We start from the raw sequence: 57,184 nt of genomic DNA on the forward strand, positions 1-57,184 counted from the left end.
TTGAGCGCGCACGAGAGAACTCCGGCACCGAACGCCGACCACGCGGACGCAGCGACCGGCACGAGCGGCTCGCCGGCCACCTTGTTCTTCCGTCGAGCGCGGAAAGCCTTGACGCCCAGATACAGCAGGTACAGGCCGCCGAGGACCTTGACCACTCGATATGCCGTCGCAGACTGCTCGACGATCGCCGCCAGCCCGACGGCCACCAGCGCGGCCCAGAACAGTCCGCCGATCGCGACGCCCATCGCTGCGGCGATGCCGGGCTTGAGGCCGCCGATGCTGTAGCGCAGCACCAGGAACGAATCGGGCCCGGGCAGAATCGCCAGCAGGAAGCACACACCGGCGAAGCTGAGCAGCAGGCTGAGGGTCACGGCTATATGAGAACACCCCGGCGGAGCCGGAGCCAACCGACGTGAGTGTCCATAATTCGAGTCGAGAAACGGGATCGCTCGACGGGCCGAATAGTGGACGCTCAGCGCACCAGAGAAACCCGACTACCCGTGCAGGCGACCGGCCGCAGCCTCGATGCGCTCGTCCGTGGCCGTCAGTGCGATGCGCACGTGGTGGGCACCGTCGGGACCGTAGAACTCCCCGGGTGCGGCGAGGATTCCGCGTTCGGCGAGCCAGTCGACGGTGTCGCGGCACGGTTCGCCCCGCGTTGCCCAGAGGTAGAGCCCGGCCTCGGAGTGATCGACGGTGAATCCCGCTGCCTCGACGGCCGCCTTCAGAGTCGTTCGGCGGGCGCGGTATCGCTCGCGCTGGATGTTCTCGTGCTCGTCGTCGGCCAGTGCAGCGGTCATGGCGGCCTGGATCGGCAACGGCACCATCATGCCTGCGTGCTTGCGCACCTCGAGCAGCTCGGCGACGAGGGAGGCATCTCCGGTGACGAAGCCGGCGCGGTAGCTGGCCAGGTTCGAGGTCTTCGAAAGCGAATGCACGGCAAGAAGATTGGTGTGATCACCGTCGCACACGCGGGGATCGAGGACGGATACGGCGTCGGCATCCCACGTCAGACCGAGGTAGCACTCGTCCGATACGACGATCGCGTCACGTTCACGGGCCCAATCGACGACCTTGCGCAGATGATCGACTCCGAGCACCTTGCCGGTCGGGTTGGACGGTGAGTTGACGAAGATCAGCGACGCCCGCTCGGGCCCCAGTCGATTGAGGCCGTCGGCCCGGATCGTTCGCGACCCTGCAAGCAGCGCCCCCACTTCGTATGTGGGATATGCCAATTCGGGGATGACGACCAGGTCGTCGGGCCCCAGGCCGAGAAGAGTCGGCAGCCAGGCGATCATTTCCTTGGTGCCGATGGCGGGCAACACTGCGTCGGTCGAAATGCCGGTGATGGAGTAGCGGCGCTCGAGCGCCGCCACCGCGGCCTCCCGCAGCGCCACGGTGCCGACGGTCGTCGGGTAACCGGGTTCATCCGCAACAGAATTCAGCGCTGCACGGATCACCTCTGCGACCGGATCCACCGGTGTACCGACCGACAGATTGACGATGCCGTCCGGATGAGCCGAGGCCTTCTCCTTGGCGGCGGTCAGCGAGTCCCATGGAAAATCGGGCAGCCCCGCTGCCACCGCTGTGCGCACCAAGATCGTCAGTTCTCGCCCATGGGAGGCAGAGCCTTGATGAAGGGAGGGTCGTAGTCGGTCTTGCCGAGCTTCGCCGCTCCGCCGGGAGATCCCAGGTCGTCGAAGAAGTCGACATTGGCACCGACGTACGCGCTCCACTGCTCGGGAACGTCGTCCTCGTAGAAAATGGCCTCGACGGGGCACACCGGCTCGCAGGCTCCGCAGTCGACGCATTCGTCGGGGTGGATGTACAGCATTCGGTTACCCTCGTAGATGCAATCCACCGGGCACTCTTCGATGCACGCTTTGTCCAGTACATCTACGCACGGTTCTGCAATCGAGTAAGTCACTGCTGCTCTCCCCTCCTGTATCGATCGTGGGCGCTCGCGCGCCCTGAGCATCCTAGTATCGCCGTCCGAACCTGAAGCAAACCGAGCAGGGTGACCTCACCTGGCTCGGGCGGCTATCCCCGCAGTCGCTTCGCCGGTGAGCTTTCGCCGATGGCAGCGGCCTTACGGTGGGCGGCGAGCCACTTACGTCCCTGTTTCGCAGCACGCGAGAGAGCGCCGCGCTCGCCGAGATATCCGGCGACACCTCCGACGAGCGGGATGGCACCGAGGACGCGGTAGACCCCACGCGGATGCGGACGCTTCTCCAACTCACCGGCGACGTCGCGCAGCACGTTCGCGATCTGCCACATGCCGCGCAGCAACGCGAACGGACCCGACTTGGGGGACTCTTCCTTCTTCGCCGGAACACTGTCGGCCAGGGACGTCAGATCACGCTTGCACAGCACCGATCCGAGCAGCTCCACGTGCGTCTCGCGGTCGGTCACACCCGATTCGCGCGCCACGGCCACGAGCACCATCGCCTGGTTGGCGAACCCGAGCAGATCCTGGATCGGCAGCCGGTTGACCAGGATGCCGAACACACCGGGAAATGCGACGGCAACGGTGTTGAGGGCACCGATGCGATTGACCCACCACTGCGAGCGAGCGTCACTGTCGAGCTTCTCCCAGCCTGCGGTGCCGGGGAAGTCGGTGGTGTCGAAGGCTTTCGCGAGGAAATCGATGACGTTGTCGAGGGTCGAATCGTCCGCAGAGGACTCGCGGAACGTCCGCCCCTTGAGTCCGATCGGGTCCCGTGTGGCCAGGATGTCCAGCACGGGATGAATGATGGCGACGGCGCTGCTCAGCACCGCGGCGACGCGACGGTCGTCCATGTCAGACAAGCTCCATTTCGAGAAGAGGGACCCGAGGGTCAGATCAGGCCGGCAACCGACACGGCCGGGGCCGGGTCGTATGTGGTGGTGCGCTGACGAACCGGTCGTCCGATGCCGTCGGCGATCTCGTGCAGCTCCGCGACGGTCTTCTCCGAACCGTTCTGCGAACCCGCCATCCGTGAGATCGTCTCCTCCATCAGGGTCCCGCCCAGATCGTTCGCGCCTCCGTTCAGCATCGCCTGTGTACCCGTGATTCCCAATTTCACCCACGATGTCTGGATGTTGTCGATTCGGCCGTGCAGCATGATCCTGGCCAGGGCGTGCACCGCGCGGTTGTCCCGGTTGGTCGGGCCGGGTCGCGAGGCCCCGGCCAGATACAACGGCGAGGACTGGTGCACGAACGGTAGCGGCACGAACTCGGTGAACCCACCGGTCTTGTCCTGGATCTTCTTGAGCACGTTGAGGTGACCGACCCAGTGCGACGGATTGTCGACGTGGCCGTACATCATCGTCGAGCTCGACCGCAGGCCCACCTCGTGCGCGGTGGTGATCACTTCGATCCACTCGGCAGCAGGCAGCTTGCCCTTGGTGAGCACCCAGCGGACCTCGTCGTCGAGGATCTCCGCGGCCGTACCCGGGATCGAGTCCAGCCCGGCTGCCCGGAGTTCGGTGAGCCACTCGCGGATCGACTGACCGCCGCGGGATGCGCCGTTGACGATCTCCATCGGCGAGAACGCGTGCACGTGCATCGACGGCACCTTGGCCTTGACCGCACGCACCAGATCGGCGTACCCGGTCACCGGTAGTTCGGGGTCGATGCCGCCCTGCATGCAGACCTCGGTCGCACCGACGACGTGCGCTTCCCACGCTCGATCGGCGACCTCGGCGGTGGACAGAGTGAAGGCATCGGCGTCGCCCTTGCGCTGGGCGAACGCGCAGAAGCGGCACCCGGTGTAGCAGATGTTGGTGAAGTTGATGTTCCGGTTCACCACGTAGGTGACGGTGTCTCCGTTGACCTGCTTGCGCAGATCGTCGGCGAGCGCGGCGACGGCATCCATTCCCGGGCCCTCGGCCGTCGCCAACGCGAGGTACTGCTCGTCGGACAACCCGGCCGGGTCCTTCTCCGCTGCCGTCAACGCGGAGACGAGATCGCGATCCACCCGCTCGAGCCCGGCGAGATCGCGCACCTGCTCACGAATGGACTCCCAATCGCCGAACGCGTTCGCCAGATCCGAGCGGGTCTCGGTGTTGCGGCCCTGGGTGTCGATCTCGGTGTTCAGATCCACCCGACCCGAGGACTCCCACTCCTCGTCCGGCTCCTGCCATGGCAGACCCGTCGGGTTGACGTTCTCCCGCGCCATGCCGGTCTCGGGGTCGGCGAGGGCCCGCACGTGCGCGGAGATCCGCGGGTCGATCCACGGAGCACCGGCCAGCACGTACTGCGGCTGCGCGGCAGTACGTTCCACGAGCGTGTAACCGGCCGACGCCGACAATTCGGCCAGGGTGTCGAGGTTCGGCCACGGCCGCTCGGGATTGACGTGATCGGGGGTCAGCGGCGAGACGCCACCCCAATCGTCGACGCCTGCGCCCAGCAACGCTGCGGTCTCCTCCGCTGCGACGAGGTTCGGCGGGGCCTGAATCCGCATCGACGGGCCGACCACCATGCGGGTCACCGCGATCGTCGCCAGGAATTCTTCGAGACCTGCATCGGGCACCGACCGCATCGCGGTATCGGACTTGGCCAGGAAGTTCTGCACGATGATTTCTTGCACGTGCCCGAATGACTTGTGCACCTTACGAATTGCCATGATCGACTCGGCGCGGTCGCGCAGCGTCTCGCCGATTCCCACCAGAATCCCGGTGGTGAACGGGATGTTCAGACGACCCGCGTCGGTCAAGGTCCGCAGGCGAACCTCGGGATCCTTGTCGGGGCTGCCGTAGTGCGCCTGCCCCTTTTCCTCGAACAACCGACGCGAGGTGGTCTCGAGCATCATGCCCATCGACGGGGCGACGGGCTTGAGTCGCGAAAGTTCCTGCCAAGACATCACTCCGGGGTTGAGATGCGGCAGCAGACCGGTCTCCTCGAGCACTCTGATCGACATGGCGCGCACGTAGTCGAGGGTCGAGTCGTAGCCGCGGGAGTCGAGCCACGCCTTGGCCTCCGGCCACCGCTCCTCCGGTCGGTCACCGAGGGTGAACAGCGCTTCCTTGCACCCGAGTGCGGCACCCTTGCGAGCGACGTCGATGATCTCGTCGGGATCCATGAACATCCCGTGGCCTGCGGCGTTCAACTTGCCCGGCACGGTCACGAATGTGCAGTAGTGGCACTTGTCGCGGCACAACCGCGTGATGGGTACGAACACCTTTCGCGAGTACGACACCGTCTTCGGCCGGCCTGCGGATTCGAGTCCCGCATCACGCACCCGGGACGCCGACGCCATCAGATCGGTCAGATCCTCACCACGGGCGTGCAGCAACACCGTGGCCTCGTCGACGTTGAGAGACACTCCGTCGCGGGCGCGGCGCAACACTCGTCGCATCGCGGAGGGAGCTGGTACGGAGTCCGGTAGAGAAGTCACCCAACGATCATGCGCCTTCCTGGTACGCACGTGCCACCGCAGGGGTCGGTAGTCCGTCGCCGATCCGAACGTCGCCATTCGGTAACGACTCAGGTTGCCCTCGTTCGTACGGGCGGGAAAGCGCACGCCATCGTGGGAAGCTCCTGTTCATGCGCGCTTTCGCCTGCCCGGCCTGCGGCCGACTCGCCCCCTTCGAGTCGCAGAGCTGCCCATCGTGCTCGACGCTCCTCGGCCTTCATCTCCCGTCCAGAACCCTGGTCGCGATCCCGGACGACGAGGTCGTCGTCGACGGGGTGCGCTGGCACCGTTGCGTCAACTGGTCGTGGCAGTGCAACTGGCTGGTTGCCGAGGACTCCGGCAGTGGGCAGTGTGCGGCGGGCCGTCTCATACGCCGCAGGCCCGAGAGCGACGACACGATCGCACTCGAAAAGCTGGCCGACGCATCCGCTTCCCTACGTCAGCTTCTCTTCCAGCTGCTGGATCTGGGCCTACCCGTCGATTCGTACCGACAGCGTGACGGCGGCCTCGCATTCGACCTGTTGTCTTCCCGCACATCCGGTCAGCAGGTCACCATCGGCCATGCCAACGGTGTCATCACCATCGACCTGGCGGAGTCCCTCGACGCACACCGCGAGGCCTTGAGGGTGCGGCTTCGCGAACCGTATCGGACCATGCTCGGCCATCTGCGGCACGAGGTCGGCCACTACTACGAGAACATCCTCGTCGAGAACGGTCCACTCATCGACGACTGTCGAGTGCTGTTCGGCGACGAGCGCGCAAGTTACTCGGACGCGATCGCACGTCACTACAAGTTCGGTGCACCCGAGGACTGGCAGCAGAGTTTCATCTCGGAGTACGCCACGATGCACCCGTGGGAGGACTTCGCGGAGTGCTTCGCCCACTACCTGCACATCACCGACACACTGGCCACTGCGGCCGAGTCCGGAGTGATGGTGCGCGCCGACCTGGCAGCCTGGGCAATGCGAGACGATGTCGCTCCTCGAACGAGCTATCACGACGCAGATCTCGACGACATCCTCGAGGACTGGCAGATCCTCTCGGGAGTGTTCAACAGGGTCAACAGGTCGATGGGCAAGGGCGACCTCTATCCCTTCACCATTCCGCAACCGGTGCACGAGAAGTTGCGGTTCGTGCACCGCGTCGTCACGACGGCGGCACGAACGGACGGCTAGGTTTGCACCCGTGACAACGATGACCGATCCACAGTGGCAACCGTCTCCGCGTGCACGCCTGCTCTGGGCTCTGAGTGCCGGTCTGCTGTGGCTACCGATCTTCGTCGCCCAGATCGTCTGGGCCGTCGTCGACTCGAATGCGACGACGTGGCCCCACGTTGCCGTTCTCGCGGCGACGGTGGTGCTTGCGGCCCTGCACATCGCGGTCGTGCCGCAGTGGCGGTACCGCGTGCATCGCTGGGAGATCAGCGACACCGCGGTCTACACCCGCACCGGCTGGCTGAGCCAGGAGCGACGCATCGCGCCGATCTCGCGGGTGCAGACCGTCGACACCGAACGCGGACCGCTCGACCGGCTGTTGGGGTTGGCCACCGTCACCGTCACGACGGCATCGTCCGCGGGCGCCGTGAAGATCACGGCACTCGATCAGGATGTCGCGGACAAGACGGTCGCGCGACTGACCGACATCGCCGGCCGTACCGTCGGGGACGCAACGTGACCGCCGGTGACCCGCAGTACCAGGCAGAACTGCTCGCCGTCGAGGAGGAGCAGCCGTGGCTGCGCCTGGACAAGCGAATGTTGTTGGTACATCCGGTGAACGAGGGCATCAAGATTCTGCCGGTGCTGTTGATCTCGTTCTTCGTCGGTAGCCAGAGCGGCAACCACTTCTGGAGTGTCGGCCTGCTCGCGGTCGTCGTGGTGTTCGCGATTCTGCGGTGGTTCACCACCAGCTACCGGATCGGCCCGGTGCACGTACAACTGCGCACCGGGGTGTTGCAGAAGAAGGTGCTCTCGATTCCTCGCAACAGAATTCGATCGGTCGACGTGGAAGCGAACGTCCTGCATCGCGTACTCGGCCTGTCCATCCTGCGCATCGGCACCGGCCAACAGGCAGGCAGGGGTGAGGCATTCGAGCTCAACGCCCTCGACACCTCACTGGTGCCTGCACTGCGCGAAGATCTGCTGCAGCGAGTCTCGGGACAGATTCCGACGACCGACGGAACATCCAGCGCACCAGCGGATTCCGGCGTGGAGATTGCGCACTGGCAGTTCTCGTGGGTGCGGTTCGCGCCGTTCTCCATCACCGGCATCGTCACCATCGCTGCGGCCGTCGGCGTGCTGTTCCAGTACGGACTCGGGCAGACACTGGCGAAATCGTCGGTGGTCTCCAACAGCATCGACTCAGCGGAGCGATTCGGAATCGCGATGTTCGTCGTCGTGGCGCTGATGGCACTGCTCGTCGTGTCGAGCATCTTCGCGTGCGTCCGCTACTTGCTGACCTACGCCAATCTGACGGTGACGGACCAGGGACGCACCATGCATGTCAGCCACGGACTGCTGCGCACTCGCCAGTCGACACTCGATCGCAAGCGGCTACGCGGCACCTCTCTGTCCGAACCGCTGCTGCTGCGTGCGGCCGGTGGTGCCAGGCTGGACGCCATCATGACCGGCGTCAGCGCCGAGAAGAAAGAATCGTCGCTGCTGCTCCCCCAGGCCCCACGCGCCGAGGCGCTACGCATGATGACCACCGTGCTCGGCGAGGCCGGTCTGCACGGTAGTGCCGATCGTCCTCTGCTGCAGCACGGACCCGCAGCGCGTCGACGCCGCTACACCCGGGCAGTGCTTCCCCTGCTGGTCATCGCCGCCGGCCTGGGAGTTGCACAGTACGTCGGTGCACCGATCCCGGTCCTGGCGTGGATCGCACTCGGGGTGTTGTTCGTTGCCGCATTCGGGCTCGCTCACGATCGCTTCCGCGGCCTCGGCCATGCGGTGCTGCCCGGTTGGCTCATCACCCGACACGGTTCGCTCGACAGGACTCGCCACAGCCTCGAAGCCGCGGGCATCATCGGTTGGACCGTGCGGCAGACGTTCTTTCAGCGTCGGGCCGGGGTGGCGACCATCGTCGCTGCGACTCCCGCAGGCGTCGGACATTACGAGGTGATCGACATCCCCATCGAGATCGCGTGGGCGATGATCGACGCCGTCACCCCAGGAGCCGGGGACGTCTGGCTGCAACGAACCTGAGATGACGCGGCCGCAGAGCATCGAGGAACTCGACCTCGCCGTGTCCGGGTGCCGCGCCTGCCCTCGCCTGGTGCGGTGGCGCGAGCAGGTCGCCGCCGAGAAGCGCGCCGCCTTCGCCGACGAAACATATTGGGGCAAGGCAGTTCCGGGCTTCGGTCCGGCCGATGCATCGATGGCGATCGTCGGACTCGCCCCGGCAGCGCACGGCGCCAACCGCACCGGTCGGATGTTCACCGGGGACAGGAGCGGCGACGTTCTCTATCGCGCGATGCACGCGGTCGGCCTGGCCAGCCAACCCACCGCCACGCACATCGGAGACGGGTTGACACTGAACGGAGTTCGCATCACGGCACCGGTGCACTGCGCACCGCCGCAGAACAAGCCGACTCCTGCCGAGCGCGACAGATGCAAGCCCTGGCTGGACGACGAATTACGGTTGCTGCGTCCGACGCTGCGGTCGGTGCTGGTCCTCGGAGCCTTCGGCTGGCAGTCCCTGCTGCCGATACTCGCCGCCAACGGATGGGAGATACCCAGGCCTGCACCGAAATTCGGGCACGGAGTCGAGCTCGACCTGGGGTCGATCACCGTGTTCGCCAGCTATCACGTGAGCCAGCGAAACACCTTCACCGGACTGTTGACTCCGACGATGATCGAGGATGTGCTGCGGGATGCGGGTCGGCATGCAGGCCTGCTGTGATCGCCTTCATGCGGAACATGAACAGCAACACTCCCGCCGGGCCTGCACCGGCGACGATGAGGAGCATCGTGCGCCAATCGGCGAGGAGAAGAACGTCGTTGCCCGGACCACCGAGCATGCAGAGCACGATTGCGAACAGCCATCCGAAGAGCGGTGACGCCACCCAGATCGGCCGTTCCGCGACTTTGCGTGCGGCCAGGACCAAGGCGACGTTCGCGATTCCGCCCAGCACTGCGCTGATGGGGAATTGCACCGACCCGAGATAGGTCGGAAGGAAGAAGACCGACAGAATCCCGGACAGGAAGCCGTCGAACACCAGTACAGCGACGGTCGCCCAGGACACCAGGGCGACAGTATTGGATGCGGCCTTCGAGATCATGCGCCCAATACTGCCTTGGCCCGGGTTGTTTCAGTGCATCGCATCCAAGAAACCGGGCATCGGCCCTCAGGAAACCGGCGGGTATCCCAGCGAGGTGAGCAAGTTGCTCGCACCCATGGCGATCTGGCCCAGAACGTACTGGTACAGATCTGCCTGTGCGCCGAACTGCGGCTTGAGAGAATCGACGAACGCCACGATTGCGTCCTGCACTACGTAGTTGTACATGTGTGTTCCGCCCCTGCTGTGATGAGATTCATGCTGTGGTTCGTTCAGTGATGCGAAGCACAGCCTAGTACGCCGGCAAACAGGTCGTTCTCTCTGCCCGTCTCATCGGGGCAGAGTTCGCCGCGAACGAGCACGTACTGCTCGTCCAGCAGTATCGGTTGGGCGATGTCGTTGGACAGTGCGTACTCACTACCCGACGGCGCAACGGTGACCTGAGTGGCGTGCGCGCGCAGTGCGTCGCGCTTGGCGTCGAGCACACCGCGGATGTCGATGCCGGTGGTGATCGTGTTCTCGGGAACGCTGGGTAGCTCGCCGGCCTCGGGCATTCTCCAGTGCGCGGGAATCTCCTCGATGGCTGCGAGTCCCGCCTGCAACTGATCGTGGCCGGTGACGGTCCAGTAGAACTTCGACACCTCCCAGGGCGACCCGGCCCCGGGGTGGGAATCCGTCCCGCAGACCTCGACGGCCTCGGTCACCAACGAGTGCACCTGCTGATGATCGGGATGGCCGTAGCCGCCCTCGGGGTCGTATCCGACGACCACCTGCGGTCGGAGCTCACGTATCACCGCCACGAGCGCTCCGAGAGCCTCGTCCCGATCGGCGTTGACGAACGCACGCGGCTTCCGGGCAGCAGACGTACCGGCCATTCCCGAATCTCGCCAACGACCGGCTCCACCGAGGAACCGAGGCGGGTTGCACCCCAGCGCCGCGAGAGCGCGATGCAATTCCAGAATTCGATAGCCGCCGAGCTGATCGGCACGGTCGACGACCAGATCGGCCCACGTCTCGCCGATCACTTCCCCTTCCTCACCGAGTGAGCAGGTGAGGACCGTGACGTCCGCCCCGGCTCGAACGTAGTGAGCAATGGTGCCGCCGGTGGTGATGGTCTCGTCGTCCGGATGCGCATGCACCAGGAGCAACCGCTGCGGCTCCGTCATGGAAGGCTCCGTGGTGGAAGGCTCGCTCGTCGACTTGTTCGTCATGGCTCCGCTGCTCGCTGTGTTGTTGTCGTTCGTGTCGACGGGCTCGGTCATCGGGGTGTCCGCATCCACTGCGTTGCGTCGGAGAAGATCCCGACCTCCACCGGGCCGGTCAGCGAGACGCCGGTGATGCCGGGAACGGCAGCCACCACGGACGAGTCCTGCATGATCGGCAACGTCGACGCCAGCGACCACAGCTTGGGCTCGACGTCGTCGATGGCCACGGACGGCTCGAGTCCGCTCACCAGTGCCCTGTCGATCGTCGGTTGCAGTTCCGGAACGCACAGTCCGGACAGGTTGCGCGGCACCTCGACGCCGTTGCCACTGCCGTCGGCCGGTTCGTCGACGCAGCCGAACCGTGAGGCGAGGGCCGTCGCAGGGTCGACTCCGGCGCTGGTCCATCCGACCACCGCGTCGACCGTTCCGTCGGTCAACGCCGTCGAGTACAGCTCGTCGGCGGGCAGTGGCGTGACGGTGGCGTCGATGCCCGCGCCGATGAGTTCGTCGGCGGCGGTCCCGGCGACCGCGAGCGCGATGTCGTCGTTCTCGACGGCACCGATCACGAACCGCAACGCGGTACCGGTCGCGTCCGCGAGGCGGGTGACACTCGGAGCCGGAGCGCCCGTGCTCGTCGGGTCGGGGCTCGTCGTCGGAGCGGCGGTGGTCGTTGCGCTCGGGTTCGGCGTGGATGTCACCACTGCGTCGGGTGTCGGCACGAACCCGGCCCGGTCGAGCAGATCGAGGGCGGCCGTTCTGCCGATGGGGGCAGGAGCGGTGGCGGAATAGCCGGGATCCGACGGCGAGGACAGCTGCGCCGCCGCCCGAAGATCCGTCGCGCCGCCGCCTGCTCCGACCGTGGCCAGCAGATTCGGGTCGAGAAGACCGAATATCCCTTGCCGCACAGCAGAATCGGACATGTTGGGAGCCCGACCGTTGACCGTCATCGACAGCACGCGTGACTGCCTGATGGTGTCGGTTCGCACTCCGGGAATTGCGGAGAGCTGAGCTCGCAGAGCCGAGCCCCCGCGAACCTGGGCGATCTGCGCGTCACTGGACCGCAGTGAGTCGGCCAGCTGAGCGGAGGTTCCCCCGCGGCGGATGAGGATCTGGTCGGGTGATGCGGGTCGGTCCCAGAATCGGTCGTTGCGTTCGAGCAGAATCTCGTCCCGCCCCCGGTCGACGGTCTTGATGTTGAACCGGGAACCGGAGACCGGCACGTTGTCCGTCAGGCCCCCTTGGAAACCGCCGGGTGAGTCCTTGAGCAGGTGCGAGGGCACCAGATCGGCGAACAGTCGCTGCCAGGCCGGATACTGCGCCGAGAGCGTCACGTCGACAGTCTTGCCACCGCCCGAGGACGCGACGTCGCTGATCAGGGCGTACCCCGCCGGATCGACGACACCGGGCTGCGTGATCATCTGCTGCCACAGGTAGCGGAAGTCCTCGGCGGCGATCGGTGCGCTGTCGGACCACTGGGCCTCGTTGCGCAGCTGATAGCGGATGGTGAACGGCGACTGCGACGTCACCTCGGCCGAGATCAGCAAGGACAGGTCCGGCTCCCAGGTGGTCACCCCGGTATCGGGGTTCCTGACCGGGCGAAACGGGCTGGGTAGCACCAGCGAACTCACCGCTGCGGTGGCGGGCGACTGATCTGCCTGAAGATGTGGGTTGAACCCGATACCGACGTCGTCGATGGCCACGACGACCGGATCACCGGTCTCGGCCGGAACCATCGTCGTGCTGACCGGAGTCTCGACACTCTCGATCGGGGGCGGCGGATCCGCAGTGCACGCGGTGAGTACCAGAGCGATGGCAGAAACCAGAACCGTCGGCATCAGCACCTTGCGCAACGAGGATCTCCTTCGTAGTCGGCTACCTTCTGCGACAGAAGCGACGCGCACCGCGAGGGTGGCACGTCGCTTCTGCCGCACGAAGTGAGTCTTACAGAGCAGCCTTGTCGCGAGTCTTGCTACGCGAACGCTCACGGGCGCGCTCGTTGGAGTCGAGGTGCACCTTGCGGACGCGGACGACCTCGGGGGTCACCTCGACGCACTCGTCGCCTGCACAGAACTCCATGGCCATTTCCAGATCCAGCTTCTTGGGCTTGGCCAGGGTCTCCATGACGTCTGCGGAGGACTGACGCATGTTGGTCAGCTTCTTCTCGCGGGTGACGTTGATGTCGAGGTCTTCCTGACGCGGGTTGATGCCCACGACCATGCCCTCGTAGGTGTCCGCGCCCGGCTCGACGAAGAACGTGCCGCGATCGGCCAGCTGGATCATCGCGAACGGGGTCACGGTGCCGTGGCGGTCCGAGACGAGCGAACCGGTGTGGCGCGCACGGATCTCACCGGCCCACGGTGCGTAACCGTGGAAGACGGCGTTGGCGATACCGGTGCCGCGCGTGTCCGTGAGGAACTCGGTGCGGAAACCGATCAGGCCACGCGAGGGAACGATGAATTCCATGCGAACCCAGCCTGCGCCGTGGTTCGTCATCTGCACCATCTTGCCCTTGCGAGCGGCGAGCAACTGAGTGACCGCGCCGAGGTACTCCTCCGGTGTGTCGACCATGAGCTCTTCGAAGGGCTCGTGCAGCTTGCCGTCGACCTGCTGGGTGACCACCTGAGGCTTGCCGACGGTGAGCTCGAAGCCTTCGCGACGCATCTGCTCGACGAGGATGGCCAGCGCCAGCTCGCCACGACCCTGGACCTCCCAGGCATCGGGGCGACCGATGTCGAGGACCTTGAGCGAGACGTTACCGATGAGCTCCTGGTCCAGACGGCTCTTGACCATGCGCGAGGTGAGCTTGTGGCCGCTGACGCGTCCGACGAGCGGGCTCGTGTTGGTGCCGATGGTGACCGAGATGGCCGGCTGGTCGACGGTGATGCGAGGCAGCGCGACCGGGTCCTCCAGATCGGCGAGGGTGTCGCCGATCATGATGTCGGGGAAGCCCGCGACGGCGACGATGTCGCCTGCGACGCCGCGCTCACCGGGGACGCGCTCGACGCCGATGGTGTTGAGCAGCTCGGTGATCTTGGCCTTCTGGACGACGGGCTCGCCGTCGACCTCGCGCATCCAGCTCACGGTCTGGCCCTTGGAGAGCTGGCCGTTGTGAATACGCACCAGGGCGAGGCGGCCGAGGAAGGCCGACGCGTCGAGGTTGGTGACGTGTGCCTGCAGCGGTGCGTCGACGTTGCCCTTGGGAGCGGGGACGTAGTTGAGCAGCACCTCGAACAGCTCGTCGAGGTTCTCGGCGTCGGGCGCGTTGCCGTTCTCGGGCTGAACACGCGACGCCTTGCCCTCACGGCCGGAGGCGTAGAGAACAGGAAGGTCGAGGGCGAGCTCGGCTGCCTCGGACGCTTCGTCGTCGAGGTCGGACGCGAGGTCGAGGAGCAGATCGTGGCTCTCCGAGACGACTTCTTCGATACGCGCGTCGGGACGGTCGGTCTTGTTCACGACCAGGATCACCGGGAGCGAGGCGGCGAGCGCCTTGCGCAGGACGAAGCGGGTCTGCGGAAGCGGGCCCTCGGATGCGTCGACGAGAAGGACGACGCCGTCGACCATGGACAGGCCGCGCTCGACCTCTCCGCCGAAGTCGGCGTGGCCGGGGGTGTCGATCACGTTGATGACGGTGATGGTGCCGTCGGCATTGCGCTTGTGAACGGCCGTGTTCTTGGCCAGGATCGTGATGCCTTTTTCTTTTTCGAGGTCACCCGAGTCCATGACGCGGTCGATCGCTTCGGCACGTTCCTCGAACGCGCCTGACTGCCGGAGCATGGCGTCGACCAGGGTGGTCTTGCCATGGTCGACGTGTGCAACGATGGCTACGTTGCGAAAAGTGGTGGTGCTGTCGATGTTGTCTGCACTGCTTGGGGCGCTCACGCGAAAAATTCTCCTGGAGTCGAATGCGGGCTCTTGTTCGCTAGCGGGCTTATGTCGCTAGAGAAGCGCGCTGCACCGCGAGGTTCTCGCGACTGATCGAGTTTACCCGTAGTCCGACGGTACCCCGCGCCACCCTCAGGTCTGTGACCTGCGCCACCCATTAGTCTTGGTGCTCATGGGCAAGATAAAGGCAGTAGATGTCTCGGGGATGAAGCCCAAGAAAAAATGCTGTCGCAAGAAGGTTCGGTGCATCACATGCCCCGTGGTCATCATGCGAATGAAGAAGCTCGAATCGGCAGGCGCAACCAAGAAGGACCTGAAGAAGGGCCTCAAGACCGCCCGGGCGAAGTGAGCAGAATCTGCTGAAGTTCGGGTAGCCAGAGCCGATCCGCGTCGACCAGATCCATCGTCGGCAGCGTCGCCGCATCCACCCACCGCAGGGCCGAATGTTCCAGCGCTGCAGGCATTCCCGAGATGAGTGAAGCGCGGTAGGCGCGCAGCACCAGCCCGCCGGGCAGGTCGACGTCGCCGGTGAGCGCCGCTCCGATCGAGCACTCGACTCCCAGTTCCTCACGCAGCTCGCGCACCAGAGCCGCGTCCTCCGACTCCCCCGGCTCGACCTTGCCGCCGGGCAGTTCCCAGAGGCCCGCCAACTCGGGCGGACGGGTTCGTTGCGCGAGCAGCAGGCTGCCGTCGTGCGTCAACGCGGCTGCGACAACCACAGCGGTGGGTGTACCGGACATGCCACCATCTTTCTATGACCGAACTGCTGACCGACCGTGACATCGAGGACGCCCGGCTCGCCGAATGGACCGTGTTCGGAAAATCGCTGACTCGCACCGTTGAGCTGGCATCGTTTCCGGCCGCGATCGAGGCGGTGAACCGCGTGGCCGACGCCGCGGAGGAAGCGGATCATCACCCCGACATCGACATCAGGTGGCGGACGCTGACGTTCACGCTGTCCACGCACTCTGCCGGCGGACTCACGCAGAAGGATGTGGATCTGGCGCGTCGGATCGACTCACTGGTCGAGCCTTCGTGACGCGTCCGGCGTAGACGACCCAGCCCAGGAACAGAGCCGCTCCCACGACGTCGACAGCCCCGGCCCACGCCTCGAGTGCGGGCCGGGGGATGGTCCAGATCGACTCCTGGAAGAAGCTGAGCAGCCACGGCACCCCCACGGTCACCGTCACCAACCAGTAACCCGCGACGATCTTCGCCCCGGCGACATCGCGCAGCGGCCCGTGCACGAGCCAGATCACCATCGGAATCACCCAGATCCAGTGATGCGACCAGGAGATCGGCGAGATCAGCAGGCCGAAGAGTTGCACGATCACCAGCGTGCCCAGGTGGTCTTCGCGTCCGATCGCACGCCATGCCGCGATCGTGAGTCCGGTCGCGACGACGGCGGCGGCGATCCACAGCGGGCCCTGCCCGACGTCCTCCCCCGCGATTCGGCTGAGCGCTCCGCGCAGGGACTGATTCCAGACCGAGCCGACGGGGCCGATACGGTCGGCATCGCCGAGCAGCGTGGTGAAGTAGGTGGCCGCCTGGTGTCCGAGCGCCGCGTAGCTGACCGCAACGGTGAGCGCGAAGGCCACTGCCGAGAACGCCGCGGCCTTCCATCTGCGCGTGGCCAGGAAGTACAGACCGGTGATGGCCGGGGTCAGCTTGATTCCCGCAGCGAAGCCGACCAGCCCGCCTGCCACCCACCACCTGCTGCTGTGTACCGCGAGAATCGCCAGCAGCACCAGGAACACGTTGACCTGGCCGTAGTCCAGCGTCGTGCGCACGGGTTCGGACCACAACCCCAGCGCGGTCCACAACAGTGCGATGCGCACCCAGCGCGGTTCGGCGGCGCGCTCGCCGCCGAGAACCATCGACAGCGTCAGCCTCACCACGGCGAACAGCGCGATCATGGTCGCGGCCTGCCACAGGACGCCGACGAGGGTGAACGGCAGGTAGTGCAGCGGGAAGAACACGAGCGCGGCGAACGGCGGGTACGTGAACGGGAGCGGGAAGTCCGGGGTCTGTACCGAATACGTGTAGTCGTACAGATTGCCGCCGAGCAGTGCCGCGGAGCCGTCGACGTAGACGTGGAGGTCCACGAGGTTCATTCCGTTGGGCGTCGCGAAGGCCCAGACGAATCGGCTGATCACCGAGACCGCGAGCAGAACGGGGGCCAGCCGAACAAGTCGGTTCACTGTGCGTGCGGTTCCGTTCGGTATCGATGCCGTGTATCGATCGTCGAGCTTATAGGGCTCCGCTCACGCGCCCCAACCGCGGATGCAGCCGAGTAACATTTGCATCACCTTTCACACTGATAACTTCAGTAACAGGTTATCGTGTGCGTCTGCGGAGAATTCGCAGCGTGTGACCAATAGACTGCCCTGGCATAGATGCGACGGGGGAGGGCTCGATCGACAACAGCTGTACATCGGGGATTGCGCTACATAGAGTGACCCCTCGAGCACCGGCTGTCGCCGTGGGCCCGCGTCATGATCAGAATGGGGAATATCACCGTGCTTCGTACCCGCGGAACGCGTCGCGTAGTTACAGCCTTGGCCGTAGCCGCAGCCGCCGCACTAGTCGTGCCGACCAGCGCATCCGCACAGCCATTGGTGCCGATGGCACCGGCAGATCTGCCCGCAGCACCGGCCGATCCCGCTGCTCTGATCGCTCAGTTCCTTCCCGCTCCCGGTGAGCCCATGCCCAACCTGGCCGAGGTGGAAGCACTCGCCTCGTTCGCACCGGCCATTCTCGGTGCCGCAGCCGGACCCGCCGATGTGGGAGCCGCTCCGGCCGCCGACCTGCTGGGTCAGGCCCGCGCGCTGCTCGAGACGGCGCAGCTGCCGGACCAGGTCAAGGCCCTGCTCGAGCGCGTCATCACGTTCCTGGACGGCTCCGGCGGCGGCGGACCGGACCTGCCGGCCGACGGACCCGTCATCGCCCAGTTCCTGTACCCGACGCTCGGCATGGGGTGCATCTCCGACACCGCAGATTCCGTCGGAACCGCTCTGGCCGTACCCGGCCCCGCCACTCTGCCGCCTCCCGGACCGGGTGCAGGCCAGGCCGGCTTCGTCTTCACCGCCCTCGGCACCGCACCGATCGCCGCAGAGCAGGCAGCCCCTCTGACGGTGACCTGGCTCAACATCGACAACCGTCGCTCGGGTACCCAGGATCTGACCGGCGCGGCCATGATCAACGCCGACGGTCCGGCGACGCTGTCCGCGATCGCCGACACCGGCCCCGGACGCGTCCTGTCGGTCGTCTCCGGTTCGATCACCACGCAGTCGAAGGAAGACCCGGCGGCAGCGCCGCGCAGCTGCACCTTCCTGCCCACCATCGGTACGGTCTACGTTCCGTAGCTCGTAGCTGCACCACCGACGCAGTTCGCCCCCGGCTTCCATGAGAAGCCGGGGGCGAAATGTTGGTACAGGGCAATTCGGAAAGAATGTGCGAGCGGCAGACACCGAATGTCGCACTGCATTCAGAGATTGTCCGAATGAATTACATCGATGGTATTTCAGAGAATGTTGGTGGCAGATTTCGACCACTGCCCGTAATCGGCTTTGAGAATGTTGTTGATGTCGACTTTGACTCCGCCCACGAAATCCTTGTCGATTCGGATCTGATGAATGTGCGCGTCGGGATGAACGAAACCCTTGGGTGTTCCCCAATTGTGCTGCCAATACCACTGGCCGAGTCCGGCGACCGAGGCCAATTCGATGGTCGGTGAATTGGCGTAGATCCCCGTGTTCTCGGCTCCGATCACCGACTGCCAGCCCAGGATGTACGGCGCGATCAAGGTTGCGAACTCCACTGCGGTGGGGTTGTCGTCGATGGACGCGTAGATCGGACGGTCAGCCGGACCGCCTGCAGCCGTGTGGAGTTCGAGGCCACGCGTGGCATGCTTCACGCCCGCTGCGTACCCACCACGCCAATCCGACGTCGCGCCCTTGCCGAACTGGTAGTTCGAGACCACCTCCAGCCCGGCGGAGGTCAGCGACTCCGCCTCGGACTTACGCATCGGCTTGCCGATCATCCAGTTCGCGTCCGGCCGCCGATCGGAGACGTATCGGACAGCCCCGAGGTGACCGGCCTGTTTGATCGCCGAGGCAGACGGCACTCCACCCGAATAGTCGACGAGTGTGCCGAGTCCGGCGTCGGCGTGCGCGGTCGCTGTGCCCAGCGCAACCAATCCGACGGCAGCCGCGGACCCCGCGGCGGCGTACTTGAACAGTTCACGTCGCGAAACCTGCACAAAAATCTCCATTGTCGTTCGATCGCCGCGGCGCGCCTACCCGAGAAATCGCACAACCACTGCTAGCTTCCATCGTTTGTCGTATCCCACCACAATCCCATCGGTACCGCCAGCCACACTGCTCACACGCATCACGTTTTCCTCCGGCTTCACACGAGCACCTCGAGCATCGACATCACGAACATGAATATGGTGGAGAGGACGATGCACGGACGAACGCGCTGAGGAGTGGATGGACATGGGCGTAACGCTTGCCAAGGGTGGAAATGTCTCGCTGACCAAAGAAGCACCGAATCTGACCGCCGTCAGCGTGGGACTGGGCTGGGATGTCCGCGCTACCACCGGCGGCGACTTCGATCTCGACGCCAGCGCCATCGGACTTCGCACCACGAAGAAGGCACTGAGCGACAGCTACTTCGTCTTCTACAACAACCTGCGCTCCCCCGACGGTGCCATCGAGCACACCGGCGACAACCGGACCGGCGAGGGCGAGGGCGACGACGAGAGCATCGATGTCGACCTGGTGGCCCTGACCCCGGACGTCGACTCCATCGTCTTCCCGGTGTCCATTCACAACGCCGACGCCCTGGGCCAGAACTTCGGTCAGGTCGTCAACGCCTTCATCCGCGTGGTGGACAAGTCCGACGGGCGCGAACTCGCCCGCTTCGACCTCAGTGAAGACGCCTCCACCGAAACGGCCATGGTGTTCGGCGAGCTGTACCGGCGCGGGGCCGAATGGAAGTTCCGCGCCATCGGCCAGGGCTATGCATCGGGCCTGGAGGGAATCGTGCGCGACTTCGGCATCGACGTGGGCTGAGTTCTCCGCGAACTGTCTCGAATGCACCGTCTCGATTGGACAACGGATTCCGGCTGAGCTTGTGACGCCAAGATGATGTGTGGTGATATCAGCGCAACCGCAACATAAGCCACATCAGTCACAGGAGTCACACATGTCTCGTCGCCTCGGCCGCTTGGCGGGCGCGCTCGCGCTCTCCTGCGCGGCATTGCTCGCTGTTCCCGCCACCGCGGCAGCGGATCCGGCACCGGCCGATCCGCTGGCGCAGGCGATCGCCGCACTGCAGGGACAGGGCGGTGCCTCGCTCGACGCCGCGACCGCGATCGCCGACTCACGCACCCCGGTCGCCGAGGATGCGAACGTCGATCCGTTCGCCGCACTGAACGCAGCCAACAAAGCCCTCACAGACTTCGGCATCACGCCGTTCTTCTACCCCACCGCAGCGATCAACTGCTCTGCAACGGCGAGCTCGCCCCTCGGCATCGTTCCCGGTGTCGCGGGCGGAGCGGCAGGGCCCTGGCCGCAGCTGACCGCGCCGGCCATCCCCACGTTGCCGTTCCTGCCGTCCATCGAGATTCCCGAGCTCAATGCAGTCGACAAGGGCGAAACGATGTTCGCATTCGTCCCGGCCGGAATCGTGAACGATTCCGAGAACAAGACCGGGATGCAGGTCGCCTGGTTCAACGTCAACACCCTGCAGGGCGGATTCGCCGACTTCGGCGGCTTGGCAACCACTCTCGCCGATTCGATCCTCACCAATTCCGGCGTGCCCGACGCGGCGAAGGACATCGTTCGGCCGTTCGTCATCGGCGCGATCGACTCGCTGCCTGCCGCCGGTGCCCGCGCCGTACCCGTCGAAACCGGATCGGGAACCGTTCTCGCCGCGGTGTTCGGCACCGTGAACCACAAGGCCCTCGACGGTTCGGACAAGAGCTGCTTCTTCTTCCCCACCGTCGGTATGATCAACGTCGCCTAGGGGTTACGCAAGACCACGAAAGGCCCTGCAGCGCACTGCTGCAGGGCCTTTCGGCCTTTACGCTCTGACGACTCGGCCCAGCCGTCCCAGGACCGCCTGCATCTCGGTGTGTTCCGATCGCGCCGCCCAGGGGCGTTGCCTGTTTCTTCCCCGCATCTGCATCGCGGCGCCGGTCACGAGGTCACCGTTGGGGGCGAAATGCACGCGAACGATCTCGTTGAGCGAGCGCCCCAACCCGAAACCCGGTACGACACTGCAGAACCCGTACGGAAACAACGGTGCATCGGGTTCGTTGTACTTTCCACCGACGAACACCGGGCCTCCGGTACGGAAGTCGCGGCACTGCGCGATGAAGCCGTGGAACGCACGACCCTTCTCACGTCCGTAGTACGCGATACCCACCCGCCCGGACCCGGTGGCGGTGATCGCACCGAAGCGAGCGTCGCGCACTCCTGGTGCCGATACCACCACCGGCCTCGACCAGCTGACCGCACCGTCCGAGGACCAGGCGGCATGCAGCAATCCGTCGCGGTCCGGCCACACCGCGTACACGTTTCCGTCGTCGTCGACGGCCATCGACTCCGGCAGCAGGTAACGCGAACCGAGCAACAGAAAATGCACAGCGTTGTGGTACTTCGCCAACGCCGACCCCGGAACCATCCGAACGTCCCACGTCAGGCCCTCGTCGCGACTGACCGCCACCGCGAACCGTCGACCGTAGCGGCCACCGATGTAGACCGTGCCGTCCGGACCGACGACGCCCTTACCGAAGGCAACGTACTCCCGGCTCGGTAACCCGGGGATGTTCTTCGAGTCGATGTCGAAACCACCGGCCACCTCCCACTTCACACCGCCGTCGAAGGACCGCCAGATGACCTGACGGGTGACGTTGATCAGTGGCCGCACCCGCACTGCGAACGGCGTCGGCGCAGAGAGGTACGTAACCCTTCCCTCCCGTGAAATACTCGGTCCGGCAAATACTTTGGCGTCCGCCCTGGCTTTCGATGCCACTTTTCGCGTGCGCCAGGTTTCGCCCCGATCGTCACTGACTCCGAGGGTGAAGCCCGTTCTCAGCGGATGGGGCGGCACCGCGTCGAATCGGCCGGCGTGCAGGAACAGTCGCTCGTCGACGTCGTCGAAGTACAGATACGGACGATTGCGACTCTGTTGCACACCCTCGGGAACCGATGCACGCCATGACTTTCCGAAGTCCGAGGAGCGCAGTACACCGACACCGTCGACGGTGTACGCGGGCGCGACGAAGACGGTGTTGTCCGCGGCGACCCCGAGGGTGCAGGCCGCGGAGCCGTACTCGGTGTAGGAGATGTCGGTGACGAAATCGGCCGATGCAGCGGCGTTGGTCGAGGAACGCAGTCCTGCCCGATAGCCCGACGCAACTCTGGGCGTCACGACACCCGCCATGAGGTGCCGCAGCGTTGCGGCGACAGTGCTGGTCGATGCATTGGATCAGGCTAGCGCCGATGCCGCCGGTAGACCTCCAGGCAATCGAAGAAGTCCTCGGCCCGTCCTGGTGATACTTCACAGAACAGAACCGGTCAGTATGGAAAATCTCGATTCGTAGTGGGCCGCATAGGCTCGACGCGTGCCCCGCGCTCGAGCCGACCACCGACGCCCCGGATCGACGCGCCTGCATCCGGCCGATGCTCGCGCGTACTGGATGGCGTCGAAGATTCCGAGCGACCAGTTTCTGCTGTACTGCTTCGACAGCGGGTCCGCGGACGTCGACGCCGAGGTGGCACGACTGTACGAGCGCAGCAGCCGCATGGAGGTCCTGAGTCGACGCATCACCGACGTGGCATGCGGTCTCGACTACCCGCGCTGGACCGAGGCGGGTCCGCGGTCCGACACGATCTCCGTCCACCGGACGACGAACACCTGGTCGGAGTGCCTCGATGCGATCGCAGCCTCGTTCGAGCGTCAGGTCGACCCCCGAGTTTCGGTGTGGCACCTACACCTGTATCCGAACATCGCCGACGCTCCCGGCGGCACGGCCCTCGTTGCCGTGCTACAACTTTCGCACGCAGCGGCCGATGGCACATTGGCCGCTCGCACTGCCCGTGACCTGTTCGGCACGCATCCACTCACACCTGCTTCGGCCCCGGAAGAACTCCCTCCGGTATCAGAGCTGGCATCTTCGATGGTTGCCGCTGCGGCTCTTCCGCTGCGACTGGCACAGATGGTTCGCGGCGGCGTCCGTGCCCGACGCGACGCGCTGAGCCTCGAACGATGCACCGACTCGGGTGAGATTCCCCCGCCCACACATTCGCGCCCTCTGACCGCGCTCGACGTCGCCCCCACCGGACGGACGTCCGTGCGGACCATCGTGCTCCGCAAGACCGACCTGCAGTCCGGCGGTACCACCGTCACCACGTTCGTGCTGACCGCACTGTCTGTTGCGCTCCAACGCCTTCTCGAAGATCCGGCGGATCTGGCCGCCGAGGTCACCGTCGCCAGGGATGCACGAGCCGACGCGCGAAACAATTTCGGAAACGTCGGCGTCGGACTGTTTCCCGCCGAACCGGACATCCGTACTCGCAGCCGACTCGTCGCCGCCGATCTGGCCGCGCGCCGAGCTCGCGCGGATCATCCGCTGTCGCAGGCAGCCCGCGCATCACAGGACGACGTCGAAGCCCACGTGCCGGCTTTTCTCGCCGAATGGGGCGTCGCGCAGTTCGATCCGACCGCTTCCCCTCCGGCGGTCACCGGGAACACCGTCGTGTCCAGCGTCTCGCGCGGTGCCGCAGACCTCACGTTCGGCGGCGGCTCCGTCCGATTCACCGCAGGTTTCCCGGCTTTGTCCCCTGCCATGAGCCTGACCCACGGAGTTCACGGCATCGGCGATACCGTCACCGTCGGCATCACGTCCAACAGCGCGGCCGTACCCGACCCGGATCTGTACGAGGCACTCCTCCGCGACGCCCTCGACGACGTACGCACTGCTCTGGCCTGACCCGGACCGAACTGCCAGACAGTTCTCAGTATTTGTCGGGCGTCCGGCTCAGGTTCGCCCACCAGACTGACAGCCATGAGCCAGGAGAAGGTCACCGTACTCGCCGTCGGAGGTACCGGAGAATCACATCCGTCCGACCACCGGACGCGGGTGACCGGCCTGCTGGCCTGCGTCGTGGGCGAGCTCGACGACCGCTTCGTCGGCCGGTGGGTCGGCTATCCGGCGTCGTACGGTCCGGTCGCATTCGGCGGGCTGTGCTTTCGACACAGCGCAGACATCGGCGTCAGACGCCTGCGCCGCGCCGTCGAGGGCACCAGCGGACCGATCGCTCTGATCGGGTACTCCCAGGGAGCGACCGTCGTCCGCGAGGTGCTCGGTCTGGTGCACGACGGAACGATCGACGGCAGCCGCATCGTTGCCGCTGGTCTGATATCGGATCCTCAGCAGCCGGTCGGTGCCGTCGACGGATGCACCGGACGTGGCGTCGCCGGTACAGGTCCGGCTCTGCCCGAGTCGATTCCGGTCGAGTGGATCGGTCTGAGGTCCGACATGATCTGCAACGCCAGCGACGACAGCCTGATCCGTGACATTGCGGACCTCACCCGATGGATGTCTTTTCGGACCCCGAAGATCTGGCTGCGTGAACTGTGGAACCTACTGCGCAGCAACAGCTTTCAGAACGCGACCCGAACCCGCCTTCGGCCCTCGCAGTGGGCGAAGGATGTTCGACGCCTCCGCACCGCGGCCGTCGAAGTGGCCGGGTATCTACCGCAGTCGTTGCGCTGGCACCGATTCGAATGGGCCAATCCCGGCGGCGGCAGGCACATCGCATACGCGCGCGAACCGTACGAGGACGACTCGACCGGATGTCAGGTTCTCGCCCGGTGGTTGGGCGAGCAAGCGGATCGACGCGAGGAGATGCTCAGGCCTTCTCGGCCACAGCCGCGAGCTGCCTGAGCCCCTTCTCGAAATCCGGCCCGACGAGCTTGTCCATAGAGAACACTTTTCCGATCAGTGCGAACAGCTTGTTCTGCTTTCCCGACATGCGCCAGGTCACCCGGGTTCCGTCGGCGACGGGCTCGAGCAGGAACGCCGTGACGTTCCGGTTCTTCAGCGGCTTGGTGAACGCGAGGTCGAGCACGATTCGTTCGGGAATCGATTCGGTGATGGTCATCGTCCCCGCGCCGGCCTTGCGGTTACCCGACCACGTGTACGACGCACCCACTCCGGCGTCGGGGCCGGTGTAGGTGCGCTGCAAACCAGGGTCGAGTCCCTCGTAGGGCGACCACTGCTGCCAATGGTGAAAGTTGTCGATCAGCGCGTGCACGGTGGCGGCGTCCGCCCGGACGAGGGCCGATCGCTCGACGAGTACCGGGTGGGTTTCGCTGACCATGACGGTTCCTTCATTCTCTTTTGCACAGGCAGAAGATGTGCCCCGCGGGATCGCGATACACCCAGAACGAGGGCTGCGCGTGGTCGATGAGTTCGGCCCCGGCGTCGACGACGAAGTCCCTGGCCTGTTCCATGTCGTCGACCACCAGGTCGAGGTGGATCTTGATGCCCTCGCTCGGCCAGTCGATGGGGGTGAAGTCCGGCGCCTTCTGAAAGGCGAGCCGCAGTTCGCCCGGGCCGTGCACCACCACCCAGTCCCCGTCGTCGCGGACGGGCTCCCATCCGAGGATGGTGCTGTAGAACCGGCCGAGTGCAGCGGGATCCGGGCAGTCGAGCACCGTGTAGTCGACGGTGATCCGCGGTGGCGTCATGCCGGACAGAGTAGCTGTCAGCCGCCGACAGCAGGAGCGATTGTCTCGAACCATGCCTCGTGCAGGTGCTGCTCCCAGTGGTTCCACCAGTGCACACCGGTGCCGGTGATCTTGACGTTGGGACGCCCGCCCACTGCCTGGAGGAGGGGGACGAATGCCCGACTGCTCATTCCCGCTGCAGTCTCGAGCGGCACCATCTGTGCGAACTTGACGGGGTCGAAGCTGCTGCTGGCCGGATTGAACACAGGGTCCGTGGCCGGTGAGCCGCTCCCCGAGGAGACGAAGACTGCCGTGTTGCGCAACGCACCGACGTTGAGGGACGGATCGTTGCGGATCCAGTCCGCGGACGGCCAGGTACCCCACATGTTCCGAGCGTTGCCGCCCATCTCGCCGACGGCGACCGCGATGCCCTGCGCGAACCCGGGGCTACTGGCGGTCGGGTAACCGCTGAACGATGCGACGGCCTTGTAGAAGTCGGGGTGGTGGGCGGCCAGGTTCAGAGCCGAGGTTCCGCTCATCGACAGTCCGGCCACCGCGTTGTTGACGTTGTCGCTGCCGAACCGATCGGCCATGAACGGAGGCAGCTCCTGGGTGAGGAACGTTTCCCACTTCACCCGTCCGAGCTTGGGGTCGTCGCGCTGCCAGTCGGAGTAGAACGTGCCGCCGCCGCCGAACGGGATGGCCACGTTGACGTGCTTGTCGGCGAAGAAGCTCTCGACGTCGGTCTCGATGAGCCAGCCGTTGTCGTTCTCGGGCGCACGCAGGCCGTCGAGCAGGTACAGAGTGGGTGCGGGGCCGCCGCCTGCAGCTTTGAGCACCTTGACCGGGATGTTCTTGTCCATCGACGGCGAGTAGACGTAGACGAGCTCGGAGTCGGCCTTCGCCACACCGGTCCCCATCAGCACCGTTGCCATCGTGGCGACCAATACCGCCACCACAGCGAGCACCAGACTTCGTATCCGAGCATGCAGCATCGAGATTGTCCCCTTGTTCGTATCCGGCCGACCGTCTCGGGGAGGGTAACAGCCCGGTCACGGCATCGCCTCTTCTAGCGCAGCGGGTTGTCGACGATCCACCACGCCGCGTACGGCGGCAACCACACCGAGCCGGTGCCGTCGACCTGCAGATCGTGCTGCGAGAGAACCTCGACCGGGGCCGGAATTCCGAGTTCGATCAGCTGCGCGTGCGGGAACGACCGGTGTTCGGCCGTGACGTTGTAGAGCGCGACGAGAGTGCCGCTGGGATGCCGCCTGCGCACCACCAGCAGACCGTCGTCCGACTCGCTCTGCACGTCCACCGGCGCCTCGGCGTGCAACATCGGCAGTCCGGCGCGTACCTTCGCAATCCGCGCGATGCCGTCGAACACTCGTTGCGCGTCGCTCCCCTGCTGGAATCGGCCGGCGCGATCGGCGTCGGTCACCCGCGGCCGGTGCACCCACCGGTTGTCCTCGGCATGAGCTGGTTCCTGGGCCCAGTTCGGATCTCCCGGGGAGCCGAGCTCGTCGCCGCTCCACACCACCGGAATTCCGCCCCATCCGGCAATGATGGCGTGCGCCAGGAAGATTCGCCCGAATCCGCCGTCGGGATCCAAGCGGGACGGGCCGAGACCGGTCAGTGCTGCCGCGGTTCCGCTGATCCGGCGGTCGCCGGTGTCCGGGTTGTACTGGAACACCAGGCCTTCGGCCCACGAGCCGTCGAATTCCCCGGAATACCAGTCGGCCAAGAAGTGGCGATGCCCTGCGCCCGAGAGTCCGAGAGACGCCGCGTCGCCGTCGTCGATGGCCCAGCCGATGTCGTCGTGACAGCGAACGTATGTCACCCAGGTGCCGCTCGGCGGTGTCGGGGGCAAAGATGCCAACGCGTGACGCGCCAAAGCTGTACTGCCCGTTGCCAACATCGACCACACCTGCACCATCAGCGAGTTGTGGTACGCGATGTCCGAGACCCGTCCGGTATGCCGCCCCTGACCCAGGTACGGCAGCAGATCGCGGGGTCCGACGATCGCCTCGGCCTTGAACAACGTGGCCGGAGCAGCGAGTCGAGCGGTGGCGCGCAGGGCCTGGGTGACCGCATGCACCTCGGGTTGGTTCTGGCAGTTGGTACCGAGCCGTTTCCACAGAAATGCGATCGCATCGAGGCGAAGCACTTCGACCCCGAGATTGGCCAGGTGCAGCACGATGCTCGCGAACTCCTGCAGCACAGCGGGATTGGCCCAGTTCAGATCCCACTGCCATTCGTTGAACGTCGTCCACACCCACTCGCCGAGTGTGTCGTCGAACGTGAAGCTGCCGGGCGCGAAGTCGGGAAACACCTCGGGGAGAGTGCGCTCGTACGAGTCCGGGGTGGTGCGATCGGGATAGATCAGGAAGTAGTCTCGGTACTTCGGATCACCCGAGCGCGCCTTCTCGGCCCATTCGTGTTCGCGAGCAACGTGATTGAGTACCAGGTCGACCACAAGACTGATGCCGCGTCCACGTAGTGTCTCCGCGAGCGCCCGCAGGTCCTCGTTGGTACCGAGATCCTCGCGCACCGCTCGGTAGTCCATCACCGCGTATCCGCCGTCGTTGTCGCCGGGCCGCGGTTGCAGCAGCGGCATCAGGTGCAGGTAGGTGACACCCAGACCGGTCAGATGGTCGAGCCGTTCGCCCACCCCGCGCAGCGTCTGTCCGTACCGGTCGACGTAACAGGCGTAGCCGAACATGTCCGGCTGCTGAAACCAGTCCGGTTCGAGCAAACGGCGCTGATCGAGCCGGTGCAGATCCTCCGGGCGGGCGGCGTAGGCGCGCGCAGCGATCTCCACCAGGGTCGCCGCCACGGCGTCGGGATCGGGGTAGACGGCCGTGACCGCGTCGTGCAGATCGGGAAACCACTGCTCGAGACGCAACTCGAACGTCTCGCGTCGGTGTGCGGGAAGTTCGGCGAGGATCTCGCGGGTGACGTCGGAGACGGCGGGGTGAACCATGCACTCATTCTGGCATCGACCCCGGCGTGCGGACGCGCATACATCCGGTTACCGCGGGGTATCAGAGCGGCATGTCATTGCTGACCCGCACGCTGGACACGATCCTCGACCGAGCAGTCGTTCCCGGATACTCCCGCATCGGCGCCACGGTGCGGCGACGATTCTGGGCCGCGGATCCGACGCCGTTCCCCTCCCCCATCGACATGGTGGTGACCGGTGCGTCGTCCGGTCTGGGAGCTGCCACTGCGAAGGAACTTGCGCGGCTCGGGGCACGGGTGCATCTGGTCGGCAGGTCTGCCGATCGGCTGGAGTCCGCGGCCGCCGCCATCCGAGCCGAGGTTCCCGACGCCTCCCTGGTGGCGCGTGAGTGCGATATCAGCAACCTCGACTCGGTGGCCGCCTTGGCCGCGGCGCTGGCGTCCGAACTCACGTCGGTGCACGCGCTCGTGCATTGCGCCGGGGTGATGCCGGACGAGCGGCAGCTGTCCGCGCAGGGGCACGAATCCGCTTTCGCCACCCATGTTCTCGGACCGGTCGCGCTGACGGTGGGACTGCGCGAGCTGTTCGACGCCGGATCGCGGGTCGTGTTCGTCTCGAGCGGCGGCATGTACCCGGTGCCGTTGCAGTCGGCCGACTTCGAGTTCGAGAACGGCAGATACTCCGGTATGACGGCATACGCCAGGACCAAACGTATGCAGGTGGTCGTGACAGAGCAACTGGCCGAACGCTTTTCGCTCGAAGACGATCCGGTGGTGCACAGCATGCACCCTGGCTGGGCGGCCACTCCCGGGGTCACCGGGTCGATGCCACTGTTCGGTTCGGTGATGAAGCCGATTCTTCGCAGCGCGCACGACGGGGCCGACACCATCGTCTGGCTCGTCGCATCCGACCAGGCATTGACCAGTACCGGTACGTTCTGGCACGACCGGGCCCCGCGTCCGACGCACTACCCGTCGTGGCGTGGAGATTCACCTCGCGTGCGAGATGCACTGTGGGCGAGCGTGGTCGAAGCAACGGGCGTCGAACTCTGACTCGATTCACCGCTCGGCTGTCGGCCCCTTCAGCCCACCGAACGCGTTCCGAACGAGCACCAGCAGGGTCAAGCTGGTTCCCCAGCCGATCATGCACAGAATGACACCCACACCCGACTGCCCGGTGGCATCGGTGCTCGCTTCGATGCAGAACGCCGTCGAGAACCCCGCCGTCGTGCCCAACGCAGCGACGTGCCCGCCCGTCTTCGGCCAACGTGACAGATGCGCGGCCAGCAGGAACAACAACACCACCGTCGCACCGCACGCGGCCACCTGCCATGACGGGAACGCGTTCGGGGCAGGGAGCCCAGGCCCACGGAACTCGCCCCGTTGATCGGCAGACCAGCTCAACCAGCCTGCACACGCGGCGAAACCCGATGCGACAGCTATCGATCCGGTGGCCCACAAGCCCAGCGGGCCGGTCCCCGCTCTCTCCCTGCGCTTCCTGAACCGGGCCCACAGCAAGAGAGCCCAGAGTGTCGACGGCACACCGACGAAAACGAAGACTATCCACAGAAATCGAGACCACGAGAAGTCGACTGCCATCCCCCGACGCTATCCGACGAGCACGGATTCGCTCGGATCACAGACCCAGCAGGTCGGCCGATCGTCGCAGGCGCATGAGCACCTGGAGATCGAGAGCATCGTCCGGGTCACGCCACTGCGTACCGATCAACCGGTCGATGGCTTCGAGCCGTTGGTAGAGCGTGTTGACGTGCACCCCCAAGCTCGACGCGGTAGCCGAATGATGGCGGCCGTGAGCCAGATACGTCGACAACGTCTCCATCAGCGGAACCCCGCGCTTGTTCTGCTCGGCGAGCAGCGGCCCGAGCTTGTCCTCGGTGAGTTCGTCCAAGTGCTCACGGGCCATGTGGCTCAGCAGGATTCGATAGATCCCCAGGCCGCGCGCCGAGGACACGTCGCCATCCCTGCCGAGAGTCGTCAGCACGTCCACTGTCTGTTGCGCTTCTCGGAACGCCGTCGCCAGAGCGTCGGCACCTCGTGCGGGCTCGGAAATTCCCACGGTCGCACGGGTGACGAGCATACGGCGTACAGCAGCCGACTCTCGAGCAGGAACCACCAGCAGAACCCTCGATCCCTGCTCTGCCACAACAGAACCCGGCGGCAGTGCGATGGACTCCAACTCAGGTCTCGACGCGTCTCCCTGCGCAACCGCGACGCAGTACGTCACGTCCGGTGCCAGTCCGGCACGGTGGAACTGCCTGCGTTCGTCATCGTGTGACGAGGTCGGATGGAGGAGTAGGTCGAGCAAGAATGCGTCCTGTGCCCGGCGTGCGGATTCCGCTGCCGCACGCTCCCCTGCGAGCGACAGTGCGATGGCCGGCACAGCTCGATCGAGAAGTAGGTGAGTCTGATTGTCGTCGCGTCCGACGGAGATCAACACCCCCAGAAAGTTGCCGGCTGCCACCACCCGACGAGCTGTCATGTCGCCGTCGACGGCAGTGTCCGCGCCTGCTCTGCACCGTTCGACCATGGCTTCGACCTGGGCGGACCGGCCTTCCAACGCAGCCGGTACGGACGCGCCGTCGGCCAGGAAGTGCGCGGGGCGTCCGGTGGCCGTCGCCACCTCCCGAACCAGACTCCGCACGCCGCCTCCGCGGAGGACGACCTGAGTCAACGTGCGGTCCCACTGCAGGGTCTGCTCCAATTCAGCGGTGCGAAGAGATAATTCGGCGTTGAGTTTTTCGAGCTTGTCGATCGCCCGCACGTTCTCGATGGCGATGGCCGCGTGTGCGGCCAGTGCCGACAGCAGAGCGATCTCACTGTCTGCGAAGTCACGCTCCTGCCGCTTGCACGCGAACAATGCGCCGATCACCCGGTCGCCCACCCGCAGCGGTACGCCCAGCAAGCCGCGCATGTTCTCCGACCGCGCCGCGCTGTCTGCCCCGGTGATATGCCGAAACGCCGGTTCGCTCTGGTAGTCGGGGGTCCACGACGGCGAGGCTCCGCGCACGATGAGGCCGACGAGACCCTCGTCCTGCGCGAGCCTGATACCCACGAGCTTCGGTGTCAGTGCACCACTGGTCACCTCGATGACGAACTCGTCCCCATAGACCGAACCCATGTAGGCCAGATCCACGCCGAGCAGTCTGCGCGCCTGGTCCACCACTTCCTGCAACAGAATCCGGTTGTCTCGCACCGTCGTCAGACGCACCGCGATGTCGTTGAGCGCCGACAGCTCGGTGCTGCGCTGTTTGCGTTGATCGAGCAGGGTGCGCAGCCGTAGTGCCGCATGCGCCTCGGCACCGGGAAGGTCCCGGCGATGGGCTTCCAACTCGTCGACGGATGCGTCGTCGAGCAGCAGTTCCATCCATGACTTCGCAGGCGACATAGAGAAAACCTACATTGGCCGAGATGCAGGTCACAGCTAGAGTCGAGTCATGTCGCTCGTCGAACAGTTGTCGGACTCTCTCCCCGCGGACCGCGTCGTTGCCGATCCCGACGTCATCACGTCGTACCAGCACGACGAGGCGGAATGGGCCCCGTCTGCGATGCCTGTTGCCGTCGTGCGCCCCCGCACCGCCGAGGAAGTTCAGAGTGTCGTCCGTGCATGCCTCGCTCACGGCGCACCCGTCGTCACTCGCGGGGCGGGCACCGGACTGTCCGGCGGCGCGAACGCCACCGAGGGATGCGTCGTCCTCGCTCTCGACGGCATGGACGCGATCAAGGAGATCGACCCGCTCGAGCGCTACGCCGTCGTAGAACCAGGGGTGGTCAACGACCACTTGCGGGCAGCGGTCGCCGAACAGGGTCTCTGGTACCCACCGGATCCGGCCAGCGCACCGTGGTCGACCATCGGTGGCAACGTCGCCACCAACGCCGGTGGACTGTGCTGCGTGAAGTACGGCGTCACCCGCGATTACGTCATGGGCATGCAGGTGGTCACCGGAACCGGAGAGCTGGTGAGGCTCGGACGTAAGACCGCCAAAGGCGTTGCCGGATACGATCTTGCAGGTCTGATGGTCGGATCGGAGGGCACTCTCGGCATCATCACCGAGGTGACACTCAAGCTGCGCCCGCTCCAGGATCCGCAGCGGACCGTTGCCGGCTACTTCGATTCGATCGTCGACGCCGGACGTGCCGTCGCCGCGGTGGCCGCCGCCGGATTGACTCCCTCCGCGTTGGAGCTGATCGACAAGCAGTGCCTCATCGCCGTCGATGCCTGGAAGAACATGGGACTGTCGGTGGAGGCGAATGTGGTGCTGCTCGGGCGGATCGACGATCCAGGACTCATCGGAGACCAGGAAGCCGAGAAGATGCTCTCGTGCTTCGACGAGGCCGGGGCCACGTGGTCTGCGGTCTCGACCGATCAGGAGGAGGCCGACGCGCTGTTCGCGGCCCGGCGGTTGGCGTATCCGGCGATGGAGCGCCTGGGGCCGGTATTGACCGAGGACGTCTGCGTGCCGAAGAAGCACGTGCCCGAGATGCTCTCACGCATCGAGCAGATCGGCCTGCGCTACGAGACGACGATCGCCAACATCGCCCACGCAGGCGACGGAAACCTGCACCCGTTGCTCATCACTCCACACGACGACCTTCCGGCTCGCGAGCGGGCCCAGGCTGCCTTTGCCGAGATCATCGACGCTGCATTGGAACTCGGTGGCACCGTCACCGGCGAGCACGGAGTCGGGCTGCTCAAGATGGACGGCCTAGAGCAAGAACTCGATCCGGTGGTGTTGGACATGCACCGCGCGGTGAAAAAGGCGCTCGACCCGCACGGAATCCTCAACCCGGGCAAGGTATTCACAGCCTGACAGCGCTGAGATCCTATGTTCGAGTGCGCAGATTGCCGTTGTGCAGCACGGTCACCAGCAGACTCGGTAAGCCGTTGACCAGCACAAGACCCGCAACCACGACGCTTATGGCCAGCCACGGCTCGGTCAGCCAAAAATGATTGCCGAGCTGTAGCGCACCGAAAAGGCTCAGTATCCATCCCGCAGTCTGGGCACGTCGAGCGCGTTGGGCAGGTCTGATCGGATACGAGCCGTTGACTGCTGGCAACCTAGCGCCGTAGTTCTCACGAGCGGCGATTCGAGCCGCCACGACATGAAGCAACACAGCGAACGTGATGGCACACACCGCAAGCGACATGTCTCTGTCTCCCTTTCCCACTCCTGCCAACGCGCAGCCTCCCCGGCCTGAGACGATGGACCGATGACGACCAAGCTGACCTTGAACTTCGGATCTACGCTACCCATCCGGTGAACAGAACTCGACCGTACGGCGGAAACGGAGCACTGGTCGGTGTTCGAAAGTAGATTCAGGTTTCGACCCGAACCGCTACCCAGGCTCTCGAGACCCGCCCGAAACATTCTGCACCGAAGTATTACTGGATCACACTGGCCGGCCTAGCCGCAGTCAATGTCGATCACGTCGTAGTCACCAGCGATGTAGATACATTCCGTGCAATTGAAGACAGTGACCTGGTGTTACCGCCCCGTCGACAACGAAGATTCGGACGACATGTCGTCACCGTGTTTCTCGAGCGCAACCACAGCAGCCGCCATGATCAGCGCGGCACTGGCGATACCCGGCAGCCATGCCGGATCCGGCGCGTACAAGAAGAACAGCGCATATCGCAGCTGAAAGATCGCCGCTGGCAACAAGATAAGTGCCCTCGTTCGACGCATCCGGCCGTAAGAGAAAAGGAACTCACTGATCGAACCAACAAGGATCAGCGCAACCAACGGTGGCCCTCCATGCCATTGCAGAAGCACTTCCCAATGGCTGTGGTCATCAAAGTTGTATCGCGCGAAGACGGCGGACGCAGCCGACACGAGTGCACAGAGAATCCAGCTGATCGGATGACGAAAAAGCTGGCGGACTCTACTCACTAGCGCCTCCTTACGACATGAACAGCGACGAGCTCTGAACTTTCGGAATCTACCGTCACACCGATGCAAACCCAGCCGGGACTGTCACGATGGCGGCGACGCTTGGCTCACCAGCGATTCGTACAACCGTCCTATTGCCTTCAGGACCTCTGCCGGCTCGATCCACTGGTTCTTCTCCCGCATCGCGTTGTCCAACGCACGACCATCGCGGATGTTCTCAGGCACTAGCACATGCCATTTGTATCCCCGTGGCTGCAGGCGAACACCGGCGTCTGCGAGGTAAGAGTTGACGTCGTCGTTCACCATCCGAAGGTCCGCCTCGGTGAAGGGCTCGAACCAGACTTCCTCGGGTTCTTTGCTCGGGTCACCGCGAGTGACCCTCACCGGCGGATGCGCGGATGCTGGATAGGGTGTGCGGTAGCACCGGCCCGGTCCAGCAACCCACGCGGTCAACGCTCCGTGACCGTTCGAGATGACGCTGACGTAGCGCCCCGCGGGTAGCTCGTCAGGCACCCGGTCGTCTACTTCGGACAACGGATATTCGCTCCAGTACTGCGCCATACGCTCCATCCTGGTCGATCCACCAACGTTGGCCACTGAACCGGGTCTCAGACGTGCACGGAGTCCGCGAATCCGACTGAAAATCGTCGAAATCCGATCCCAACACAGCGGCTATCACGCGAGTAGTTTGCGCTGTATAGGCACGGATCAGGTTCAACCACAACCGTTCTCAACCAATCTTTTCCCATATCAGCCGGTCCCCCTCGACGTACGGCTGGAACTGGCTCCACAGCGAGATCCGCATCGCGATCGGCGTGTTGCGCTCCAGCGAAAAGGTCAAGTCTTCGAGCATCGCGCTTACCGACCGCCAAATCGGCGGCCGCCAAGCGACGTCTGCATCCGGCCACACATTGACGCAACCATGAAGCGGACCCGAGCGAGTGTCGACGAACAGTGTGGCGGCGTCATCGTTGGCGAACGGAACGAACCCCGGCAGCATCGCGCGGGCGGCGGACCCGGCAGGTTTGTTCATCTCGGCATCGAGGTCGACCGATGCTCCGTATTCGGGTTTCTGTTGAACTGATCCCAGAACGCGTGTTGCTTCTTGACCTGGGACACGGGCAATAGCTCGAAGTTCGGAGGCAAGAGCAGCATGCCCCGGCGGTCATCAGCTCGTTCGACACATCGGTAGAGTTCACGTACTTCTTCGGGCCACGGGCACGTCGCCGCCTCGGCATCGGCGATCGCTTCGTCGGAGGCACCGAAATACTCGACCCCCAGATTCGCCGTCAGAAGCCGTGACAGCCGCGCCCATTGGCGAGTCACCGAACTTGGACGGGTCGCCCCCAGGAGCCGCTTCACCTCGGCGGCGCTGAAGTCGGGCAAGAGACTTTTCATTTCCGTTGGGTCGAGGTCCGCATCGTTCACGAGAACAGTGTCCCAAATTGAGGACCGACAACAGCCGTAGTGCCGATTCGCATCGCGCAAGCAACATGCCGTCAGGGCCTCCCGCCGCCAAAGCTCGCATCCTGTGCTGTGATCGATTGCGGAATCAGCCGCACCTGGTCGGTACCGTCCAGGTTCATCGTTGCAAGTTCGGACCGCTCGTAATTGACAATGTCGGTGACCAATTCGCCGGTCCGCGTCGTCGCCCTGTTGTAAATAATTCGGGAACCGCCCGCATTGACCTGAGGGTGCACCGCATATGTGTCGGTCAGAGCCGTGATCGGTCCCCCGGTCGCAGACATGGAATAGAGCTCCGATCCGTTGTTCCCTCCCCGATTGCTGGAGAAGACCACAGTTGAGCCGTCCGGGGTGAACACCGGGTCGGCGTTCCAGAAATGATCCCGCAGAACGACCCTCGACTCACCGCCCGCGGCAGGCACGGCGACAATGTATCCACCGATATTGAAGACAACTTGGGTCCCATCGGGTGTGAAGGTTGCGCCGAACGCACTCTCCTCGCGAGCCAACAACCGGACTTCGCTACCGTCCACTTTCATCGCGCTGATCCCGTAAGGGCTCGTGAATGCGATGGTCGATCCGTCCGGTGAGAAGGTCGGCTGATATCCCCCCTCGTACAGAGTCCGCGAATCTCCGGACTCCAGATCCACAGATTCGATGAACCGACCATTGCGGGTATAGGCGATCGACGATCCATCGGGCGAAATCGACGCATAGTTCGCATACCGCGTATCAGACATTTCGCCGGTCACAGTTGGGGTGACCTGGCGTAAGCCGGTGCCGTCTTCGTTCATCACGAAAATTTGGCCATAGCCATCGTCGAATGACACTCGCGCCTGGGGACGCTCGGCCTCGAGAGGGGGTGCGCTCGTGCACCCGGTCACCGACACGACTGCAGCTATGAACAGGTAGACCAGCCGAGTACGTCGCATGCGTCATCATGCTAGGTGAGCGTGACCGTCGGGCGGCCGTGTTGCAGTCGACTGTCCACGCTGCGATTCTGTGGTCGTGCGAGTAGCTCTCATAGCCGACATTCACGGCAACATCGCGGCGCTCGACGCCGTGCTCGAAGACATCGAACGCCATGGCGTCGACTCGGTGATCAATCTCGGCGATCTGCTCTCCGGCGGCCTGCATCCGCGTCGAACTGCGGATCGACTCATGGCTTTGGACATGCCAACGATCGCAGGCAATCACGACCGCTATCTACTCGAGCAGGCTCCCGATTCCATGGGCAGTTGGGATCGGCACGCCCATGATCGACTCGACGACGGGCATCGACAGTGGCTGGCCTCGCTGCCGTTCTCATTGGAGCTGGATCGCGGAATCCTCGCAGTGCACGGAACGCCCACCGATGATCAGCAGTACTTTCTGCACTCGGTGGACCCCGACGGCTCTCGCGAGGCAACCGAAGCCGAAATTCTCGACAGAGCAGCAGGTTTCACCGACAGAGCTATCATAGCCTGCGGCCATACCCACCTGCAGCGACAATGGACTCTCCCCAGCGGCACACTCGTGGTCAATCCGGGGAGCGTCGGCGTGCCCGCGTACGACGACGATCAGCCCCACCCGCACGTCATGGAATCCGGCTCTCCGCATGCGCGCTACGCGGTACTCGACGACCACGACCGTGGCAGCTGGACAGCCTCGTTCGAACTGGTCGAGTACGACCACGTCGGTGCAGCCGCCGATGCCCGCGCGCACGGGATGAGCGACATCGCCGACGCTCTTCTCACCGGATTTGTCGGCCCTGCGCCACAAATGCCGTCACACTGATCGCGTGAAGATCACCGACGCTCAGCGCCGACACCGGCTCGTCGCGCAGCACTTCGCCCGTGCATCGACCACCGAAGCGGTGGTGTCGTCACTCCTCGCGTTGCATGCCACCGATCCGGCGACGGTGTATCTGTCGGTGCTCGCCCGCGCGCGAACACTGGGACTCTCGGATGTTCGTGATGCGATGTACGAGCGCAGGAGCCTGGTGCGGTTGATGGCGATGCGGCGCACGATGTTCGTCGTCGCTCACGACGACGTTCCGATGATTCACGCTGCGGCGAGCCTCGGGGTTGCGCGCACCATGCGGGCGCGCCTGATCAAACAGGTCTCCACTTTGCCCACCGAGCCGGTGATCGACGACGTCGAATCTTGGCTCTCCGCAACCGAAGCCGAGACCGACTCGGCGTTGCGATCGATGGGAACTGCCACCGGTGCAGAACTGTCCTCTGCAGTTGCAGGCCTCAAGACAGCGCTGCTACCGACCACCGACAAGGTGTACGACGTCAAGCGGTACGTCACCTCCGAGGTGCTGGTGATGATGGCCGCCGAGGGAAAATTGGTGCGCGTGGAACCGCGGGGCGCGTGGACATCCCGACGGCACGCGTGGGCACCGATCGATCACTGGTGGCCGGACGGGATTCCCGAACTCGACGAGACCGAGGCCAGAACGGACCTTGCTCGACGGTGGCTCGAGGTATTCGGACCTGCGACCCTCGACGATCTGCAGTGGTGGACGGGCTGGAACAAGACGCAGACTCGTGGGGCGGTCTCGGGCCTGGACACCGTGGCCATCGAACTGACCGAAGGCGATGGACTCATGTTGTCCAGCACTGTTTTCGAGAAGCCTTCCGGTACGAGCGTCATGCTGCTACCTGCGCTCGATCCCACGCCGATGGGATGGAAGCACCGCGCCTGGTATCTAGGCGAACACAAGGCACCACTGTTCGATACCTTCGGCAACATCGGCCCGACCATCTGGTCCGGGGGTCGCATCGTCGGCGGTTGGGCGGTGACCGGTTCCGGAGAGGTGGTGACCGAGTTCCTGGAGGGCGTCGGATCGACGGTGTCGAAAGCGGTTGCAGCCGAGGCAGAACGACTCACTGTTCTGCTCGACGGCACCCCGGTGGTCCCATCCTTCCCGACACCGCTCGAGAAAGAACTGCGTGGGAAGACGTAGCCGATATCTGCCTGGGCAGCGGGGCACGCGACCGAACGGCGCCCGAATTCGCGGTAGGGTCAGACCGTGCCGATCAGTCTGGTTTCCATCGTCCTCCCCGTGTACAACGGTTTGCCCGATCTGGATGAGCAGCTCGAAGCCATCGCCGGACAGGACTACACAGGCGATGTCGAGCTCATTGTCAGCGACAACGGCTCGACCGACGGCTTGCGCGCACACCTCGAAGAACTCTCTCTGCCTCTGTCGATTCGTAGGGTCGACGCCTCCGCCAAGCGAGGAGTCTCGTACGCCAGAAACGTCGGAGTGAAAGCCGCACGCGGTGACATCGTTGCCGTCGTCGACCACGACGACGTCGCTCATCCGACCTGGCTGACTGCAATGGTGCGCGCACTCGACAGTGTCGACGCGGTGGGCGGCGCACTCGAGATCGAATCCCTCAATTCGGGGGACGTGGCGGCATGGCGAAATGTCCCGCCGCCCGGCGCTCTGTTCCCCACTGCCTACCTGCCGTACGCACCGGGCAGCAACTTCGCGATGTGGCGGGAGGTTTTCGAGAAGGTCGGAGACTTCGACGAAGACCTCATCGGCGGTGCCGAGGACGTCGACTATTCGTGGAGGATTCAGCAAGCGGGATTGACGCTCGGACATGCCGCCGATGCGTTGGTCGCTTACCGCATCAGAACGACTGTCCGCCGATCGTTCGTGCAAGGCCGCGCCTACGGACACACGTCGTATCTACTGTCGACGAAGCACCGTGCATCGGGCTGCCCGCACCCGTCGTCGTTCGTCCGCATCCCCGTACATGCGGTGTCGATCCTCTATCTTGCGACAGTTCGTAATCCGTGGTTGCCGAAGATACTGAGACCGATGCCCGTCGGTTTGTGGGCTCACTACATCGGGATCCACTACGGCGCACTGCGGATTCGAGTGACGACGCTCGGACGACGACAGCGCCCGAGCCTCCGATGACACGCGAGACCATCGATGCGATCCGCGAGGAGACTCTCGCCGTCCTGAGGCCTCACGCGTCACCGGGAGATCGTGTGGCTCACTTGGACTTTCCGAATCATTACAATGCCGGTGACTCCCTCATCTACGCCGGTGAAGTCGAGTACTTGAAGCGGTTGAACGTACACGTCGACTACGTGTCGGATCCATTCACCCACAACGATGCTCTTCTCGAAGAACGAATCGGTGACGGGACCCTGTTTCTGCAAGGCGGGGGGAATTTCGGTGACCGCTGGCCGATCGACCAGAAATTTCGTGAGTCGATCGTTGCGCGGTTTCCTCGGAACAAGATCGTCTGCCTTCCCCAGAGCATCGACTTTGCCGACACCGACGCCCTTACGAGGACCGCGGCGCTGTACGCGGAGCACCCGGATCTGACCCTCATGCTGCGTGAAAGGCGTTCGTACGAACTGGCACTCGCACATTTCCCGAGCAACCGCGTCGAGTACTGCCCGGACATGGCTTTCGGTGCCGACGTCGCTCGAAGCGCCGAAGGCTTGGCAGTGGACGTCGTGAAGCTCCTGCGCGCCGATTCGGAAAGCCTCGGCCACGAATCGGTGAAGATCGACGCGTCGTCCGTGCAATACGATTGGGGCCTGCGCGGAACGGATCTGGCGATCTCGACGGCGGTGATGCTGCCGACTCTGATCGCGCAACATTTCCCCAGGGCGAATCGGCTGCTCTACCCCGCTCTTCTACGCTCGTACGAGCAGACAGCGAAGCTCAACCTTCGTGTGGCCCAACGTATTCTGAACCTTGCGCCCGTCGTCCTCACCGATCGACTGCACGCTGCCGTGCTGGCCGCAATGATGGGCAAGCGGGTCGTGGCGATGGACAACGCGAACAAGAAGGTATCCGGCATCTACGACGCCTACCTGCACCGCTTCGACAACGTCCGCTTCGCATCGACCACCGACGAGGCCGCCGAGTTGGTTCGGCAGGCCGTGGCCGACAGTCGTAGATGAACGCTGGTTGACACGACGCGGCGCTTCAGAAGGGGTAGCGGCCCTCGGCCCAGGCGCGAGCGGCCGGGGGTGTCACCGCGTCGACAGGTTCTCCGTCGCGGAAGTACTGCGTGTGCAGAATCCGACCCGTGTCGATCGCTTCCTGCCACGCCTGAGTGGGGCCTTCGCCGAACCAGAGCCACGGGGTGATGTCGTCCATGATCACGACCGATTCTGCGGTAGCGAGCGCACGTAGATCGTCGAGGTCTGCGCGAGCACCCTCCACCGAGTGGTCTCCGTCGATGAAGATGACGTCGAACCGCATGTCCGGGTGTTCCTGCGCATAGGCCGCGATGGTGGCGTGCGAGTCACCCTGAATCAGGGTGTGTCGGCCCGGAAAGTGTTCGTCGATATGGGCTTTCGCGGCGTCACTGTAGGCATAGGCGGCCAGGTCGAAGGACACGACGGTCGTATCAGGCGATGCGTCGAGGAACGCCCAACTCGAGAAGCCGGCATTGAACCCGACCTCACAGATCAGCTTGGTACTCGGCCGGGCCGCAAGCGAAGACAAGTATGCCTGCTCCGCCTCATCGGCTCCACGCTCGAAAGGTTCCCCAGCAGTGGCTGTTCGGTGCACCAATGCTTCGAGTTCCTGCAGACCCATCTACGTTCTCCTATCCTCTGATTCGGAGCGTAGTCAACATCGTTGGGCGGCGCAGACGACGACGCCCACTCGCAGAACATGCCGCGATGATCACCGACAGACGTCCCGCCGATGAGCAATTGCGATCACTCGCACCACAACTCGGGCGTCGTAGATGTGGTGGACGACACCCGATTTGCGTTGTGCGTGACAGCCAGAACGGCTGTTCGAGCTACACGTTGAAGCGGAACTCCACCACATCGCCGTCGGACATGACGTAGTCCTTGCCCTCGATGCGCACCTTGCCCGCGGCCTTGGCCGAGGCCATGGAACCTGCGGCAACCAGGTCGTCGAAGGACACGATTTCGGCCTTGATGAAGCCGCGCTCGAAGTCGGTGTGAATGACGCCCGCTGCCTGGGGCGCGGTGTCACCCCGATGAATGGTCCACGCGCGAGCCTCTTTCGGGCCTGCGGTGAGGTAGGTCTGCAGGCCCAGGGTGTGGAAGCCGGCGCGAGCCAACGCGTCGAGACCGGGCTCGGTCTGTCCGACGGATTCGAGCAGTTCCGCTGCCGATTCCTTGTCGAGTTCGAGCAGCTCGGACTCGATCTTCGCGTCGAGGAACACCGCGTCGGCGGGAGCGACGAGGCGCGCGAGTTCGCCGATCTTCGCATCGTCGGTGAGCACCGACTCGTCGGCGTTGAAGACGTAGAGGAACGGCTTGGTGGTGAGCAGCTGGAATTCACCTAGCAGCTCGAAGTCCAGCTTCGCCTTGGCCGAGAACAGCGTCTTGCCGTCGTTCAGCACAGCCTGCGCTGCCAGCGCCGCGTCGAGTGCAGGCTTGCGATCCTTCTTGATCCGCACCTCTTTCTCGAGGCGCGGGATGGCCTTCTCGAGGGTCTGCAGATCGGCGATCGCGAGTTCGGTTTCGATGACCTCGATATCGGCGGTCGGGTCGACGCGACCGTCGACGTGCACCACATCGTCGTCGGCGAAGACACGAACGACCTGGCAGATGGCGTCGGCTTCACGAATGTTGGCGAGGAACTTGTTGCCCAGACCTGCGCCCTCGGACGCACCCTTGACGATGCCGGCGATATCGACGAACGACACCAGCGCAGGCACGAGCTTCTCCGAACCGAACACCTCGGCCAGCTTCCCGAGCCGGGGATCCGGCAGCGCGACCACACCGACGTTGGGCTCGATGGTGGCGAACGGATAGTTCGCGGCCAGCACATCGTTGTTGGTCAGTGCATTGAAGAGGGTGGACTTGCCGACGTTGGGCAGTCCGACGATTCCGAGGGTGAGGCTCACGGTCTATGGAGTCTACTTTGACGACACCACCAGCTCGGACAGTGCCCGGCCAGCAGCGACGCTCGACGCGCCGAGCGGCGCAAGAACGACGTGATCCGCCCCGGCCTCGTGGTGGGCGGCCACCCGATCGGCGATGTCGCCGACACTCCCCCACACCACCAGGCCGTCGACCAATCGGTCGCTGAGCTGGTCGACCTCGGCCTCTGTGAATCCCATACGCAAGAAGTTCGGCCGATAACCAGGGACTGCGGCGAGAAAGCTCAGCGGCTCCAACGTGCGTACGTTGTCGAGATACGACGGCGATAAGTCGATGGAAATGCCGAGTCTGCCGAGACCTAGTGTGTCCATGCCCGCGACGCTAGGACCTCCAGTTATGTCGAGGTCAAGGGTCGGGACCTAGTACGAGTTCGCGACGACCAGTGCAATGAAGGCGAAGTACAGCACAATGAGGACGACGAAAATCCCCAGCGACAGCTTTCCGAAGAACCCGGCACGATTCGACGAGTAGAGCGCGCCCTGAGCGTCACCCATCATCCACAGCGGGTACACCTTCAGTGCGTGATTGAACGCCGGGATGGCCAACGGCCAGAAGAAGATGATGGCGACCACGGCCCATCCCGCATTGGACGACGGCAGAGTCGGTGCCGGCACATAGGGCTGCGCTGCCGGATAGGGCTGCTGGGTCTGCTGGAACTCCGACTGCTCGTACGGATTCGACATGATCATTTCCCCCGATTGTTCGATGACGGACAGCTGGTTGGACGCTGCACCCACCCGTTGGGTTCCATCGGCGGAGACGGGAATCTCAGACCAGTTCGGCCGTGGCTGCCGCGAGAGCGACGATGGCATCCCAATCTTGTTCTGCGACAGCCGCGGCCGGAGTGAGCCACGATCCGCCCACGCAGCCGACGTTCGGCAGCGCCAGGTAGCTCGATGCATTGGAGGTCGAGATGCCACCCGTCGGGCAGAAGCGTGCGGCCGGGATCGGCGAGTGGATCGACTTCAAGAAATTCGCACCACCGGATGCTTCGGCGGGGAAGAACTTGAGCTCGGTATAGCCGGCTTCGAGGAGGGTGAGCACCTCGGATACCGTTGCGGCACCGGGCAGATGCGGTAATCCGGTATCTCGCATGGCCTTCGTCAGGGAAGGCGTGCAGCCCGGCGACACCAGGAACTGAGCGCCCGCGTCGGCGGCCTGCTTGGCCTGGCCGGGAGTGATGATGGTGCCGGCACCGACGAGGATCTCGGGGACCTCGGCCGCGATGCGCTCGATGGCGTCGAGCGACACCGGAGTCCGCAACGTCAGCTCGATGACGGGCACTCCGCCCGCCACCAGGGCGCGGGCGATCGGAACGGCATGATCGAGGTTCTCGATGACGACGACGGGGATGACGGGCACGCGGTCGAGCAGAGATGCAGTCACGTTCTTACCTTCTTCTGGAGTTACAGGGACTCAGCGCATGACGAACATTGCGCCCTCGTCGGCAGGGCCGACGAGCGCACGCATGCCCGAGAACAGATCACGACCGGTGCTCGACCACTCGTCGGCGTCCAACACTCGACCGGTGACCGGTCGGGCCTCGAACTCGTCGAGCGGTACGTCGATCGACAATGTGCCACCGAGGGAATCGAGGGTGATCATGTCACCGTCGAGAATTTTCGCAATCGGCCCACCGCTCGCGGCCTCGGGCGTGAGGTGAATTGCCGCCGCGACTTTGCCGGAGGCACCGGACATCCGGCCGTCGGTGATCAGAGCGACGGACCGCCCCTTGTCCTGCAGGATTCCGAGAGCCGGGGTCAGCTTGTGCAACTCGGGCATTCCGTTGGCTTTCGGGCCCTGATAACGCAGCACGGCAACGAAGTCGCCGTCGAGAAGCCCTGCGTCGAACGCCTCGAGGAAGTCGGCTTGATCGTCGAAGACTCGCGCCGGTCCGGTGACCACGCGGTGTTCGGGTGCCAGTGCAGACGTCTTGATGACGCACTTTCCGATCGGACCGGTCAGCATCTTCAGTCCGCCGTCGGCACTGAACGGCTCGTTCGCGCCACGTAACACGGTGTCGTCGTGGCTCATCCGGGTACCGTCCTGCCACATCACCCCGTCGCCGTCGAGCTTCGGCTCTTGCGTGTAGCGCCGCAGACCCTGCCCGGCAACGGTTTTCACATCCTCGTGCATCAACCCGGCGTCGAGCAGAGACCCGATGACGAACCCGAGTCCACCGGCCGCGTGGAAGTGATTCACGTCGGCCTTGCCGTTCGGGTAGATCCTTGCCATCAGCGGCACAACGGCCGACAGATCGGACAGGTCCTGCCAGGTCAACGTGATACCCGCGGCTTTGGCGATGGCGACGAGGTGCATCGTGTGATTGGTCGAGCCGCCGGTGGCCAGCAGTGCAACGCAGCCGTTGACGATCGACTTGACGTCGACGACCTCCCCCACCGGGGTGTAGTTGTCCCCGAGGGACGTCAGACCGGTGACGACGTGGGCGGCCTCGCGGGTCAACGCGTCGCGCATCGCGGTTCCTGGGTTGACGAACGATGATCCCGGCAGGTGCAGGCCCATGACCTCCATGAGCAGCTGGTTGGAATTGGCCGTTCCGAAGAACGTGCACGTGCCACTGCCGTGATACGACGCGGCCTCGGCGTCCAGTAGTACTTCTCGGCCAACCTTGCCCTCGGCGTAGAGCTGGCGCGCTTTTGCCTTCTCCCCGTTGGGAAGTCCGGACGTCATCGGCCCGGCGGGCACGAACACCGCGGGCAGATGACCGAAACTCAGTGCGCCGATGAGCATTCCGGGGACGATCTTGTCGCACACCCCGAGCATCAAGGTGGCGTCGAACATGTCGTGGGACAACGCAATTGCCGTCGACATCGCGATGATGTCCCGACTGAACAGAGACAGCTGCATGCCGTCGCGGCCCTGGGTGATGCCGTCGCACATGGCGGGGACGCCACCGGCGAACTGCGCGATGCCGCCCGCATCGATGACCGATTTCTTCAGCACGGCCGGGTACGTCTCGAACGGCTTGTGCGCCGAGAGCATGTCGTTGTAGGCGGAGACGATCGCGATGTTGGGTTTGACCATGCCGCGGAGCGCTTGCTTGTCGGCCTTGCCGGAGGCCGCGAAGCCGTGGGCGATGTTGGCGCAGGCGAGTCGGCCACGGGCCGGGCCCTGATCCCCGGCAGCAGCGATTCGAGCGAGATATGTGGTGCGGTCGGACTGGCTGCGGTCTGCGATGCGGTCGGTGACCTGACGCAGGACCGGATGAAGTGTGTCCATGAGTATCTCCGATGTTCGGTCTCTCACGACCCAGCCTAAAGCCGGTTAGGTCCATCAGCAACCCAACTTATGCTTTTCGAAGTCATAAGTGACACTTCTTAGGCTGTTGCCGTAAAAGTTGCCAGTTGGTTGAATGGCGTCTATGTCCATGCCGCGCCTGACCGCTCCACCTGCGACGGCAGGTGAGATCTTCGCTCTCGTGCGCGACAGAGACGCCGAAACCCGCGCGGAACTCGGACGGATCACCGGCCTCTCCCGATCGGCCGTTGCCTCCCGCGTCGCCGCGCTCACCGAGCTCGGCTTGGTCATCGAAACCGAGGACACTCAGTCGACCGGCGGTAGGCCCCCGGCGAGACTGTCCTTCGACATCGACGCCGGTGTCGTGCTCGCCGCCGCGATCGGACGCAGCCGCTCTCAACTGGGCGTCTTCACCCTCGGCGGTGAATTGCTCGCGAGCGACACCGTCGACCAGGAGATCGGCGTCGGACCGGACGAGCTGATGCCGCAGATCACCAAGCGGCTGCAGGTACTTCTCGAGGAGTCGCACCGAACCGGACATCGCATCCTCGGGGTCGGGCTGTCCATCCCCGGCACCGCCGACACCGCCAGAGGTTGCAGCCTGGACTCGCCGATCATGCACGGCTGGGACGGGGTGCCGCTCGCACCGTTCTTCGCCGACACCACGTCGGCTCCGGTCTTCCTCGACAACGACGCCAACGCGATGGTCCTCGCCGAACGCCGAGACAATCGAGATCGCTTCCAGAACGCCCTCTTGGTCAAGGCCTCGACGGGTCTCGGGGCCGGGATCGTCGCCGGCGGCGCACTGCAGCGCGGATCATTGGGCGCTGCAGGAGAATTCGGCCACACCAAGACCGCAGCCGCCGCAGGGGTCGCGTGCCGGTGCGGAGACAGCGGCTGTCTCGAAGCCATCGCCGGTGGCTGGGCTCTGGTGCGTGCACTCAACGAGCAGGGCCGGGAAGTCGGCCACGTGCGCGGCGTCGTCGACCTCGCTGTGAGCGGTGACCCCGAAGCGCGCAGACTCATCCGCGACAGCGGACGGCACATCGGCGAAACCCTGGCCGGGGCCGTCAACCTGCTCAACCCCGAGGTACTCATCATCGGCGGCGACATGGCGAACGCCTACGACATCTTCGTCGCAGGACTGCGCGAGACCGTCTACGGCAACGCCACCGCACTGGCCACCAAAGCACTGACCATCCAGGCCACCACCCACGGCGACCTGTCGGGTGTCATCGGCAGCGCAGCGCTGGTGTTGGATCAGGTGCTCAGCGCCCGGGCCGTCGACGAGGCTCTCGGTAGCTGACCACGGGGACGCGTCGTCGACGCCTCCGTTCGTCGCACTCCAGCGACCGCCGGGCGCACGACGATGTGCCGATTCGAGGACGCACACCCGCGGCGCACATAGGGTGATCGCAGTCACAAACTGCGAGCATGGAGACCCCACACATGTCATTGAAAGCGCCCGACGATCCACACGTCGAATTGCTGAAGACCGACCCCGACCTCCCACCCGTCGGGGTCGTCGACTCTCATCCCATGACGCCGATCAAGCGTCTGATGCTCGTTGCCATCGGCCTACTCGGCGGTGTTGCGTGGACGATCATCGCAATCGTCCGCGGAGAGAACCCCAACGCCGTCTGGTTCGTCATCGCCGCGGTGTGTACGTACATCTTCGCTTTTCGCTTCTACGCCAGGCTGATCGAACGCAAGATCGTCTTCCCACGCGACGACAGAGCGACACCGGCCGAGATCCTGGAAAACGGCAAGGACTACATGCCGACGGACCGTCGGGTGCTGTTCGGCCACCACTTCGCCGCGATCGCTGGTGCAGGCCCGCTCGTCGGCCCCGTCCTCGCCGCTCAGATGGGCTACCTGCCCGGCACGATGTGGATCATCATCGGCGTCGTGTTCGCCGGTGCCGTACAGGACTTCCTGGTGCTGTGGATCTCGACGCGTCGCCACGGCCGCAGCCTCGGCCAGATGGCCCGCGACGAACTCGGCGTCGTCGGCGGCACCGCCGCTCTGGTCGCGGTGTTCGTCATCATGATCATCCTCATCGCGGTGCTCGCGCTCGTCGTCGTCAACGCACTCGCCGAAAGCCCGTGGGGCGTCTTCTCCATTGCACTGACCATTCCGATCGCACTCTTCATGGGCGTCTACCTGCGCTTCCTGCGACCGGGCAACGTCACCGAGGTCTCGCTCATCGGCGTCGTACTGCTCCTGCTCGCCATCGTCGCCGGCGGCTGGGTTGCCGAAACCGACTGGGGCACCGACTGGTTCACCCTCTCCAAGGTCACCGTCGCGTGGCTGCTGATCGGCTACGGCCTGCTCGCCTGCATCCTGCCGGTGTGGCTGTTGCTCGCACCGCGCGATTACCTGTCGACGTTCATGAAGGTCGGCACCATCGCGCTGCTGGCCGTCGGCATCCTCATCGCACGTCCCGAAATCCAGATGCCCGCCATGACGAGCTTCGCCACCGAAGGCAACGGCCCGGCGTTCGCAGGATCGCTGTTCCCCTTCCTGTTCATCACCATCGCCTGCGGTGCACTGTCCGGCTTCCACGCTCTGATCTCCTCCGGCACCACGCCGAAGTTGCTCGAGAAGGAAAAGCAGATGCGCATGATCGGCTACGGCGGCATGCTCACCGAGTCGTTCGTCGCCATCATGGCTCTGATCACCGCATGTGTTCTCGATCAGCACATCTACTTCGCACTGAATGCTCCGGCCACCCTGACCGGCGGCACTCCCGAGACCGCAGCGACCTACGTCAACGGACTGGGACTGAGCGGCGGCGACATCACCCCCGCCGAACTGAGCCAGGCCGCAACCGATGTGGGTGAGGAATCGATCATCTCCCGCACCGGCGGCGCACCGACACTCGCGTTCGGCATGTCCGAGGTACTGCACCAGGTGTTCGGCGGCGAATCACTCAAGTCGTTCTGGTACCACTTCGCGATCATGTTCGAGGCACTGTTCATCCTCACCACGGTCGACGCAGGCACCCGCGTCGCACGCTTCATGCTCTCCGACAGCATCGGCAACCTGCCCGGAGCCTCGGCCAAGAAGTTCAAGGATCCGTCGTGGCGCCCCGGTGCCTGGATCTGCTCGCTGATCGTGGTCGCAGCCTGGGGCGCAATCCTTCTCATGGGCGTCACCGACCCGCTGGGCGGCATCAACACCCTGTTCCCGCTGTTCGGTATCGCCAACCAGCTTCTCGCCGCCATCGCGTTGACGGTGGTGATGGTCATCGTCGTCAAGCGTGGCCTCTACAAGTGGGCCTGGATTCCCGGGGTGCCGCTGGCGTGGGACCTCATCGTCACCATGACGGCGTCGTACCAGAAGATCTTCTCCTCCGTCCCGGCCATCGGCTACTGGACTCAGCACTCGCAGTTCCGCGACGCCAAGGCGCAGGGGCTCACCGAATTCGGCAGCGCCAAGACCCCCGAGGCCATCGACGCCGTCATCCGCAACACCTTCATTCAGGGCACGCTGTCGATCATCTTCGCGGTGCTCGTCCTGGTCGTCGTGTTCGCCGGAGTGTGGGTGTGCATCAAGGCAGTTCGAGGAGACACCTTGCCCGACAACGAGGAGCCCGAGGTGCCGTCGAAGATCTTCGGCCCCACCGGTTTTGTCCTCACCCCGGCCGAGAAGAAGATTCAGGCCGAATGGGACGAGCTGATCGAGGCGGGCACCGTCCGTCGCCCCGGATCGGCGCATTAGATGCGGGGCCTGTGGTGGTGGATCACCTCGGTGATGGGCGACCACGATTACGACCGCTACGTCGCCCATCTGGCCCGCCACCACCCGGGCCAGGAACCACCGACCGTGCGGCAGTACTGGAAGGACCGGCACGCGGAGGCGGACCGAAACCCGGGGGCTCGGTGCTGCTGACACGGTGATGTCCGATTTCCGCTAGCACCGACGCGTCCGCGCTGACACAGTAGGTGCATGAGCAGCGAACGGCAGGTGCAAGAACTGGACTTCGATCGGTGTTATCGCGCGGTCTCCTCGCGCGACGCACGGTTCGACGGCCAGTTCTTCACCGCCGTCTCCACCACCGGCATCTACTGCCGGCCCTCCTGCCCGGCCCGCACCCCCAAGCCGGGCAACGTCTCGTTTCTGGCCACCGCAGCGGCGGCCCAACAATCCGGCTACCGCGCCTGCCGCCGCTGCCAGCCCGACGCCACCCCCGGTTCCCCACGCTGGAACATCCATTCGGACCTCAGTTCTCGCGCCATGCGACTGATCTCCGACGGAGCCGTCGAACGCGGTGGCGTCGACGGCCTCGCCAGCACCCTCGGCTACTCGACCCGGCAGCTGACCCGCGTGCTCACGGCCGAGGTCGGTGCAGGACCGCTCGCCCTGGCCCGCGCGCACCGCGCTAACACCGCCCGCACGCTGATTCAGACCACCGACATGTCGATGGCCGACATCGCCTTCGCGGCCGGCTTCTCCAGCGTCCGGCAATTCAACGACACCATCAAGGAAGTCTTCGCAGTCGACCCGTCGACATTGCGTCGAGAAGCACACCGCACCGCCGTGCCGACCGCGGGCGGAACCGTCACTCTGCGATTGCCGTACCGACCGCCGCTGGACCGCGGCTGGATCGAGTGGTTCCTTCGGGGCCACGTGGTCGAGGGCATCGAGTTCTTCGCCGAGGACGGCGAATACGTGCGATCCCTGCGACTGCCGCACGCAGTCGGACTCGTGGCACTACGGGTGATGGACGGATTCGTCAGCGCGGCAGTGACATTGCAGGACATGAGAGACCTGGCCCCTGCCGTCGCCCGAATCCGCCACCTGCTCGATCTCGACGCCGACCCACTCGCCGTCGACGACGCACTGCGCTCGGACCCGCAGTTGGCACCGAGCGTCGACGCCCACCCGGGCATCCGCGCCCTCGGAGTGGTCGACGGCGCAGAGATGTTGCTGCGCACGGTGATCGGGCAGCAGATCTCGCTGAAGGCTGCGGCCACCCACACCGCCCGGCTCGTCGACGCTCTCGGTGCACCGGTCGATCTCGGCAACGACACCGTCACCAGATTGTTTCCCGAACCGGCCGTGATTGCCGAACGGGGCCACGAGGTACTCACCGGACCGGCCGCCCGTGTGCAGACCGTCATCCGCGTCGCCGACGCCATCGCGTCGGGAACCGTCGTGCTGCATCCCGCGCGGGAAGGGCCGGAACTGGAGCGAGAACTGCTCGCGCTCAAAGGAATCGGACCCTGGACCGCCCGGTACGTCGTGATGCGCCTGCTCGGTGATCCCGATGTTCTGCTCGATACCGATCTCGTCGTCCGCCAAGGTGCTCAAGCACTCGGCATCTCGTTGAACGATTCCGCCCGCTGGGCTCCGTGGCGTTCGTACGTCTCGATGCACCTGTGGGTCACCGCACTGGAAAGAAGACAGCCATGACAGCCACCGCCGCCACCCAGGACACCCCGATCGGGCCGTTCAGCACCATCGTCGACGCCGATCAGCGCGTGCTCGCGTCCGGCTGGACCGCCGACGTCGAAGAACTCCGCGTCCTGATCCACCCGACGATGCGACCCGACAGCGTGCGCACCGCGGCCGATCTCGGCGATGTGACGCGCGCCGTCGAGAACTATCACCGCGGTGAGCTGACCGTCATCGACTCCGTTGCCGTCGCGCAACGATCCGGCGAATTTCTCATGCATGCCTGGGGCGTCCTGCGCACCGTCGAACCCGGTGCGCCGGTGACCTACTCCCAGTTCGCCGAACTGTCCGGCAGACCGGCAGCCATCCGCGGTGCTGCGTCGGCATGCGCTCGCAACGCTGCCGCGCTGTTCGTGCCGTGCCACCGGGTGGTTCGAATCGGCGGGGCTCTCGGCGGTTTCCGCTGGGGACTGCCCGTCAAGGAATGGCTGTTGGCACACGAGGCGGCCTGACCGGCCTCGCCTTGGACGGCGGTGGCACACAGCTGGGCAGGCCGAGACGTTATGGTTCTTCACGATCCGCTATCCGCCGAATGTGAGGAAGCCACAGTGACCGAATCGGCAGTGCCCGGTAGTACGTCGAAGTCCAAGACGTCCGGCAGTGATCGTGGTGACCTCATCGGGGTCGGCGGCCTGTGGCTGGCCAAGTGGTCGCTGATCCTCATCTCGATCGCAGCCGGGGCGTGGGTGTTGGGCTGGCTGATCGGGCACCTCTGGGTGATCCTGCTGCCGGTCCTGCTCGCCGTGATCGTCGCGACAGTGCTGTGGCCGCCGGCGAAGCTGATGATGCGTCTGGGATCTCCGCCCGCCCTGGCCGCGTCGGTATCGCTCGTGGTGTTCTTCGTCGTCATCGGCGGCATCATCACCTTGATCGTTCCGTCGGTCGCCGAGCAGGCACCGGAGTTGGTCGACCAGGCATCGGGCGGTATCGCGCAGGTACAGGACTGGTTGAAGGGACCGCCGCTGAACATCGGCGACGACCAGATCGACTCGGCCGTGTCGGCGATCGTGTCGCGTCTACAGGACAGCGGCGAGGTCATCGCCACCGGCGTGTTCACCGGCGTATCCGCCGCAGGCTCGCTGCTGGTCACCCTGGCGCTGGTGTTGGTGCTGACGTTCTTCTTCGTCAAGGACGGACCGAAGTTCCTGCCGTGGCTGCACGGGTTCTCCGGCGGCCGCGCCGGAACCCATCTGGGCGAGGTGCTCTCGCGGATGTGGGGGACCCTCGGCGGATTCATCCGAACTCAGGCCATCGTCAGTTTCATCGATGCATTTTTCATCGGTCTCGGACTGGTCATTCTCGGCGTTCCGCTGGCCCTGGTACTGGCGACCCTGACGTTCATCGGTGGCTTCATTCCGATCGTCGGCGCGTTCGTCGCGGGCGCACTCGCCGTCCTCGTGGCCCTGGTCGCGAACGGGCTCACCACGGCGCTGATCGTGCTCGCCATCATCGTCGCGGTGCAGCAGTTGGAAGGCAATGTGCTGCAGCCCATTCTGCAGAGTCGCAGCATGAACCTGCATCCGGCGATCGTGCTGCTCGCCGTGACGGCCGGCAGCTCGTTGTTCGGCATCATCGGCGCGTTCCTCGCCGTCCCGGCTGCCGCGGTTGCCGCCGTGCTGATCAGGTACCTGTCCGAGCAGATCGACGCGCGCTCGAACGAACCGGATCAGGACGAACTCGAAGACGAAATCCCGCCGCCCGAGGGACTGACCGACGAACAGGCCGGCCTCGACGACGAGGACGAGTCGAAGTCGGACAAGCAGGCTTCAGGTCAGGACGCAACGACCTGAAGCGTCGAACCGGTGCGCTCACGCTTGACGTGGAGGCGGCTGGGAATGCGCTGACGCATCTCGTCGACGTGACTGACGACGCCGACGACGCGTCCGCCTGCACGTAGTTCGTCGAGAACCGCCATCACCGATTCGAGGGTGTCGGCGTCGAGCGTGCCGAATCCTTCGTCGATGAACATGGTGTCGAGGACGACACCGCCGGATTCGGCGGCCACGACATCGGCGAGGCCCAACGCGAGCGAGAGCGACGCGAGGAACGCCTCACCGCCCGACAGGGTCTTGGCCGAGCGCACGACGCCGGTGTAGTCGTCCCGAATGTCCAGTCCGAGACCGCCCCGCTTGCCGCGGACGCCGGCCTCGTCGGAGTGCACGAATTCGTAGCGCCCCGAGGACATTCGACGCAGCCGCGCGGAGGCGGACTCGGCGACGTCCTCGAGGCGCGACGCGAGGACGTACGAGCGCAACGACATCTTGCGAGCATTCTGCCCCCGGCCTGCCACCACGTCCGCGAGGTTGGCGAGCTCGTCGAATTCGGCACGTTGTGGCGCGATGGCCTGGGCCGCGGTGAACAGTTCGGCGATCAGCCGTTCCAGATCGTCTGCGCGCCTTCGACATTCCGCCACCGCCGCGGCGGCCGCCCGGACCGCGTCCTCCAGCTCGGCGCACGCCTGCTCCAACGGACCCAGATCCACCGGCGGCCGACCGGCCACGTCGACGATGGCGGGCTCGCGCAACACGTGCTCCGCATGCGCACGCGCCTCCTCGGCGGTGCGCAGCTCGGTCTCGATCTGCTCGACGCGGTCGGCGGCCAGCACTGCCCCGGCCGCAGCGTCGACGGACTCGAAGCTCGACGCCTCCACCCGTCGGTCCAGTTCGGCTGCCAGTGCATCGGCCCGTGCAGTGGCGTCGAGCCAGGCGATGCGCGCCTCCTGAATTCGCCGGGCACCGTCGATCAGGGCCTCCCGCTCCGAGATTCGGTCTGCCAGCGACGCGCCCTCGTTCACTTCCTCGGCCACCGACGCACGCATCTTCGCCAGCGATTCCTCGGTGGCCGAGATGCGCTCGTCCACGGCACCACGCGAGGCGACCAGGTCGTGGAGCGTGACCGTCAGCGCGTCCGATTCGCTCCGCAGGCGATCGAGTTCCGCGGTTGCCGGTTCGACATCGGCGGCACGCGCGCGGGCGTCCCGCAGTGCGGCGGTCGCGGCATCGAGCATCTGGGTCAACTCCGCAGCGGAGGCCCCACCGGTGCGGTCGTGCAGCAGATCCACGTCCCGTTGCGCTCGAGCGACAACCGCGACCGCGTGATCGAGCGCAGCGGCGGCCTTGCGTTCTGCAGCGGCGGCCTTGTCTTCCTGTGCCCTGGTCACCGTCGACGTCGACGGTGCAGCGGGATGCGGGTGCACCTCCGATCCGCACACGACACAGGGCTCGCCCGCTTCCAGACGCGCCGCCAACTCGGCAGCCATCCCGTCGATGCGTCGCTCACGGAGGTCGAGCAGGTGCGACCGGGCCGTGTTGTGGGCTGCTCCAGCGGTGTCTCGGGCACGTTCGGCCTCGGCCAGAGTCGCTCGCTTGCGTACCAGTTCGAGTGCAGACTCGGCTGCCACGCGGGCGCGACTGCAGCGCTCCTCGAGGCCGGGCAACTCTGCCGCAGCCGAGGAGGCTCGTGCCATCCGTGATTCGACCGCGGCGATCTGCTCGGGCATCGAGGCCTGCAATTGCACGGTGCGTTCGATCGCCGCTGCGGTAGTGCGCTGCTGCGCACGATAATCGGCGAGGGTGCCGTCGAGTCGGTCGGCTTCACGGGCGAGACCGAGCAGGGACTGCAACCGCGCGACATCGGTGGTCCAGTCACGCACGAACTGTGCAACGACCGTGCGCTCGGCCGAGGGATCCGCCGGCGCGGGTGGCCAATGCAGCGCGGCGTGGAAGCGTTGTCCCTCCGCCGTCGTCGGTAGCGCACGCTCCGCCGCCGCGAGTGCGGAGGTGGCGGCGTCGGTGGCCAAGCGTGCCAGGCGGAGGTCTGCGACAGTGGCCGCGATCGGCCCTGCGGCCGCGGAATCGGCGAGCTCGCTTCGGCGTGCTGCTCGTGCCGTCTCGCTCTCCCGGTACTGCGCGAGCTGACCCTCGGCGAGAGTACGTCGCCGCTGCAGATCGAGAACGGTGGTGGCCTTCGCCAGAGCTGCCGACGCACGCCGAGCTGCCGCGTCGATCAGTACCGCCCGACCTTGTGCGAGGGTCCGATTCTGCCGGGCATCGTCGAGGACGTCGGCCGCCCATTCGAGCGGGTCCGGCTGCTCGCTGTCCTCGGGCTCGGGCACTCCCGACGCCTGCGACACCCGGCCGAGCATGATGTCGATGGCGTGGTGGGCGTCGGCGAGCTCGGCGGCGAGCTCCCGACGGCGCTGTGCGAACCACTCTTCGACATCACCGAATCGGCCTGTGTCGAAAAGCCTTTCGAGCAGATTGCCGCGTTCGTCGCTGTCGGCTCGGAGGAATCGCGCGAACTCACCCTGCGGCAACAGCACCACCTGGAAGAACTGATCGGCACTCATCCCGAGCAGCGAATTGACGGCGTCGCCGATCTCGCTGAGCCGGGTGAGGTTCTGTCCTCGGCCGTCGAGCCAGGTGAGACTGGCCTTGGCGTGTTGCTTGGTGGTGCCGGTGCTGCGGAGCTTGGGCCGCAGGAACTCCGGACTGCGCACTATTCTGATGCGCCGCCCACCGAGTGTCGCCTCCAACGTGACCTGTGGCACCGCACCCTTGGCTGCGTGATCGGACAGCAGGCGCTTGCCCTCCCGACGAGCTCCGGGCACAGTTCCGTACAGCGCGAACGCCACGGCGTCGAGCACCGTCGTCTTGCCGGCTCCGGTCTGACCGTGCAGCAGGAAGAGCCCGTCGGCCCCCAGTGCGTCGAAGTCCACCGTCTCGGTGCCCGCGAAGGGGCCGAAGGCGGTGATCTCGAGCGAATGCAGCCTCATGCAGCACCGCGGTCGGCGGTGGTGGCCGTCCCGCGGGTGGCCTCGGTCTCGCGTTGCACGGTGGCCAGAGCGCGAGCCAGGAGCGCCGACTCCGCTGCCGACGGCACGCTGCGCATGTCCGTCACGAACGAGGTGGCGATGTCGAGATCGCTACGGCCGCGCACACGGTCGCGGTAGCGAAGCTCGCCGGATCCCTCGGGGCGACGCCATTCCAGATGGATCGCGTACGGGAAACGCTGCTGCAGCGCGCGCATTGCGTCCACCGGACGTACCTCGTCGGTGAGCACGGCGGAGACGTAATGATCCTCGAACTCGCAATACGCTGTGTCCGTTGTCAATTCCTCTACCGTGCCTTCGATGCGGGCGAGTCCGCGTACCACCGGCAGATCGACGCGCTCGACACTGCCGAGCCCGTCCGCGTCGAGATCGAGAATCCATACCGCCTTGCGATGCGACCGCTCACCGAACGAATACGGCAGGGGGGAGCCGGAGTACCGCACCCGGTCGGTGAGGATCTGGGGCGAATGCAGATGTCCGAGCGCCACGTAGTCGACACCGTCGAACGCCGACGCCGGTGCAGTTTCGATGCCGCCGGAGGAAATCGATCGCTCCGATCCGGTCGCCTCACCGCCGACGATGAAAGCGTGGGCGAGCACGACCGAGCGAACATGTTGCCCTGCTTCGCTTCTCGTCGCGAGGTCGCCCCGTACCCGATCCATCGCGGCACCGAGCACCTCGGCATGGGTACGCGCAGTGGGAACGTCGAGTTCGAGGCGAGTGGTTTCGGGCTCGAGGTACGGAATGCCGTAGAACGCAACGGAGCCATGCTCGTCCTCGATGACGACCGGAGTGGCGACGTCGCCCACCCGCGTCATCAGATGCAGCCCTCCTGCCGAGGCAAAAGCAGCGCCTGCGCCCAGCCGCGCGGGTGAATCGTGGTTTCCCGACGTCGCGACGAT

57 protein-coding genes (2 of these 57 only partly in view) are annotated in these 57,184 nt (G+C 65.1%); 23 read left to right on the forward strand and 34 right to left on the reverse strand.

What is annotated here, in order from left to right:
- The 5 genes from CH271_RS13305 to CH271_RS13325 all read right to left on the reverse strand — a co-directional run.
- A protein-coding gene (locus CH271_RS13305) for a LysE family translocator (RefSeq protein ID WP_094633880.1) crosses the window boundary here: on the reverse strand, positions 1-371 show its 5' portion. 247 nt of this gene lie to the left of the window's left edge; only the first 371 of its 618 coding nucleotides appear in the window; its start codon is at positions 369-371; its stop codon lies beyond the left edge, outside the window.
- Positions 372-494: 123 nt separating this feature from the next.
- Complete coding sequence (gene dapC, locus CH271_RS13310; protein WP_094633881.1) at positions 495-1,598, reverse strand: succinyldiaminopimelate transaminase; 1,104 nt, start codon at positions 1,596-1,598, stop codon at positions 495-497.
- A gap of 5 nt (positions 1,599-1,603) precedes the next feature.
- A complete protein-coding gene (gene fdxA, locus CH271_RS13315; protein WP_008714223.1) occupies positions 1,604-1,927 on the reverse strand; it encodes a ferredoxin in 324 nt (107 codons plus the stop codon).
- A 113-nt stretch (positions 1,928-2,040) separates the two neighbouring features.
- A complete protein-coding gene (locus tag CH271_RS13320) occupies positions 2,041-2,799 on the reverse strand; it encodes a hypothetical protein (protein WP_037191480.1) in 759 nt (252 codons plus the stop codon).
- Between the two features lie 38 nt (positions 2,800-2,837).
- Positions 2,838-5,378, reverse strand: a complete 2,541-nt coding sequence (locus tag CH271_RS13325) for a bifunctional FO biosynthesis protein CofGH (RefSeq protein WP_373453555.1) — start codon at positions 5,376-5,378, stop codon at positions 2,838-2,840.
- 149 nt (positions 5,379-5,527) lie between these two features.
- Between CH271_RS13325 and CH271_RS13330 the strand changes: the two genes are divergently transcribed.
- The 4 genes from CH271_RS13330 to CH271_RS13345 all read left to right on the forward strand — a co-directional run bounded on the left by CH271_RS13330 (position 5,528) and on the right by CH271_RS13345 (position 9,293).
- Entirely contained in the window at positions 5,528-6,571 is a 1,044-nt protein-coding gene (locus CH271_RS13330; RefSeq protein ID WP_037191479.1) for a zinc-binding metallopeptidase family protein, read from the forward strand.
- Between the two features lie 19 nt (positions 6,572-6,590).
- Entirely contained in the window at positions 6,591-7,070 is a 480-nt protein-coding gene (locus tag CH271_RS13335) for a PH domain-containing protein (protein ID WP_037191476.1), read from the forward strand.
- A 77-nt stretch (positions 7,071-7,147) separates the two neighbouring features.
- Positions 7,148-8,596 carry a PH domain-containing protein gene (locus CH271_RS13340; protein ID WP_094633979.1) on the forward strand — a complete coding sequence of 483 codons (1,449 nt, stop codon included), beginning with the start codon at positions 7,148-7,150 and terminating at the stop codon, positions 8,594-8,596.
- 1 nt (position 8,597) lies between these two features.
- Positions 8,598-9,293 carry a uracil-DNA glycosylase gene (locus tag CH271_RS13345; protein WP_037191474.1) on the forward strand — a complete coding sequence of 232 codons (696 nt, stop codon included), beginning with the start codon at positions 8,598-8,600 and terminating at the stop codon, positions 9,291-9,293.
- Here CH271_RS13345 and CH271_RS13350 read toward each other — a convergent pair.
- The 5 genes from CH271_RS13350 to typA form a co-directional block, all read right to left on the reverse strand.
- Positions 9,220-9,672 (reverse strand): hypothetical protein, encoded by a 453-nt coding sequence (locus tag CH271_RS13350; protein WP_037191473.1) that lies wholly within the window; start codon positions 9,670-9,672, stop codon positions 9,220-9,222. The genes CH271_RS13345 and CH271_RS13350 overlap by 74 nt on opposite strands.
- Positions 9,673-9,738: 66 nt before the next feature.
- Positions 9,739-9,897 carry a hypothetical protein gene (locus CH271_RS28840; RefSeq protein ID WP_176460714.1) on the reverse strand — a complete coding sequence of 53 codons (159 nt, stop codon included), beginning with the start codon at positions 9,895-9,897 and terminating at the stop codon, positions 9,739-9,741.
- A 44-nt stretch (positions 9,898-9,941) separates the two neighbouring features.
- On the reverse strand, positions 9,942-10,835 hold the full coding sequence (gene mshB, locus CH271_RS13355; protein WP_094633980.1) for an N-acetyl-1-D-myo-inositol-2-amino-2-deoxy-alpha-D-glucopyranoside deacetylase: 894 nt from the start codon (positions 10,833-10,835) through the stop codon (positions 9,942-9,944).
- A gap of 92 nt (positions 10,836-10,927) precedes the next feature.
- The gene (locus CH271_RS13360; protein ID WP_094633981.1) at positions 10,928-12,709 is read right to left on the reverse strand and encodes an ABC transporter family substrate-binding protein; all 1,782 of its coding nucleotides are present in this window, start codon (positions 12,707-12,709) and stop codon (positions 10,928-10,930) included.
- Between the two features lie 106 nt (positions 12,710-12,815).
- Positions 12,816-14,753, reverse strand: coding sequence for a translational GTPase TypA (gene typA, locus CH271_RS13365; protein ID WP_037191470.1), 1,938 nt, complete (start codon positions 14,751-14,753; stop codon positions 12,816-12,818).
- A 175-nt stretch (positions 14,754-14,928) separates the two neighbouring features.
- Between typA and CH271_RS28845 the strand changes: the two genes are divergently transcribed.
- The gene (locus CH271_RS28845; RefSeq protein WP_094633883.1) at positions 14,929-15,105 is read left to right on the forward strand and encodes a hypothetical protein; all 177 of its coding nucleotides are present in this window, start codon (positions 14,929-14,931) and stop codon (positions 15,103-15,105) included.
- On the opposite strand, the gene CH271_RS13375 is transcribed toward CH271_RS28845, so the two are convergent.
- On the reverse strand, positions 15,083-15,496 hold the full coding sequence (locus tag CH271_RS13375) for a (deoxy)nucleoside triphosphate pyrophosphohydrolase (protein WP_094633884.1): 414 nt from the start codon (positions 15,494-15,496) through the stop codon (positions 15,083-15,085). The two genes, CH271_RS28845 and CH271_RS13375, sit on opposite strands and share 23 nt — an antisense overlap.
- A 14-nt stretch (positions 15,497-15,510) precedes the next feature.
- Here CH271_RS13375 and CH271_RS13380 point away from each other — a divergent pair, with 14 nt between their 5' ends.
- Positions 15,511-15,795, forward strand: coding sequence for a 4a-hydroxytetrahydrobiopterin dehydratase (locus CH271_RS13380; protein WP_037191468.1), 285 nt, complete (start codon positions 15,511-15,513; stop codon positions 15,793-15,795).
- On the opposite strand, the gene CH271_RS13385 is transcribed toward CH271_RS13380, so the two are convergent.
- Positions 15,737-16,957: a mannosyltransferase gene (locus CH271_RS13385; RefSeq protein ID WP_094633885.1), complete on the reverse strand. Its 1,221-nt coding sequence runs from the start codon at positions 16,955-16,957 to the stop codon at positions 15,737-15,739. The genes CH271_RS13380 and CH271_RS13385 overlap by 59 nt on opposite strands.
- Before the next feature lie 303 nt (positions 16,958-17,260).
- Between CH271_RS13385 and CH271_RS13390 the strand changes: the two genes are divergently transcribed.
- Complete coding sequence (locus CH271_RS13390; RefSeq protein WP_052047746.1) at positions 17,261-18,121, forward strand: Rv1157c family protein; 861 nt, start codon at positions 17,261-17,263, stop codon at positions 18,119-18,121.
- A 158-nt stretch (positions 18,122-18,279) separates the two neighbouring features.
- On the opposite strand, the gene CH271_RS13395 is transcribed toward CH271_RS13390, so the two are convergent.
- On the reverse strand, positions 18,280-19,029 hold the full coding sequence (locus CH271_RS13395) for a DUF1906 domain-containing protein (RefSeq protein ID WP_094633886.1): 750 nt from the start codon (positions 19,027-19,029) through the stop codon (positions 18,280-18,282).
- Positions 19,030-19,255: 226 nt separating this feature from the next.
- On the opposite strand from CH271_RS13395, the gene CH271_RS13400 reads away from it, so the two are divergent.
- Positions 19,256-19,834, forward strand: a complete 579-nt coding sequence (locus CH271_RS13400) for a TerD family protein (RefSeq protein ID WP_037191665.1) — start codon at positions 19,256-19,258, stop codon at positions 19,832-19,834.
- A 133-nt stretch (positions 19,835-19,967) separates the two neighbouring features.
- Positions 19,968-20,789, forward strand: coding sequence for a hypothetical protein (locus tag CH271_RS13405; RefSeq protein WP_037191464.1), 822 nt, complete (start codon positions 19,968-19,970; stop codon positions 20,787-20,789).
- Between the two features lie 57 nt (positions 20,790-20,846).
- On the opposite strand, the gene CH271_RS13410 is transcribed toward CH271_RS13405, so the two are convergent.
- Complete coding sequence (locus CH271_RS13410) at positions 20,847-22,199, reverse strand: sialidase family protein (protein WP_141217037.1); 1,353 nt, start codon at positions 22,197-22,199, stop codon at positions 20,847-20,849.
- 193 nt (positions 22,200-22,392) lie between these two features.
- On the opposite strand from CH271_RS13410, the gene CH271_RS13415 reads away from it, so the two are divergent.
- Complete coding sequence (locus CH271_RS13415; protein WP_094633888.1) at positions 22,393-23,760, forward strand: WS/DGAT domain-containing protein; 1,368 nt, start codon at positions 22,393-22,395, stop codon at positions 23,758-23,760.
- 75 nt (positions 23,761-23,835) lie between these two features.
- A complete protein-coding gene (locus CH271_RS13420) occupies positions 23,836-24,717 on the forward strand; it encodes a PE-PPE domain-containing protein (protein ID WP_094633889.1) in 882 nt (293 codons plus the stop codon).
- Here the strand turns inward: CH271_RS13420 and CH271_RS13425 are convergent.
- From CH271_RS13425 to CH271_RS13440, 4 genes are all read right to left on the reverse strand, one after another.
- Positions 24,683-25,153, reverse strand: a complete 471-nt coding sequence (locus CH271_RS13425) for an SRPBCC family protein (RefSeq protein ID WP_094633890.1) — start codon at positions 25,151-25,153, stop codon at positions 24,683-24,685. The two genes, CH271_RS13420 and CH271_RS13425, sit on opposite strands and share 35 nt — an antisense overlap.
- A gap of 10 nt (positions 25,154-25,163) precedes the next feature.
- Positions 25,164-25,523, reverse strand: coding sequence for a VOC family protein (locus CH271_RS13430; protein WP_037191459.1), 360 nt, complete (start codon positions 25,521-25,523; stop codon positions 25,164-25,166).
- Between the two features lie 17 nt (positions 25,524-25,540).
- Entirely contained in the window at positions 25,541-26,497 is a 957-nt protein-coding gene (locus CH271_RS13435) for an alpha/beta hydrolase (protein ID WP_037191458.1), read from the reverse strand.
- Between the two features lie 74 nt (positions 26,498-26,571).
- Positions 26,572-28,485: an alpha-amylase family protein gene (locus tag CH271_RS13440; protein WP_094633891.1), complete on the reverse strand. Its 1,914-nt coding sequence runs from the start codon at positions 28,483-28,485 to the stop codon at positions 26,572-26,574.
- Between the two features lie 71 nt (positions 28,486-28,556).
- Between CH271_RS13440 and CH271_RS13445 the strand changes: the two genes are divergently transcribed.
- Positions 28,557-29,516: an SDR family NAD(P)-dependent oxidoreductase gene (locus CH271_RS13445; protein ID WP_094633892.1), complete on the forward strand. Its 960-nt coding sequence runs from the start codon at positions 28,557-28,559 to the stop codon at positions 29,514-29,516.
- A gap of 6 nt (positions 29,517-29,522) precedes the next feature.
- Here CH271_RS13445 and CH271_RS13450 read toward each other — a convergent pair whose 3' ends face one another.
- Both CH271_RS13450 and CH271_RS13455 read right to left on the reverse strand, forming a co-directional pair.
- On the reverse strand, positions 29,523-30,062 hold the full coding sequence (locus tag CH271_RS13450; RefSeq protein WP_094633893.1) for a hypothetical protein: 540 nt from the start codon (positions 30,060-30,062) through the stop codon (positions 29,523-29,525).
- 37 nt (positions 30,063-30,099) lie between these two features.
- Positions 30,100-31,848 (reverse strand): helix-turn-helix domain-containing protein, encoded by a 1,749-nt coding sequence (locus tag CH271_RS13455; protein ID WP_094633894.1) that lies wholly within the window; start codon positions 31,846-31,848, stop codon positions 30,100-30,102.
- Between the two features lie 70 nt (positions 31,849-31,918).
- Here CH271_RS13455 and CH271_RS13460 point away from each other — a divergent pair, with 70 nt between their 5' ends.
- Entirely contained in the window at positions 31,919-33,292 is a 1,374-nt protein-coding gene (locus tag CH271_RS13460) for an FAD-binding oxidoreductase (protein WP_094633895.1), read from the forward strand.
- Between the two features lie 13 nt (positions 33,293-33,305).
- On the opposite strand, the gene CH271_RS13465 is transcribed toward CH271_RS13460, so the two are convergent.
- From CH271_RS13465 to CH271_RS13490, 6 genes are all read right to left on the reverse strand, one after another.
- On the reverse strand, positions 33,306-33,629 hold the full coding sequence (locus CH271_RS13465) for a hypothetical protein (protein WP_094633982.1): 324 nt from the start codon (positions 33,627-33,629) through the stop codon (positions 33,306-33,308).
- 338 nt (positions 33,630-33,967) lie between these two features.
- Positions 33,968-34,372, reverse strand: a complete 405-nt coding sequence (locus tag CH271_RS28435) for a hypothetical protein (RefSeq protein WP_143546056.1) — start codon at positions 34,370-34,372, stop codon at positions 33,968-33,970.
- Positions 34,373-34,456: 84 nt separating this feature from the next.
- Positions 34,457-34,933, reverse strand: a complete 477-nt coding sequence (locus CH271_RS13475; protein WP_094633897.1) for a DUF5956 family protein — start codon at positions 34,931-34,933, stop codon at positions 34,457-34,459.
- 169 nt (positions 34,934-35,102) lie between these two features.
- The gene (locus tag CH271_RS13480) at positions 35,103-35,405 is read right to left on the reverse strand and encodes a hypothetical protein (RefSeq protein WP_094633898.1); all 303 of its coding nucleotides are present in this window, start codon (positions 35,403-35,405) and stop codon (positions 35,103-35,105) included.
- Complete coding sequence (locus tag CH271_RS13485; RefSeq protein WP_143546057.1) at positions 35,402-35,800, reverse strand: hypothetical protein; 399 nt, start codon at positions 35,798-35,800, stop codon at positions 35,402-35,404. The genes CH271_RS13480 and CH271_RS13485 overlap by 4 nt, the downstream gene beginning before the upstream one ends.
- Positions 35,801-35,871: 71 nt before the next feature.
- Positions 35,872-36,666 (reverse strand): TolB family protein, encoded by a 795-nt coding sequence (locus CH271_RS13490; protein WP_256986405.1) that lies wholly within the window; start codon positions 36,664-36,666, stop codon positions 35,872-35,874.
- Between the two features lie 178 nt (positions 36,667-36,844).
- On the opposite strand from CH271_RS13490, the gene CH271_RS13495 reads away from it, so the two are divergent.
- From CH271_RS13495 to CH271_RS13510, 4 genes are all read left to right on the forward strand, one after another.
- Positions 36,845-37,612 carry a metallophosphoesterase family protein gene (locus CH271_RS13495; RefSeq protein ID WP_094633983.1) on the forward strand — a complete coding sequence of 256 codons (768 nt, stop codon included), beginning with the start codon at positions 36,845-36,847 and terminating at the stop codon, positions 37,610-37,612.
- A 4-nt stretch (positions 37,613-37,616) separates the two neighbouring features.
- Complete coding sequence (locus CH271_RS13500; protein ID WP_094633901.1) at positions 37,617-38,789, forward strand: winged helix DNA-binding domain-containing protein; 1,173 nt, start codon at positions 37,617-37,619, stop codon at positions 38,787-38,789.
- Between the two features lie 66 nt (positions 38,790-38,855).
- Entirely contained in the window at positions 38,856-39,758 is a 903-nt protein-coding gene (locus tag CH271_RS13505) for a glycosyltransferase family 2 protein (protein ID WP_094633902.1), read from the forward strand.
- On the forward strand, positions 39,755-40,762 hold the full coding sequence (locus CH271_RS13510) for a polysaccharide pyruvyl transferase family protein (protein ID WP_094633903.1): 1,008 nt from the start codon (positions 39,755-39,757) through the stop codon (positions 40,760-40,762). Before CH271_RS13505 ends, CH271_RS13510 begins: the two co-directional genes overlap by 4 nt.
- A 25-nt stretch (positions 40,763-40,787) precedes the next feature.
- On the opposite strand, the gene CH271_RS13515 is transcribed toward CH271_RS13510, so the two are convergent.
- The 6 genes from CH271_RS13515 to edd all read right to left on the reverse strand — a co-directional run bounded on the left by CH271_RS13515 (position 40,788) and on the right by edd (position 45,973).
- Positions 40,788-41,405 (reverse strand): class I SAM-dependent methyltransferase, encoded by a 618-nt coding sequence (locus CH271_RS13515; protein ID WP_037191440.1) that lies wholly within the window; start codon positions 41,403-41,405, stop codon positions 40,788-40,790.
- A 211-nt stretch (positions 41,406-41,616) separates the two neighbouring features.
- Complete coding sequence (gene ychF, locus CH271_RS13520; protein ID WP_037191439.1) at positions 41,617-42,696, reverse strand: redox-regulated ATPase YchF; 1,080 nt, start codon at positions 42,694-42,696, stop codon at positions 41,617-41,619.
- 12 nt (positions 42,697-42,708) lie between these two features.
- Positions 42,709-43,044, reverse strand: a complete 336-nt coding sequence (locus tag CH271_RS13525; RefSeq protein WP_094633904.1) for a hypothetical protein — start codon at positions 43,042-43,044, stop codon at positions 42,709-42,711.
- 48 nt (positions 43,045-43,092) lie between these two features.
- Positions 43,093-43,470: a CD225/dispanin family protein gene (locus tag CH271_RS13530; protein WP_256986406.1), complete on the reverse strand. Its 378-nt coding sequence runs from the start codon at positions 43,468-43,470 to the stop codon at positions 43,093-43,095.
- Positions 43,471-43,501: 31 nt separating this feature from the next.
- The gene (gene eda, locus CH271_RS13535; protein ID WP_094633905.1) at positions 43,502-44,119 is read right to left on the reverse strand and encodes a bifunctional 4-hydroxy-2-oxoglutarate aldolase/2-dehydro-3-deoxy-phosphogluconate aldolase; all 618 of its coding nucleotides are present in this window, start codon (positions 44,117-44,119) and stop codon (positions 43,502-43,504) included.
- A 30-nt stretch (positions 44,120-44,149) separates the two neighbouring features.
- Positions 44,150-45,973 carry a phosphogluconate dehydratase gene (gene edd, locus CH271_RS13540; RefSeq protein ID WP_094633906.1) on the reverse strand — a complete coding sequence of 608 codons (1,824 nt, stop codon included), beginning with the start codon at positions 45,971-45,973 and terminating at the stop codon, positions 44,150-44,152.
- A 142-nt stretch (positions 45,974-46,115) separates the two neighbouring features.
- Here edd and CH271_RS13545 point away from each other — a divergent pair, with 142 nt between their 5' ends.
- From CH271_RS13545 to CH271_RS13570, 6 genes are all read left to right on the forward strand, one after another.
- Positions 46,116-47,297: an ROK family transcriptional regulator gene (locus CH271_RS13545; RefSeq protein WP_037191431.1), complete on the forward strand. Its 1,182-nt coding sequence runs from the start codon at positions 46,116-46,118 to the stop codon at positions 47,295-47,297.
- Positions 47,298-47,440: 143 nt separating this feature from the next.
- On the forward strand, positions 47,441-49,714 hold the full coding sequence (locus CH271_RS13550; RefSeq protein ID WP_094633907.1) for a carbon starvation CstA family protein: 2,274 nt from the start codon (positions 47,441-47,443) through the stop codon (positions 49,712-49,714).
- Positions 49,715-49,885, forward strand: a complete 171-nt coding sequence (locus CH271_RS13555; RefSeq protein WP_072692145.1) for a YbdD/YjiX family protein — start codon at positions 49,715-49,717, stop codon at positions 49,883-49,885.
- Between the two features lie 57 nt (positions 49,886-49,942).
- Complete coding sequence (locus CH271_RS13560) at positions 49,943-51,409, forward strand: DNA-3-methyladenine glycosylase 2 family protein (protein WP_094633908.1); 1,467 nt, start codon at positions 49,943-49,945, stop codon at positions 51,407-51,409.
- Positions 51,406-51,903: a methylated-DNA--[protein]-cysteine S-methyltransferase gene (locus tag CH271_RS13565; protein ID WP_094633909.1), complete on the forward strand. Its 498-nt coding sequence runs from the start codon at positions 51,406-51,408 to the stop codon at positions 51,901-51,903. The genes CH271_RS13560 and CH271_RS13565 overlap by 4 nt, the downstream gene beginning before the upstream one ends.
- 51 nt (positions 51,904-51,954) lie before the next feature.
- On the forward strand, positions 51,955-53,241 hold the full coding sequence (locus tag CH271_RS13570) for an AI-2E family transporter (protein ID WP_094633910.1): 1,287 nt from the start codon (positions 51,955-51,957) through the stop codon (positions 53,239-53,241).
- On the opposite strand, the gene CH271_RS13575 is transcribed toward CH271_RS13570, so the two are convergent.
- Entirely contained in the window at positions 53,223-56,225 is a 3,003-nt protein-coding gene (locus tag CH271_RS13575) for an AAA family ATPase (protein ID WP_094633911.1), read from the reverse strand. The two genes, CH271_RS13570 and CH271_RS13575, sit on opposite strands and share 19 nt — an antisense overlap.
- Positions 56,222-57,184, reverse strand: partial view of an exonuclease SbcCD subunit D gene (locus CH271_RS13580; protein ID WP_094633912.1) — the 3' portion only. The gene runs 228 nt beyond the window's last position; only the last 963 of its 1,191 coding nucleotides appear in the window; the start codon falls outside the window, past its right edge; it ends in the stop codon at positions 56,222-56,224. Before CH271_RS13580 ends, CH271_RS13575 begins: the two co-directional genes overlap by 4 nt.

It is taken from the genome of Rhodococcus sp. 05-340-2, assembly GCF_002258915.1.
In the GTDB taxonomy this organism is placed as follows: domain Bacteria; phylum Actinomycetota; class Actinomycetes; order Mycobacteriales; family Mycobacteriaceae; genus Rhodococcoides.

Excerpts from the sequence above, each read along its gene's own strand:
- CH271_RS13320 (WP_037191480.1), bottom strand. The coding sequence starts at position 2,799 with ATGGACGACCGTCGCGTCGCCGCGGTGCTGAGCAGCGCCGTCGCCATC.
- CH271_RS13330 (WP_037191479.1), top strand. The coding sequence starts at position 5,528 with ATGCGCGCTTTCGCCTGCCCGGCCTGCGGCCGACTCGCCCCCTTCGAG.
- CH271_RS13335 (WP_037191476.1), top strand. The coding sequence starts at position 6,591 with ATGACCGATCCACAGTGGCAACCGTCTCCGCGTGCACGCCTGCTCTGG.
- CH271_RS13340 (WP_094633979.1), top strand. The coding sequence starts at position 7,148 with ATGTTGTTGGTACATCCGGTGAACGAGGGCATCAAGATTCTGCCGGTG.
- CH271_RS13345 (WP_037191474.1), top strand. The coding sequence starts at position 8,598 with ATGACGCGGCCGCAGAGCATCGAGGAACTCGACCTCGCCGTGTCCGGG.
- CH271_RS13350 (WP_037191473.1), bottom strand. The coding sequence starts at position 9,672 with ATGATCTCGAAGGCCGCATCCAATACTGTCGCCCTGGTGTCCTGGGCG.
- CH271_RS28840 (WP_176460714.1), bottom strand. The coding sequence starts at position 9,897 with ATGTACAACTACGTAGTGCAGGACGCAATCGTGGCGTTCGTCGATTCT.
- mshB (WP_094633980.1), bottom strand. The coding sequence starts at position 10,835 with ATGACGGAGCCGCAGCGGTTGCTCCTGGTGCATGCGCATCCGGACGAC.
- CH271_RS13360 (WP_094633981.1), bottom strand. The coding sequence starts at position 12,709 with ATGCCGACGGTTCTGGTTTCTGCCATCGCTCTGGTACTCACCGCGTGC.
- CH271_RS28845 (WP_094633883.1), top strand. The coding sequence starts at position 14,929 with ATGGGCAAGATAAAGGCAGTAGATGTCTCGGGGATGAAGCCCAAGAAA.
- CH271_RS13375 (WP_094633884.1), bottom strand. The coding sequence starts at position 15,496 with ATGTCCGGTACACCCACCGCTGTGGTTGTCGCAGCCGCGTTGACGCAC.
- CH271_RS13380 (WP_037191468.1), top strand. The coding sequence starts at position 15,511 with ATGACCGAACTGCTGACCGACCGTGACATCGAGGACGCCCGGCTCGCC.
- CH271_RS13390 (WP_052047746.1), top strand. The coding sequence starts at position 17,261 with ATGGGGAATATCACCGTGCTTCGTACCCGCGGAACGCGTCGCGTAGTT.
- CH271_RS13395 (WP_094633886.1), bottom strand. The coding sequence starts at position 19,029 with ATGGAGATTTTTGTGCAGGTTTCGCGACGTGAACTGTTCAAGTACGCC.
- CH271_RS13400 (WP_037191665.1), top strand. The coding sequence starts at position 19,256 with ATGGGCGTAACGCTTGCCAAGGGTGGAAATGTCTCGCTGACCAAAGAA.
- CH271_RS13405 (WP_037191464.1), top strand. The coding sequence starts at position 19,968 with ATGTCTCGTCGCCTCGGCCGCTTGGCGGGCGCGCTCGCGCTCTCCTGC.
- CH271_RS13420 (WP_094633889.1), top strand. The coding sequence starts at position 23,836 with ATGAGCCAGGAGAAGGTCACCGTACTCGCCGTCGGAGGTACCGGAGAA.
- CH271_RS13425 (WP_094633890.1), bottom strand. The coding sequence starts at position 25,153 with ATGGTCAGCGAAACCCACCCGGTACTCGTCGAGCGATCGGCCCTCGTC.
- CH271_RS13430 (WP_037191459.1), bottom strand. The coding sequence starts at position 25,523 with ATGACGCCACCGCGGATCACCGTCGACTACACGGTGCTCGACTGCCCG.
- CH271_RS13435 (WP_037191458.1), bottom strand. The coding sequence starts at position 26,497 with ATGCTGCATGCTCGGATACGAAGTCTGGTGCTCGCTGTGGTGGCGGTA.
- CH271_RS13440 (WP_094633891.1), bottom strand. The coding sequence starts at position 28,485 with ATGGTTCACCCCGCCGTCTCCGACGTCACCCGCGAGATCCTCGCCGAA.
- CH271_RS13445 (WP_094633892.1), top strand. The coding sequence starts at position 28,557 with ATGTCATTGCTGACCCGCACGCTGGACACGATCCTCGACCGAGCAGTC.
- CH271_RS13450 (WP_094633893.1), bottom strand. The coding sequence starts at position 30,062 with ATGGCAGTCGACTTCTCGTGGTCTCGATTTCTGTGGATAGTCTTCGTT.
- CH271_RS13455 (WP_094633894.1), bottom strand. The coding sequence starts at position 31,848 with ATGGAACTGCTGCTCGACGACGCATCCGTCGACGAGTTGGAAGCCCAT.
- CH271_RS13460 (WP_094633895.1), top strand. The coding sequence starts at position 31,919 with ATGTCGCTCGTCGAACAGTTGTCGGACTCTCTCCCCGCGGACCGCGTC.
- CH271_RS13465 (WP_094633982.1), bottom strand. The coding sequence starts at position 33,629 with ATGTCGCTTGCGGTGTGTGCCATCACGTTCGCTGTGTTGCTTCATGTC.
- CH271_RS13475 (WP_094633897.1), bottom strand. The coding sequence starts at position 34,933 with ATGGCGCAGTACTGGAGCGAATATCCGTTGTCCGAAGTAGACGACCGG.
- CH271_RS13480 (WP_094633898.1), bottom strand. The coding sequence starts at position 35,405 with ATGAACAAACCTGCCGGGTCCGCCGCCCGCGCGATGCTGCCGGGGTTC.
- CH271_RS13510 (WP_094633903.1), top strand. The coding sequence starts at position 39,755 with ATGACACGCGAGACCATCGATGCGATCCGCGAGGAGACTCTCGCCGTC.
- CH271_RS13515 (WP_037191440.1), bottom strand. The coding sequence starts at position 41,405 with ATGGGTCTGCAGGAACTCGAAGCATTGGTGCACCGAACAGCCACTGCT.
- CH271_RS13525 (WP_094633904.1), bottom strand. The coding sequence starts at position 43,044 with ATGGACACACTAGGTCTCGGCAGACTCGGCATTTCCATCGACTTATCG.
- edd (WP_094633906.1), bottom strand. The coding sequence starts at position 45,973 with ATGGACACACTTCATCCGGTCCTGCGTCAGGTCACCGACCGCATCGCA.
- CH271_RS13545 (WP_037191431.1), top strand. The coding sequence starts at position 46,116 with ATGTCCATGCCGCGCCTGACCGCTCCACCTGCGACGGCAGGTGAGATC.
- CH271_RS13550 (WP_094633907.1), top strand. The coding sequence starts at position 47,441 with ATGTCATTGAAAGCGCCCGACGATCCACACGTCGAATTGCTGAAGACC.
- CH271_RS13555 (WP_072692145.1), top strand. The coding sequence starts at position 49,715 with ATGCGGGGCCTGTGGTGGTGGATCACCTCGGTGATGGGCGACCACGAT.
- CH271_RS13560 (WP_094633908.1), top strand. The coding sequence starts at position 49,943 with ATGAGCAGCGAACGGCAGGTGCAAGAACTGGACTTCGATCGGTGTTAT.
- CH271_RS13565 (WP_094633909.1), top strand. The coding sequence starts at position 51,406 with ATGACAGCCACCGCCGCCACCCAGGACACCCCGATCGGGCCGTTCAGC.
- CH271_RS13570 (WP_094633910.1), top strand. The coding sequence starts at position 51,955 with ATGGTTCTTCACGATCCGCTATCCGCCGAATGTGAGGAAGCCACAGTG.
- CH271_RS13575 (WP_094633911.1), bottom strand. The coding sequence starts at position 56,225 with ATGAGGCTGCATTCGCTCGAGATCACCGCCTTCGGCCCCTTCGCGGGC.